The sequence below is a fragment of the Actinomadura sp. NBRC 104425 genome (assembly GCF_030269545.1).
Lineage (GTDB): Bacteria > Actinomycetota > Actinomycetes > Streptosporangiales > Streptosporangiaceae > Spirillospora > Spirillospora keratinilytica.
Genome location: NZ_BSTN01000008.1, coordinates 57067 through 111796, shown reverse-complemented (window position 1 = coordinate 111796; position 54730 = coordinate 57067). Strand labels below are relative to the sequence as shown.

General features: G+C 74.6%; 55 protein-coding genes (2 of these 55 running past the window's edge). 30 read left to right on the top strand and 25 right to left on the bottom strand.

Annotation, left to right across the window (positions count from 1 at the left end; translation table 11 throughout):
- The 6 genes from QSK22_RS14950 to QSK22_RS14925 form a co-directional block, all read left to right on the top strand.
- A protein-coding gene (locus QSK22_RS14950) for a PaaX family transcriptional regulator (protein WP_285494754.1) crosses the window boundary here: on the top strand, nucleotides 1–306 show its end. The gene continues 609 nt to the left of window position 1, outside the view; only the last 306 of its 915 coding nucleotides appear in the window; its start codon lies beyond the left edge, outside the window; the stop codon is at nucleotides 304–306.
- 146 nt (nucleotides 307–452) lie between these two features.
- Nucleotides 453–1298, top strand: coding sequence for an MIP/aquaporin family protein (locus QSK22_RS14945; protein ID WP_285494753.1), 846 nt, complete (start codon nucleotides 453–455; stop codon nucleotides 1296–1298).
- A 102-nt stretch (nucleotides 1299–1400) separates the two neighbouring features.
- A complete protein-coding gene (gene glpK / locus QSK22_RS14940; RefSeq protein ID WP_285494752.1) occupies nucleotides 1401–2918 on the top strand; it encodes a glycerol kinase GlpK in 1518 nt (505 codons plus the stop codon).
- A gap of 145 nt (nucleotides 2919–3063) precedes the next feature.
- A complete protein-coding gene (locus tag QSK22_RS14935; RefSeq protein WP_285494751.1) occupies nucleotides 3064–4002 on the top strand; it encodes a S1 family peptidase in 939 nt (312 codons plus the stop codon).
- 65 nt (nucleotides 4003–4067) lie between these two features.
- Complete coding sequence (locus QSK22_RS14930) at nucleotides 4068–4970, top strand: polysaccharide pyruvyl transferase family protein (protein ID WP_285494750.1); 903 nt, start codon at nucleotides 4068–4070, stop codon at nucleotides 4968–4970.
- 59 nt (nucleotides 4971–5029) lie between these two features.
- Nucleotides 5030–5431: a DUF2267 domain-containing protein gene (locus QSK22_RS14925; protein WP_285494749.1), complete on the top strand. Its 402-nt coding sequence runs from the start codon at nucleotides 5030–5032 to the stop codon at nucleotides 5429–5431.
- Nucleotides 5432–5489: 58 nt separating this feature from the next.
- Here the strand turns inward: QSK22_RS14925 and QSK22_RS14920 are convergent, their stop codons facing one another.
- Genes QSK22_RS14920 through QSK22_RS14875 form a run of 10 tightly spaced genes read right to left on the bottom strand, consistent with a single transcriptional unit; the run spans nucleotide 5490 to nucleotide 16614 of the window.
- Complete coding sequence (locus tag QSK22_RS14920) at nucleotides 5490–6458, bottom strand: UDP-glucuronic acid decarboxylase family protein (RefSeq protein WP_285494748.1); 969 nt, start codon at nucleotides 6456–6458, stop codon at nucleotides 5490–5492.
- Entirely contained in the window at nucleotides 6346–7410 is a 1065-nt protein-coding gene (locus QSK22_RS14915) for a glycosyltransferase family 9 protein (protein WP_285494747.1), read from the bottom strand. The genes QSK22_RS14920 and QSK22_RS14915 overlap by 113 nt, the downstream gene beginning before the upstream one ends.
- Nucleotides 7407–8093 carry an SDR family oxidoreductase gene (locus tag QSK22_RS14910; RefSeq protein WP_285494746.1) on the bottom strand — a complete coding sequence of 229 codons (687 nt, stop codon included), beginning with the start codon at nucleotides 8091–8093 and terminating at the stop codon, nucleotides 7407–7409. The genes QSK22_RS14915 and QSK22_RS14910 overlap by 4 nt, the downstream gene beginning before the upstream one ends.
- A complete protein-coding gene (rfaE2, locus tag QSK22_RS14905; RefSeq protein WP_285494745.1) occupies nucleotides 8090–9568 on the bottom strand; it encodes a D-glycero-beta-D-manno-heptose 1-phosphate adenylyltransferase in 1479 nt (492 codons plus the stop codon). The genes QSK22_RS14910 and rfaE2 overlap by 4 nt, the downstream gene beginning before the upstream one ends.
- A gap of 43 nt (nucleotides 9569–9611) precedes the next feature.
- The gene (locus QSK22_RS14900) at nucleotides 9612–10214 is read right to left on the bottom strand and encodes a D-sedoheptulose-7-phosphate isomerase (RefSeq protein WP_285494744.1); all 603 of its coding nucleotides are present in this window, start codon (nucleotides 10212–10214) and stop codon (nucleotides 9612–9614) included.
- The gene (locus QSK22_RS14895; protein ID WP_285494743.1) at nucleotides 10211–11446 is read right to left on the bottom strand and encodes a glycosyltransferase; all 1236 of its coding nucleotides are present in this window, start codon (nucleotides 11444–11446) and stop codon (nucleotides 10211–10213) included. Before QSK22_RS14895 ends, QSK22_RS14900 begins: the two co-directional genes overlap by 4 nt.
- Complete coding sequence (locus QSK22_RS14890) at nucleotides 11443–12438, bottom strand: glycosyltransferase (protein WP_285494742.1); 996 nt, start codon at nucleotides 12436–12438, stop codon at nucleotides 11443–11445. The genes QSK22_RS14895 and QSK22_RS14890 overlap by 4 nt, the downstream gene beginning before the upstream one ends.
- Nucleotides 12438–13460 carry a glycosyltransferase family 9 protein gene (locus QSK22_RS14885; protein WP_285494741.1) on the bottom strand — a complete coding sequence of 341 codons (1023 nt, stop codon included), beginning with the start codon at nucleotides 13458–13460 and terminating at the stop codon, nucleotides 12438–12440. The genes QSK22_RS14890 and QSK22_RS14885 overlap by 1 nt, the downstream gene beginning before the upstream one ends.
- Nucleotides 13457–14977: an HAD-IIIA family hydrolase gene (locus QSK22_RS14880; RefSeq protein ID WP_285494740.1), complete on the bottom strand. Its 1521-nt coding sequence runs from the start codon at nucleotides 14975–14977 to the stop codon at nucleotides 13457–13459. Before QSK22_RS14880 ends, QSK22_RS14885 begins: the two co-directional genes overlap by 4 nt.
- On the bottom strand, nucleotides 14974–16614 hold the full coding sequence (locus QSK22_RS14875; RefSeq protein WP_285494739.1) for a carbamoyltransferase family protein: 1641 nt from the start codon (nucleotides 16612–16614) through the stop codon (nucleotides 14974–14976). Before QSK22_RS14875 ends, QSK22_RS14880 begins: the two co-directional genes overlap by 4 nt.
- 301 nt (nucleotides 16615–16915) lie before the next feature.
- On the opposite strand from QSK22_RS14875, the gene QSK22_RS14870 reads away from it, so the two are divergent.
- The 4 genes from QSK22_RS14870 (at nucleotide 16916) to QSK22_RS14855 (ending at nucleotide 20690) form a co-directional block, all read left to right on the top strand.
- Entirely contained in the window at nucleotides 16916–17803 is an 888-nt protein-coding gene (locus QSK22_RS14870) for a glycosyltransferase family 2 protein (RefSeq protein ID WP_285494738.1), read from the top strand.
- A 36-nt stretch (nucleotides 17804–17839) separates the two neighbouring features.
- Nucleotides 17840–18688 (top strand): glycosyltransferase family 2 protein, encoded by an 849-nt coding sequence (locus tag QSK22_RS14865; protein WP_285494737.1) that lies wholly within the window; start codon nucleotides 17840–17842, stop codon nucleotides 18686–18688.
- A gap of 86 nt (nucleotides 18689–18774) precedes the next feature.
- Nucleotides 18775–19338, top strand: coding sequence for a hemerythrin domain-containing protein (locus tag QSK22_RS14860; protein ID WP_285494736.1), 564 nt, complete (start codon nucleotides 18775–18777; stop codon nucleotides 19336–19338).
- 155 nt (nucleotides 19339–19493) lie between these two features.
- Nucleotides 19494–20690, top strand: coding sequence for a zinc-dependent alcohol dehydrogenase (locus QSK22_RS14855; protein ID WP_285494735.1), 1197 nt, complete (start codon nucleotides 19494–19496; stop codon nucleotides 20688–20690).
- Nucleotides 20691–20753: 63 nt separating this feature from the next.
- Here QSK22_RS14855 and QSK22_RS14850 read toward each other — a convergent pair whose 3' ends face one another.
- Nucleotides 20754–22115: an MFS transporter gene (locus QSK22_RS14850; protein ID WP_285494734.1), complete on the bottom strand. Its 1362-nt coding sequence runs from the start codon at nucleotides 22113–22115 to the stop codon at nucleotides 20754–20756.
- Nucleotides 22116–22305: 190 nt separating this feature from the next.
- Here QSK22_RS14850 and QSK22_RS14845 point away from each other — a divergent pair, with 190 nt between their 5' ends.
- The 3 genes from QSK22_RS14845 (at nucleotide 22306) to QSK22_RS14835 (ending at nucleotide 25146) form a co-directional block, all read left to right on the top strand.
- Entirely contained in the window at nucleotides 22306–23214 is a 909-nt protein-coding gene (locus QSK22_RS14845) for a helix-turn-helix transcriptional regulator (RefSeq protein WP_285494733.1), read from the top strand.
- A 67-nt stretch (nucleotides 23215–23281) separates the two neighbouring features.
- Nucleotides 23282–24247 carry a thiamine pyrophosphate-binding protein gene (locus QSK22_RS14840; RefSeq protein WP_285494732.1) on the top strand — a complete coding sequence of 322 codons (966 nt, stop codon included), beginning with the start codon at nucleotides 23282–23284 and terminating at the stop codon, nucleotides 24245–24247.
- Nucleotides 24202–25146 (top strand): transketolase, encoded by a 945-nt coding sequence (locus QSK22_RS14835; RefSeq protein ID WP_285494731.1) that lies wholly within the window; start codon nucleotides 24202–24204, stop codon nucleotides 25144–25146. The genes QSK22_RS14840 and QSK22_RS14835 overlap by 46 nt, the downstream gene beginning before the upstream one ends.
- A 74-nt stretch (nucleotides 25147–25220) precedes the next feature.
- Here the strand turns inward: QSK22_RS14835 and QSK22_RS14830 are convergent, their stop codons facing one another.
- From QSK22_RS14830 to QSK22_RS14820, 3 genes are read right to left on the bottom strand one after another with little or no spacing between them, the layout of a single operon-like run.
- The gene (locus QSK22_RS14830; RefSeq protein ID WP_285494730.1) at nucleotides 25221–25472 is read right to left on the bottom strand and encodes a DUF6343 family protein; all 252 of its coding nucleotides are present in this window, start codon (nucleotides 25470–25472) and stop codon (nucleotides 25221–25223) included.
- A 2-nt stretch (nucleotides 25473–25474) separates the two neighbouring features.
- Entirely contained in the window at nucleotides 25475–25927 is a 453-nt protein-coding gene (locus tag QSK22_RS14825; RefSeq protein WP_285494729.1) for a YbhB/YbcL family Raf kinase inhibitor-like protein, read from the bottom strand.
- A 48-nt stretch (nucleotides 25928–25975) separates the two neighbouring features.
- On the bottom strand, nucleotides 25976–26395 hold the full coding sequence (locus QSK22_RS14820) for a hypothetical protein (RefSeq protein ID WP_285494728.1): 420 nt from the start codon (nucleotides 26393–26395) through the stop codon (nucleotides 25976–25978).
- A 178-nt stretch (nucleotides 26396–26573) separates the two neighbouring features.
- Between QSK22_RS14820 and QSK22_RS14815 the strand changes: the two genes are divergently transcribed.
- From QSK22_RS14815 to QSK22_RS14780, 8 genes are all read left to right on the top strand, one after another.
- The gene (locus QSK22_RS14815; RefSeq protein WP_285494727.1) at nucleotides 26574–27185 is read left to right on the top strand and encodes a helix-turn-helix domain-containing protein; all 612 of its coding nucleotides are present in this window, start codon (nucleotides 26574–26576) and stop codon (nucleotides 27183–27185) included.
- A gap of 77 nt (nucleotides 27186–27262) precedes the next feature.
- Nucleotides 27263–28444 carry an NAD(P)/FAD-dependent oxidoreductase gene (locus QSK22_RS14810; RefSeq protein WP_285494726.1) on the top strand — a complete coding sequence of 394 codons (1182 nt, stop codon included), beginning with the start codon at nucleotides 27263–27265 and terminating at the stop codon, nucleotides 28442–28444.
- Nucleotides 28441–28752, top strand: coding sequence for a (2Fe-2S)-binding protein (locus QSK22_RS14805; RefSeq protein ID WP_285494725.1), 312 nt, complete (start codon nucleotides 28441–28443; stop codon nucleotides 28750–28752). Before QSK22_RS14810 ends, QSK22_RS14805 begins: the two co-directional genes overlap by 4 nt.
- Entirely contained in the window at nucleotides 28749–31193 is a 2445-nt protein-coding gene (locus QSK22_RS14800) for a dihydrodipicolinate synthase family protein (RefSeq protein WP_285494724.1), read from the top strand. Before QSK22_RS14805 ends, QSK22_RS14800 begins: the two co-directional genes overlap by 4 nt.
- The gene (locus tag QSK22_RS14795; RefSeq protein WP_285494723.1) at nucleotides 31190–32191 is read left to right on the top strand and encodes a proline racemase family protein; all 1002 of its coding nucleotides are present in this window, start codon (nucleotides 31190–31192) and stop codon (nucleotides 32189–32191) included. The genes QSK22_RS14800 and QSK22_RS14795 overlap by 4 nt, the downstream gene beginning before the upstream one ends.
- Before the next feature lie 113 nt (nucleotides 32192–32304).
- Nucleotides 32305–33771 (top strand): amino acid permease, encoded by a 1467-nt coding sequence (locus tag QSK22_RS14790; protein ID WP_285494722.1) that lies wholly within the window; start codon nucleotides 32305–32307, stop codon nucleotides 33769–33771.
- 13 nt (nucleotides 33772–33784) lie between these two features.
- Nucleotides 33785–35209 carry an aldehyde dehydrogenase (NADP(+)) gene (locus QSK22_RS14785; RefSeq protein WP_285494721.1) on the top strand — a complete coding sequence of 475 codons (1425 nt, stop codon included), beginning with the start codon at nucleotides 33785–33787 and terminating at the stop codon, nucleotides 35207–35209.
- Nucleotides 35210–35432: 223 nt separating this feature from the next.
- Nucleotides 35433–36341, top strand: a complete 909-nt coding sequence (locus QSK22_RS14780) for a TIGR03564 family F420-dependent LLM class oxidoreductase (protein WP_285494720.1) — start codon at nucleotides 35433–35435, stop codon at nucleotides 36339–36341.
- A gap of 12 nt (nucleotides 36342–36353) precedes the next feature.
- Here the strand turns inward: QSK22_RS14780 and QSK22_RS14775 are convergent, their stop codons facing one another.
- Entirely contained in the window at nucleotides 36354–37088 is a 735-nt protein-coding gene (locus QSK22_RS14775) for an ATP-binding protein (RefSeq protein WP_285494719.1), read from the bottom strand.
- 238 nt (nucleotides 37089–37326) lie between these two features.
- On the opposite strand from QSK22_RS14775, the gene QSK22_RS14770 reads away from it, so the two are divergent.
- On the top strand, nucleotides 37327–38820 hold the full coding sequence (locus QSK22_RS14770) for a helix-turn-helix domain-containing protein (protein ID WP_285494718.1): 1494 nt from the start codon (nucleotides 37327–37329) through the stop codon (nucleotides 38818–38820).
- A gap of 38 nt (nucleotides 38821–38858) precedes the next feature.
- Complete coding sequence (locus QSK22_RS14765; RefSeq protein WP_285494717.1) at nucleotides 38859–39908, top strand: hypothetical protein; 1050 nt, start codon at nucleotides 38859–38861, stop codon at nucleotides 39906–39908.
- On the opposite strand, the gene QSK22_RS14760 is transcribed toward QSK22_RS14765, so the two are convergent.
- From QSK22_RS14760 to QSK22_RS14740, 5 genes are all read right to left on the bottom strand, one after another.
- Nucleotides 39901–40101, bottom strand: a complete 201-nt coding sequence (locus QSK22_RS14760; protein WP_285494716.1) for an EamA family transporter — start codon at nucleotides 40099–40101, stop codon at nucleotides 39901–39903. The two genes, QSK22_RS14765 and QSK22_RS14760, sit on opposite strands and share 8 nt — an antisense overlap.
- Before the next feature lie 45 nt (nucleotides 40102–40146).
- Complete coding sequence (locus QSK22_RS14755) at nucleotides 40147–40791, bottom strand: hypothetical protein (RefSeq protein ID WP_285494715.1); 645 nt, start codon at nucleotides 40789–40791, stop codon at nucleotides 40147–40149.
- A 269-nt stretch (nucleotides 40792–41060) separates the two neighbouring features.
- Nucleotides 41061–41486: a PPOX class F420-dependent oxidoreductase gene (locus QSK22_RS14750; protein ID WP_285494714.1), complete on the bottom strand. Its 426-nt coding sequence runs from the start codon at nucleotides 41484–41486 to the stop codon at nucleotides 41061–41063.
- 336 nt (nucleotides 41487–41822) lie between these two features.
- A complete protein-coding gene (locus QSK22_RS14745; protein WP_285494713.1) occupies nucleotides 41823–42668 on the bottom strand; it encodes a transporter substrate-binding domain-containing protein in 846 nt (281 codons plus the stop codon).
- A complete protein-coding gene (locus QSK22_RS14740) occupies nucleotides 42665–43348 on the bottom strand; it encodes a COX15/CtaA family protein (RefSeq protein WP_285494712.1) in 684 nt (227 codons plus the stop codon). Before QSK22_RS14740 ends, QSK22_RS14745 begins: the two co-directional genes overlap by 4 nt.
- A 327-nt stretch (nucleotides 43349–43675) precedes the next feature.
- On the opposite strand from QSK22_RS14740, the gene pgi reads away from it, so the two are divergent.
- The gene (gene pgi / locus QSK22_RS14735; RefSeq protein WP_285494711.1) at nucleotides 43676–45322 is read left to right on the top strand and encodes a glucose-6-phosphate isomerase; all 1647 of its coding nucleotides are present in this window, start codon (nucleotides 43676–43678) and stop codon (nucleotides 45320–45322) included.
- 98 nt (nucleotides 45323–45420) lie between these two features.
- Here the strand turns inward: pgi and QSK22_RS14730 are convergent, their stop codons facing one another.
- Nucleotides 45421–45672: an EF-hand domain-containing protein gene (locus QSK22_RS14730; RefSeq protein WP_285494710.1), complete on the bottom strand. Its 252-nt coding sequence runs from the start codon at nucleotides 45670–45672 to the stop codon at nucleotides 45421–45423.
- A 243-nt stretch (nucleotides 45673–45915) separates the two neighbouring features.
- Here QSK22_RS14730 and QSK22_RS14725 point away from each other — a divergent pair, with 243 nt between their 5' ends.
- Nucleotides 45916–46458, top strand: a complete 543-nt coding sequence (locus QSK22_RS14725) for a hypothetical protein (protein WP_285494709.1) — start codon at nucleotides 45916–45918, stop codon at nucleotides 46456–46458.
- Nucleotides 46459–46474: 16 nt separating this feature from the next.
- Here the strand turns inward: QSK22_RS14725 and QSK22_RS14720 are convergent, their stop codons facing one another.
- The 4 genes from QSK22_RS14720 to QSK22_RS14705 all read right to left on the bottom strand — a co-directional run bounded on the left by QSK22_RS14720 (nucleotide 46475) and on the right by QSK22_RS14705 (nucleotide 50073).
- Nucleotides 46475–47416, bottom strand: a complete 942-nt coding sequence (locus QSK22_RS14720) for an AraC family transcriptional regulator (RefSeq protein WP_285494708.1) — start codon at nucleotides 47414–47416, stop codon at nucleotides 46475–46477.
- A gap of 86 nt (nucleotides 47417–47502) precedes the next feature.
- On the bottom strand, nucleotides 47503–48279 hold the full coding sequence (locus QSK22_RS14715; RefSeq protein ID WP_285494707.1) for an amino acid ABC transporter ATP-binding protein: 777 nt from the start codon (nucleotides 48277–48279) through the stop codon (nucleotides 47503–47505).
- Nucleotides 48276–49067: an amino acid ABC transporter permease gene (locus QSK22_RS14710; protein ID WP_285494706.1), complete on the bottom strand. Its 792-nt coding sequence runs from the start codon at nucleotides 49065–49067 to the stop codon at nucleotides 48276–48278. Before QSK22_RS14710 ends, QSK22_RS14715 begins: the two co-directional genes overlap by 4 nt.
- A gap of 49 nt (nucleotides 49068–49116) precedes the next feature.
- On the bottom strand, nucleotides 49117–50073 hold the full coding sequence (locus tag QSK22_RS14705; RefSeq protein WP_285494705.1) for an ABC transporter substrate-binding protein: 957 nt from the start codon (nucleotides 50071–50073) through the stop codon (nucleotides 49117–49119).
- Nucleotides 50074–50307: 234 nt separating this feature from the next.
- Here QSK22_RS14705 and QSK22_RS14700 point away from each other — a divergent pair, with 234 nt between their 5' ends.
- The 5 genes from QSK22_RS14700 to QSK22_RS14680 form a co-directional block, all read left to right on the top strand.
- Nucleotides 50308–51597, top strand: a complete 1290-nt coding sequence (locus QSK22_RS14700) for an amidohydrolase (RefSeq protein WP_285494704.1) — start codon at nucleotides 50308–50310, stop codon at nucleotides 51595–51597.
- Nucleotides 51594–52808: a threonine synthase gene (locus QSK22_RS14695; protein WP_285494703.1), complete on the top strand. Its 1215-nt coding sequence runs from the start codon at nucleotides 51594–51596 to the stop codon at nucleotides 52806–52808. The genes QSK22_RS14700 and QSK22_RS14695 overlap by 4 nt, the downstream gene beginning before the upstream one ends.
- 87 nt (nucleotides 52809–52895) lie before the next feature.
- Entirely contained in the window at nucleotides 52896–53708 is an 813-nt protein-coding gene (locus QSK22_RS14690) for an ABC transporter ATP-binding protein (RefSeq protein WP_285494701.1), read from the top strand.
- A gap of 28 nt (nucleotides 53709–53736) precedes the next feature.
- Nucleotides 53737–54648 carry an ABC transporter permease gene (locus tag QSK22_RS14685; protein WP_285494700.1) on the top strand — a complete coding sequence of 304 codons (912 nt, stop codon included), beginning with the start codon at nucleotides 53737–53739 and terminating at the stop codon, nucleotides 54646–54648.
- A protein-coding gene (locus QSK22_RS14680) for an ABC transporter substrate-binding protein (protein ID WP_285494699.1) crosses the window boundary here: on the top strand, nucleotides 54645–54730 show its beginning. Its footprint extends 910 nt past the window's final position; the window shows 86 of its 996 coding nt (coding positions 1–86); it begins with the start codon at nucleotides 54645–54647; the stop codon falls past the right edge of the window. Before QSK22_RS14685 ends, QSK22_RS14680 begins: the two co-directional genes overlap by 4 nt.

Genomic DNA, 54730 nt, shown 5'->3' with positions numbered 1-54730 from the left:
GGGCTGGCCGCCGGGTACCGCGCCTTCCTGCACCGCTGGGACCGCCCCGACCCGGTGCCGCAGGCGCCCGACGACCTGGCCCGCTACCTGTGGATGCTCACCGAGTGGCTGCAGCTGGTGCGGGTCGACCCCTGGCTGCCGGTGGAGCACCTGCCGGCCGACTGGCCCGCGGTGCGCGCCCAGGAGGTGCTGCACGAGCTGCGGTCCCGCTACGAGGCGGCGGCGCGCCGCATCGCCGACGGGGCGATCGAGTTCATCGAGGCGCCTCATGTCGCGACTGCGGAGCCCGGCCCGCAGGGCCCGTGACGTCCCCGCCGGCACTGCGCCATGTGTTCGTCCAAGCGCGTACCGTCATTCCGCTTATCACGCTGGGTTACGGGAATATCCGTCCTTCCTGGAGGGCCGTTCACGTGCGGTGACGGTGACCGCGGCCGGCGGGGGAGGAGGCGACCATGGCGCGACGAGCCCCGCTCCCGCCGTGGCGGCTCGCCCCGATCGCCGGGGAGCTGAGCGCGGAGTGCGCCGGGACGATGATCCTCATCCTCTTCGGCGCGGGCGTGGTCGCCCAGGTCGTCGCGGGCGGAATCGGCGACCACGACAGCATCGCCTGGGCCTGGGGCATCGGCGTCACCCTGGGCGTCTACGTGTCGGCGCGGCTGAGCGGCGGCCACATCAACCCGGCGGTGACCGTCGCGCTCGCGGTCTTCCAGGGCTTTCCCCGGCGGAAGGTCGCCCCCTACGTCCTCGCGCAGACCGTCGGCGCCTTCACGGGCGCGCTGCTCGTCCGGTGGAACTACAGCGAGGTGCTGGCCGCCTTCGACCCCGGCCACACGATCAAGAGCCAGCTCGTGTTCTCCACCCTGCCGGGCAACGGCACCCTGCCGGTGGGGCTGTGGGGCGGCTTCCGCGACCAGATCATCGGCACCGCGATCCTGCTGTTCGTCATCCTCGCCCTGACCGACCTGCGCAACATGCCGCCGATGGCCGGCCTCACCCCGGTGGTGATCGGCCTGCTGGTGGTGGCGATCGGCATGGCCTGGGGCACGGACGCCGGGTACGCGATCAACCCCGCCCGCGACTTCGGCCCGCGCCTGGCCCAGTACCTCACCGGGTACGGCGGCGCCTGGCGCGACCAGTACGGCGGCCTGTACTTCTGGGTGCCGATCGCCGGCCCGCTACTGGGCGGGCTCGCCGGCGCCGCGCTCTACCACCTGCTGATCGGCTGCCACCTGCCGCCGCAGGCCGGACGCGGCGCCGAGGGCGCCGGCCGCGAGCCCGAGCGCGATGCCACGCCGTGAGCGGCCCGGTGCGCCGCCGGCGCTCGGCGTCTGCCCGGTCCGTCGCGGGGATTCGAGAGCCGGTGGGCGGAGCGCGTCCGCCCGCCGGGAGAGGAGGGCCTGATGGGGGACGTCGTGGGGGCTCTTGACCAGGGCACCACCAGCACCAGGTTCATGATCTTCGATCACGGCGGCAACGAGGTCGCCCGCCACCAGCTGGAGCACGAGCAGATCCTGCCGCGGGCGGGCTGGGTCGAGCACAACCCCACCGAGATCTGGGAGCGCACCCGCGCGGTCATCGAGACCACGCTCAACAAGGCGGGGGTGGGCGGCGGCGACCTGGCCGCGCTCGGCATCACCAACCAGCGCGAGACCACCGTGGTGTGGAACCGCCGCACCGGCCGCCCCTACCACAACGCCATCGTCTGGCAGGACACCCGCACCGACCGCATCGCCGCGGAGCTGGAGCGCGACGGGCGCGGCGAGACGATCCGGCACCGCGCCGGGCTGCCGCCCGCCACCTACTTCTCCGGCGGCAAGATCCAGTGGATCCTGGAGAACGTCGAAGGGGTGCGCCGCGACGCCGAGGCCGGCGAGGCGCTGTTCGGCAACATCGACGCCTGGCTGCTGTGGAACCTCACCGGCGGACGCGACGGCGGGGTGCACGTCACCGACGTCACCAACGCCGGCCGCACCATGCTGATGGACCTGGAGACCCTCGACTGGGACGACGAGCTGCTGTCGTTCTTCGGCATCCCCCGGGCCATGCTGCCGGAGATCCGCCCGTCGTCCGACCCGCGGGGCTACGGGGTGACCCGCGCCGACGGGCCGCTGCACGGCGAGGTGCCGCTCACCGGCGACCTCGGCGACCAGCAGGCCGCCACCGTCGGGCAGGTGTGCTTCGCGCCGGGCGAGGCCAAGAACACCTACGGCACGGGCAACTTCCTGCTGCTCAACACCGGCGAGGAGCCGGTGCGGTCGAAGGCCGGGATGCTGACGACGGTCTGCTACAAGTTCGGCGACGCCGAGCCTGTCTACGCGCTGGAGGGGTCGATCGCCGTCACCGGGTCGGCCGTGCAGTGGCTGCGCGACCAGCTCGGCATCATCTCCGGCGCCGCGCAGAGCGAGGCGCTGGCCCGCCAGGTCGACGACAACGGCGGCGTGTACTTCGTGCCCGCCTTCTCCGGGCTGTTCGCCCCCTACTGGCGCAGCGACGCCCGCGGCGCCATCGTCGGCCTGTCCCGCTACAACACCAACGCCCACCTGGCCCGCGCCACCCTGGAGTCCATCTGCTACCAGTCGCGCGACGTGGTCGAGGCCATGCGCCAGGACTCCGGCGTGTCGCTGGACGTGCTCAAGGTGGACGGCGGCGTCACCGCCAACGAGCTGTGCATGCAGCTGCAGGCCGACATCCTCGGCGTCCCGGTGTCGCGGCCCGTCGTCGCCGAGACCACCGCGCTCGGCGCCGCCTACGCCGCCGGGCTCGCCGTCGGGTTCTGGCGCAGCACCGACGAGCTGCGCCAGAACTGGAACGAGGACAGGCGGTGGCTGCCGCAGTGGGACGAGGAACGCCGCGAGAAGTCCTACGCGGCCTGGAAGAAGGCCGTCGAGCGCACGTTCGGCTGGGTCGACGTGCAGTGACGGCCGACGTGGAGGCGGCCGCCGCCGGTGGCCGCCGCGGGGCAAAGTGCTTGCCCTGGCGCCACACCGGTCACGTCAGTCCTTGGTTTTCACATCCGGCACAGTGATGATCTTGTCGGTGCCGTTCCGTCTGAGAGGAGCCCGCATGACCAGCAGATTCGCCGGGGCCGCCCGCGCCGTCGCCGCCTGCGCCGCCGCCCTCGCGGCCGTGGGCGGCGCCGCGTCCGCACCCGCCCACGCGCAGACCCCGCAACCCCAGGCACTCGCCACCGGCGGGCCGGTGCCCGACGGCGCGCGGACGGCCACCGCCGCGGCCGTCGAGCCGGTGACGGCCCGGCAGGTCAAACGGGTCGATTTCGCCGGTGCCGTCGCGCTCGACAACTGCTCCGGCGCCCTGGTGCGCGGGCCGCGCACGCGTGACACCGACGCTGCCCTGGTGCTCACCAACGGGCACTGCCTGGAGACCGGCATGCCCAAGGCCGGGCAGGTGTTCGTCGACCGGCCGTCCACGCGGTCGTTCACCCTGCTCGACCGGACCGGCAGGCGCACGCTGGGCACCGTGCGCGCCAACCGCATCGAGTACGCCACCATGACCGACACCGACGTGGCGGTGTACCGGCTCGGCACCACCTACCGCCGCCTCGCCCAGCGGTACGGGGTGCACGCGCTGCGGCTGGCGCCGTCGCGGCCGCGGCTCGGCACCCAGATCCGGGTGGTCTCCGGCTACTGGCGCAAGATCTACTCCTGCAAGATCGACGGTTTCGTGCACCGGCTCCGCGAGGCCGAGTGGACCTGGCGGGACTCCATCCGCTACAGCCCCGCCTGCAACACCGTCGGCGGCACCTCCGGCTCGCCCCTCGTGGACGCCGCCACCGGCCTGGTCGTCGGGATCAACAACACCGGCAACGAGAACGGCGAGCGCTGCACCCTCAACAACCCCTGCGAGGTCGACGGCGCGGGCAGGGTGCGGGTCCGCCATGGCGCCGACTACGGGCAGCAGACCTACCTGCTCGCCCGCTGCCTGGGCCGCGGCGGCGTCGAGCTGACCGCCCGCTGCGCCCTGCCCAAGCCCGCCGCCCGCTGACCGCGCCGCCCGGCCACTGCCGGGCCCGCGCGTTTGGCTCCCCGCCCGCGGGAACGTTCGGCCGCATGCGCGTACTGGTGGTGGGGTGGCCCAGCTTCGTCCACGGCGAGGCGACCGCCGGGGACGTGCTGGCGCTGGAGGCGGTGCGGCGGCGGCTGGCCGGGGCCGGGCTGCCTTGCGACGTCGCCTGGAGCCCGGTGTTCCGGCCCGGTGCGCTCACCCTGGAGCAGGCCCGGCCCGAGGACTACACGCACGTGGTGTTCGCGTGCGGCCCGCTGCGCGGCGAGCAGGTCGAGGGGCTGCACCGCCGGTACGCCCGGTGCCGCCGGGTGGCCGTCGGCGTCTCGGTCATCGATCCCGGGGATCCGGCCGCCGCCGGGTTCCACGCCGTGCTCCCGCGGGACGCGCCCGGCCGGCCCGCCCGGTGCGACCTGGCCGCGTCCGTCGCGGTCCCCGAGGTCCCCGTGGTCGGGGTGGTGCTCGTCCGGCGGCAGCGCGAGTACGGCGCGCGCGGCCGGCACGAACGCGTGGAGCGGGAGCTGACCGGCTGGCTGGGGCGGCGCGAGTGCGCCCGCCTGCCCCTGGAGACCCGGCTCGACCCGGGGGACTGGCGGCTCGCCGGCACCGCCGCCGAGCTGGAGAGCGCGGTCCGGCGGCTCGACCTGGTGGTCACCACCCGGATGCACGGGCTGGTGCTCGCGCTGAAGAACCGGGTGCCCGCGCTGGCCGTCGACCCCGTCGCGGGCGGCGCCAAGGTGACGGCGCAGGCCCGCGCGTGGGCGTGGCCCGCCGTGCTCACGCCGCCCGAGCACGCGGCGGGCCCGCGCCTGCTCGACCCCGCCGAGCTGGAGCGGTGGTGGCGGTGGTGCCTGTCGGGGGAGGGGGCCGCACGTGCCCGGGCGTGCCCGGAGCCCGTGCCGCTCGCCGACGGCCTGCTGGCCGCGCTGGACCTCGAGCGGACGCGTTAAGACCGCCTCAAGCCGGGCACCCGCCTCGAAAGGCAACTATGCGGAATAGAGGGGTTGAAATGCGGCATAGCGAATTTCTTGGGCGTGTACAGAACCGGGGAAGGCTGCCGGACCTCGGATACGCCGAGCGGGCCTGCCGCGCCACCCTGGAGACGCTGGGCGAGCGGGTACCCGAGGGGCTGGCCGACAACCTGGCCGCCCAGCTCCCCCACGAGATCGGCGAGCACCTGCGGCGCACCGAGGTCTACGGCGGCGCGGGCACCGGCGAGCGGTTCGACCGGCACGCCTTCGTCCGGCGCGTCGCCGAGCGGGCCGGCGTGGACGAGCAGAAGGCCGCCTTTCTCGCCCGCGTGGTCCTGGAGGTGGTCGACGAGGCCACCCAGGGCAGGATCATGGACCGGGTGTACGACAGCCTGTCGCCCGACATCCGGCGCCTCGTCACCGCGGGCAGCAGGGGCTGACCCCGCCGGGCCGCCCCGCCGCCGGTCCGCGCGGCCTTGCCGGGCCTGCTCCCGGCCTTTAGGCGCTGCGGGGGACCGGCAGCTCGCGCGCGAACCACTCGATCGTCCGGCGCAGGCCCTCCCGCACCGGCACCCGGGGCTCCCAGCCGAGCGTCCGGTACGCCAGCGCGGTGTCGGGGCGCCGCACAGCCGGGTCGTCGGCGGGCCGGTCGATGAAGCGGATCCGCGACCGCGAGCCGGTCAGCCCGATGACCAGCCGGGCCAGGTCGAGCATGGAGGTCTCGAACGGGCTGCCGATGTTCATCGGCCCCGGATGGTCCGACAGCGCGAGCGCCACGATGCCGCGCACGGTGTCGTCCACGTAGCAGATCGACCGGGTCTGCGACCCGTCCCCGGTCACCGTCACGGGCTCGCCGGTCAGCGCCTGCCGCAGGAAGGTCGGGACGGCCCGGCCGTCGTCGGGCCGCATCCGCGGGCCGTAGGTGTTGAAGATCCGCACGATGGCGGTGTCCAGCCCGCGCGAATGCCGGAACGCCGAGGTCAGCGCCTCGCCGAACCGCTTGGCCTCGTCGTAGACGCTGCGCGGCCCGACCGGGTTGACGTTGCCCCAGTACGACTCGGGCTGCGGATGCTCCAGCGGGTCCCCGTACACCTCCGAGGTGGAGGCCAGCACGAACCGGGCCCGCTTGCGCTCGGCCAGCTCCAGCGCGTGCCGGGTGCCCAGGCTGCCGGCCTCCAGCGTCTGGATCGGCAGCCGCAGGTAGTCGGCGGGCGACGCCGCCGACGCCAGGTGGAACACGTAGCCGACCGGGCCGAGCACGTCCACCGGCTCGGTCAGGTCGCGCCGGCGGAACTGGAAGTCCGGCCGCGCGGCCAGGTGGGCGATGTTGCGGGCGGTGCCGGTCAGCAGGTTGTCAACGCAGACCACCGAGATCCCCCGGGCCAGCAGCGCCTCGCACAGGTGCGAGCCGAGGAAGCCCGCGCCCCCGGTCACGACCGCGCGCGGATGCCTCCGCGGATGCCTCATCGTGTCCCCCTTCGCGTTCCAGCACTCCGCGCGCCGCGTCCAGGACGTCGGGCACGGAGATCTCCAGCAGCCCCGGATCGGGGGCCGGCCCGTGCGGGTCGCCGCGCCGCCCCGCCCACAGCACGCGGTGCTCGGCGCGGCCGGGCGGCGGCCCCCACACGGCGGGCGGCGTCGGGCCGAACAGCAGCACCGACGGCGTGCGGTACGCGGTGGCCAGGTGCCCGGTGCCGGTGTCGCCGCAGACGACGAGCCGGGCGTGCGCGACGAGCGCGGCCAGGTCCAGCGGCCCGGTGCGGCCCGACAGGTCGTCGGACGGGCCGAGCCCGGCCGCCCCGGCGACCCGCGCGGCCAGTGCGGCCTCGCCGGGGCCGCCGGTCACCACGACGCGGTGGCCGTCGGCGCGCAACGCCGCGGCGACCCGCGCGAACCGCTCGGGCGGCCAGCGCCGGGCCGGGCTGCCCGCGCCCGGGTGCACGACCACGGCGCCCGGAGCGGGCGAGGGGCGGTCCGGCTCCGCCAGGCCGAGGTCGCCCGGATCCGGGTCGAACCCGAAGGACGCCAGCAGCCGGCACCAGCGCGCGACCTCGTGCTCCTCGCCGCCGCGCGGCGGGTCGAACGGAGGCCCGGCCACGTCGGGCAGCCCCGGATGCGCGAACGCCAGCAGCCGCACCGGATGCAGGCCGCGCAGCACGCGGTGGCTCTGCGGCCCGCGTCCGTGCAGGTTGACCGCGAGGTCCACCGGGCCGCACGGCGGCAGCGGACGCAGCCCGCGCGCGGGCAGGACGTCGTCCACCGCCCCGGTCAGCCCGGCCAGCGGCGCCAGCGCGGCGGGCGCGGCCAGGGTGATGCGCCGCCCGGTCAGCGCCCGCCGCAGCGCGCGCAGCGCCGGGACGGCGGTCAGCAGGTCGCCCAGGCCGAGCGCCCGCAGCACCAGCACGCGGCGCCCCGTCACGGCCACGACGGTTCGCGCGACGGGCACACCACCAGTTCCCGCACCTCGCAGCCGGGCGGCTGGGACAGCGCGAACACCACCGCGGCGGCCACGTCCTCGGGCCGGTTGAGCTGCGCATCCGGGCCCGGCTTGTACTTGTCGTCGCGTCCGTCGAAGAACGCGGTGTCCATGCCGCCGGGGATCAGCATCGTCACCGCGACCTGACCGGCCAGCTCGGCGGCCAGCGCCCGGGTGAACCCGATGACGCCGAACTTGGAGGCGCAGTAGGCGGTGGCGTCGCTGAGCGCCCGCAGCCCCAGCGTGGAGGCGACGGTGACGACCCGCCCGTGGTGCGCCGCCTTCAGATACGGCAGCGCGGCGCGCACGACGGCGGCGGTGCCCAGCAGGTTGACCTGCACGACCCGCTCCCAGTCCGCGGCCTGCACGTCGCACAGCCGCCCGCACGCGTCGGTGCCCGCCGCGGTGACCACCGCGTCCAGGCCGCCGGCGCCGCGGGCCAGGCAGTGCACGGCGCGCTCGGCGGCGTGCCGGTCGGCCAGGTCGGCCAGGCAGTGCTGCCACCCGCCGCCCTCCGCTGCGGGCGGCTGCCGGTCGATGACCAGCGGCCGGTGCCCGTCCTTGGCGACCCGCTCGGCGACGGCCGCGCCGAGCCCCGAGGATCCGCCGGTGACCAGGACGTTCATGACGGTATTCCCTTCGATGTTCCCTTGGACGCCGACATTGCGTTCGACGCCGACGGCATGGGCGGCGCCGGATGCGCCGGGGGGAGGCGCGACAGCAGGCGGGTGGTGGAGCGGCCCTCCACGAAGGGCAGCAGCACCACCTCCCCGCCGTAGCGGCGCACGGTGTCGGCCTCCGGCAGGGCCGCGCCGGCGTAGTCGGCGCCCTTGACCCAGATGTCGGGGCGCAGGCGCTCCAGCAGCCGCTCGGGGGTGTCCTCGTCGAACACCACGGCCGCGTCGACGTCCGACAAAGCCTGCAGCACCCGCACCCGGTCGGCGGCGGTCGTCACCGGGCGGGCGGGGCCCTTGCGGCGGCGCACCGAGGCGTCGGAGTTGACGCATACGATCAGGCAGTCGCCCAGGCGGCGGGCCTGCTGCAGCAGGCTGACATGCCCGGCGTGCAGCAGGTCGAAGCAGCCGCCGGTCGCCACGACGGTGCCGCCCGCGCGGCGGGTGCGCTCCACCACGTCCCAGGCGTCGGCGTCGCGCCCGGGAGCGACGTGCGGCGATCCGGTCTCGGCCAGCCGCGCGGCGACGGCGCCCGCGGCGCCCGCGCCGACGAACTCGGCGGCCCGGCGCACGCCCGCGGCCACGGCCTCGGGCAGGCGCCCGCCGTCGGCCAGCACCTGCGCGGCGCGCGCCGCGAAGCTGTCGCCCGCCCCGCACGCGTCGCCCCGGGCCGGTTCGGCCGGGGCGAGGAACGGGGCGCCCCGCGGGCCGCAGGCGCCCTCGACCAGCAGCGCGCCGTCCGCGCCGAGGGTGACGGCCACGCCGTCCAGCTCCCAGGCCTCGGCGAGGAACCGGGCCCGCCGGGTCGCCGCCGACAGGCCGCCGCCGTCGATGGCGGCGCCGCACGCGGCGGCCAGCCGGGCCGCCTCGTCCTCGTTGGGCGTCATCAGGCGCGTGCCGGGCACCGGCGGGTCGCCGCGCGGATGCGGGTCCCACACGACCGGCACGCGCCCGCCCGCCTCCTCCAGCAGGGCGCGGACGGCGGCGTGCCCGGTGACGCCGCGGCCGTAGTCGGACACCAGCACCGCGCCCGCGCCCGCGATGGCCTGCGCGACGCTCGGGCCGACCGGGCCGTCCACGGCCCGGCCCTCGCCGACGTCCAGCCGCGCCACCGGCTGCCCCTCGGCGTGGATGCGCACCTTGCGGGGCGTGGCGCCGTGCAGGCGGAACGCCGCGACCTCCACGTGCGCGGCCAGCATCGCGCGCAGCCGGCGCCCGGGGTCGTCGTCGGCCAGCGCGGTGACCAGCACGACCTCGCGGCCGTCGGCGGCCGCCAGCAGCGCGGCCAGGCCCGCGCCGCCGGGGCGCGGCCGCTCCTCGGCCTGCTCGATGACGGGGACCGGCGCGTCGGGGCACAGCCGCCTGCTGCGGCCCGTGATGTCGATGTCCAGCAGCACGTCGCCGATGACGACGAGCGGTGCCGTCATGATGCCCTCCCGGGACGGGTGGCGGTCGGTGCGGGCGGCGCGGTCATCCGCGGACCCCCAGGGTCTCGTCGACCACCCCGCACAGCAGGTGGATCGCGGCCAGGTGGATCTCCTGGACGGTGGCCGCGGACACCGCGTCGACGGTGATGGCGTCGTCGCACGCGGCGGCCAGCGGGTTGGGGCCCGGACCGGTGATCGCCCACGCGGTCACCCCCAGCCGCCGCGCCTGCTCGGCGGCGGCGACCACGTTGCCGCTGCGGCCGCTGGTGGACAGGCAGATCAGCACGTCGCCGCGGCGGCCGTGCGCCCGCACCTGGCGGGCGAACACGGTCTCGGCGCCGTAGTCGTTGCCGATGGCGGTCACCGCCGAGGTGTCGCCGTGCAGCGGGATCGCCGCGAACGGGCGCCGGTCGCGCTCGAACCTGCCGACCAGCTCGGCGGTCAGGTGCTGCGCCTCGGCGGCGCTGCCGCCGTTGCCGCAGGCCAGCAGGCGTCCGCCGGAGTCCAGCACCCGGGCCAGGCGGCGCCCCCACGCGGCGATGACGGGGGTCTGGCTGCGGAACCGCAGCGCCGCGTCGGCCAGCGCCTCGAGCTGGAGCTCCTGCCGCCTGGCCTGCCGGGACGCGGTGCGCGCGGGGACGCTCATGCCGGCACCTCGCTGCGTGCCATGGCCCGCCGGTAGACGGTGAGCGTCTCGTGTGCGATGCGGTCCCAGGAGTAGCGGGAGCGGGCGCGGTCCCCGGCGGCGAAGCCCATGGCCGCGCGGCGGGTGGGGTCGGCGAGCAGGGCGCGGATGACGCGGGCGGTCTGCTCGGGCTTGCGCGGTGCCACGTGCACCCCGGTGACACCGTCGATGACGGTGTCCAGGTGACCGCCGACGGCGGTGGCGACGACCGGCACGCCGCAGGCCATCGCCTCCAGGGGCACCATGCCGAACGGCTCGTACCAGGGCAGGGTCACCACCAGGTCCGCCGACCGCAGCAGCCGGGACGCCTGCGCCCGGCCGACGCGGCCGAGGAAGCGGACCCGGTCGGCGACGCCGCAGTCCTCGGCGACGGCGCGCAGCCTGCGCACCTCCGGGTCGCCGTCCAGCTCGGCGCGGCGCGGCCCGCCCGCCACCACCAGCTCGGCGCCCGGCACCCGCGCCAGCGACCGGATGGCGGTGTCCACGCCCTTGCGCTCGACCAGCCGCGACAGCGTCACCAGCCGCGGCCGCGCCCCGCGGGAGGCGCGCGGCCCGTCGGGGCGGAACACGGTCAGGTCCACCCCGCACGGCACGACGGTGATCCGGTCGCGCGGCACGCCCAGGCGCACCAGCTCCTCGGTCTCGTCGGCGCAGGTGGCGATGACGGCGTCGGCGGTGCGCCCGAGCGCGCGCTCCAGCTGCACGCGGCCGGGCGGGCTGGTGTCCTTCTCGCGCTGGTGGCGCCGCTTGACGCTGCCCAGCGCGTGGTAGGTCTGCACCATCGGGATGCGGCGCCGCCCGAGGTTCCCGGCCGCCTGCGCGGTGGCCAGGCCGCTCATCCAAAAGTGCGCGTGCGCCACGTCCGGCGGGTCGCCGGCCCAGCGGCGCTCCAGGTGGCGGCCGAAGTCCGGCATCAGCGGCAGCAGCTCGTCCTTGGGGATCGGCTCGGCCGGGCCGGCGGGCACGTGCTCGACGGTCACGCCGGGTGCCAGGCGCACCCGCGCCGGCAGCCGCGGGTCGTCGCGGCGGGTGTAGACGGTGACGTGGTGCCCCAGCGCGCCCAGGCGGGAGGCCAGGTCGGCGACGAACACGTTCTGCCCCCCGGCGTCGGCGGTGCCCAGGCCGCGGACCGCGGACCCGGCGGCGCGGGCGGCCAACGGGCTGGCGTGTTCGGACACCATGGCGATCTTCACGGGGTCACCTCCTGGAGCAGCCGTTGCCAGTCGCGCAGGAAGCGCGGCAGGCCGTAGCGGTCGGCGGCCGCCGCGCGGGCGTGCTTGCCGGCCTGCCGGGCTTTGGCCGGGTCGCCGGCCAGGTCCCGGGCCGCGGCGGCGAGGGCGTCGACGCGGGTCGACAGCACGCCCGCCTCCGGCGGCACCGCCTCGACGGCCTCGGTGGTGGCGAGGGCCACCACGGGCATGCCGAGCATCATGGCCTCGATCAGCGCGAGGCCCAGCGAGGTCCACCGGTAGGGGTGGACGTAGACGCGGCGCCGCGCCAGCTCGCGGTGCAGCGCCCGCTGCGGCAGGTCCTCGAACGTCCACAGCGACTCGGGCGCGATGCCGAGCCGCCGGGGCACGTCGGCGACGTTCATGCCGAACAGGTCCAGCGGGACGGCCTCGGCCAGCCGCGGGAGCAGGTCGGTCCCCGCGACGCGTCCCCGGCGCAGCGGGTCGTTGACGACGACGGCGGCGCGCGGCAGGTCGCCCCGGTAGCGGTAGCCCGGGTCGACGACGCCGTGCTCGATGACGGTGGTGGGCGCCCTGCCGCAGTCCCAGAACAGCTCGTTGAAGTGCGTGACGTGGACGACGGGGATGTCGGACCGGTCGTGCAGGAAGTGCCGGCTGTTGGGCACCACCTCTTCGGGAAGGCCCGCGTCCGCCGGGGTGCGGCGCGGGGTGTCGTGTTCGACGTACACGGCGGGCACGTCGCGTCCGGGGCGGCGCCCCAGCCACTCCTCGGCGAGCCGCAGCTCGTGCGGCCGCTGCAGGACGACCACGTCGACGTGCTCGCCGCGCAGCCGGTCGTAGGGGATCTCGACGGCGCGGTCCGGCCAGGCGAAGGTCTCGGGCCGTCCCCTGCCATCGGGGCCGCGGTCGGGGGTGACGGGCACGAGCGTGGTGTACGGACCGTGCACGAACGACGTCGCCCACGAGCCGTGCACGTGCCACAGGAGGACTCTCATCAGGCGGCCACCCCCATCAGGTGCTCGACGGCCGCGACGACGTGCCGGCCGGTGACGGAGGACAGGCAGGGGTGCCCGGGGACGGGGCAGACCCGCGCGCGGGTGCCCTTGCAGGGGGCGTCCTGGTCGCCCAGCAGCACGGTCGGCACACCGTAGGGCGCCCACCGCGCGGCGGGCACGGTCGGCGCGAACAGCGACACCACGGGGGTGCCGACGGCGGCGGCCAGGTGGGCGGGGCCGGTGTTGCCCGCGACGACGACGCGGGCGCCCGCCAGCACCGCCGCCAGCTCCGCCAGGGAGGTGCGGCCGCCCAGGTCGACGCCGGCGTCGTCGGCCACGCGCGCCGTCAGGTCCTTCTCCTGGCGGTCCCCGGTGACCAGCACGCGGTGCCCGGCGCCGGCCAGCAGCGGGACGGCTTCGGCGCAGCGTTCGGCGGGCCAGGCGCGGGCCGGCACCGAGGTCCCCGGATGCACCACGACATAGCCGCGTTCGCCCGGCGGCGTCCCGGTGAGGGCGGACATGTCGGGCAGCGGTTCGCGCACCCGCAGCCGGGTGTCGGCGGGGGAGGGGAACCCGGCCGCGGCGGCGAGCGCCAGCATCCGCTCGGTCTCGGGGATGTCGCCCCGGCCCGGCTCGTCGGCCCGCAGGCGCAGGTCCAGCAGCGAGCCGGGGTAGTCGGCGCTGATGCCGCCGATCCAGCCGACGCCCGCCATGCGCAGCACCAGCGCCAGCGGCAGCGGCGACTGGTGGAAGGAGGTGAAGATCAGCGCGCGGTCGTAGCCGGCGGCCATCCGCGCCAGCCGGGCGATCTCGGCGGGGTCCACCGGTCCGGGGTCGGGGTCGATCCACGGCGCGCACCACTCCAGCACGCGGTCGACGCCGGGCAGCAGGTCGGCGGCGGCGCGTCCGCGCGGGCCGCACAGCAGCGCCACCTCGTCGGCGCGCGCGGCCACGGCGCGGACGGCGGGCCCGGCGAGCAGCACGTCGCCGAGGTTGTCCATGCGGGCCAGCAGCACCCTCATCGCGGCCGCCCTTCGGCGAGCAGCGCCAGGGCGCGGTCGACGGCGGCGCGCAGGTCCGGCGCCACCTCGGGGGCGGCGGCGACCTCCTCCGGCCGGGTGCGGCCGGTGGGCACCAGCACGCCGCGCGCCCCCGCGGCCTCGGCGGCCCGCATGTCGGCGCCGACGTCGCCGATCACCACGCAGGCGGACGGGGCGACCTCCAGCCGCCGCGCGGCCCGGACGACCAGGCCGGGCCGGGGCTTGCGGCACGGGCAGCGGTCGTCCGGGCCGTGCGGGCAGACCTCCCACACGTCGATGGGCCCGAGCAGTTCGTCGATGCGGTCGTTGACGCGCCGCACGTCCGCGCGCGTGACCAGGCCGCGCGCCACCCCCGACTGGTTGGACACCACGCCGATGCGCACGCCCCGGCGGCGCAGCCGGTCCAGGGCCCGGCGCGCGCCGGGCACCGGTTCGACGCGCGCGGGGTCGCCGTTGTACGGCACGTCGCGCACGAGCGTGTCGTCGCGGTCGAACAGCACCGCGCGGTTGCCGCACCAGGCCCCGGCGCGCGCGTGCGCCAGCAGGCCGCGCAGCCGGTGCCAGGTGGCGGCGGGCGGGATGGCGACGCTGGTGGCGAGCATGCGCGCCACCTCCCCGGGCGTGCGCGGGCCGGGCAGGACGCGGGCCGCGGCGAACTCGGCCGTCAGACCCGCCCAGGCGGCGAAGGCGGGCAACGCGACCCGCCGCGCGCCCGCGGCGTACGCGGCGGCGGCCAGCGCGCCGGAGGCGGTCGCCAGCAGGTGGCGGCGGAACCGCCCCGGCCCCTCGCCCGCGCGGCGCCGCCAGCCGGGGCCGTGCAGGCGCCGCATCAGCACGTCGTCGGCGTTGCCCGCCTGCGCCGCCACCGACGCCCAGAACCCGGCGGGCCGCACCGGGTGCGCCACGGTGCGGGCGCCGCGCACCAGGCGGTGGCCGGCCGCCATGACCCGCAGCGCCAGGTCGGCGTCCTCGCGGTAGGCGCGGCGGAACCGCTCGTCGAACCCGCCGACCTCGGCGAGCACGCGCCGCCGGTACGCCATGTCGGCGGTGATCCAGGACGCGTCGGCCAGTGCGGCGGTGGTGCGCTCCCAGTCGGTGGGGGCGCGCCCTTCCGGGGCGGGCACGGTGACCGTCCCCTGCGAGCCGGCGACCTCCTCGGGCTGGCCTGCGAGGTCGGCGGCGGCCTTGGCGGGCCAGCCGGGGGCGGGCACCACGTCGTCGTCCAGGAACGCCACCCACTCGGTCGCGGCGGCGCGCCATCCGGTGTTGCGGGCGGCGGCGGGGCCGCGGCCGCCCGAGCGCAGCACCGCGACCTCGTCCCCGGCGGCCGGCGGCAGCGGCAGCGGCGCCCCCGGCCGCGCCCGGTCGTCCACGACGAGGATCCGCTCCGGGGCGCACGCCGGGTCGGCGGCCATGCCGTCCAGCAGCGCGTCCAGGACGGTGCGCAGGCCCGCGCGGCCCACGGTGGGGATGACGACGGTGTAGCCCGCCCGCGTCATCGGGCGAACACCTCCCGGCGCCGCACCACGAACGGGCCGATGGCCAGCAGGTCCACGGGCGCGGAGCCGAAGCACTCCAGGGCGTCGCGGGGGTCGTCCACCATCGGGCGCCCCGCGGTGTTGAGGCTGGTGTTGACCAGCACCGGCAGGCCGGTGCGGGCGCGGAACGCCTCCAGCAGGTCGGCCAGCAGCGGCTCGTCGGCGCGCGCCACCGTCTGGACACGCGCGGTGCCGTCGACGTGCACCACGGCCGGGATCCGGTCGCGCCACTGCGGCCTGACCCGGTGCACGAACAGCATGTACGGGCTGGGCAGCGGCCCTTCGAAGATGTCGGCGGCGTCGTCGAGGGCGACCATCGGCGCGATCGGGCGGAACTGCTCGCGGCCCTTGACCGCGTTGAGCCGCTCGACGTTGTCGGCGTAGCCGGGGTGCGCCAGCAGCGACCGGTGGCCCAGCGCGCGCGGGCCGAACTCGCTGCGGCCCTGGAACCAGGCGACGATCTGGTCGCGGGCCAGCGCACCGGCCACCGCGGCGGCCAGGTCGCGGGGGCGTTCGTAGGGGATCCTCGCGGTGTCCAGCCAGGCGGCCAGCTCCCGCTCGTCCCACCGGCGGCCCAGGGCGGCGCCGGGCATCGGCTCGATCCGGTCGCCGGCGCGCCGCGCCACGTGCAGCGCGGCGCCCAGCGCGGTGCCCGCGTCGCCGGCGGCGGGCTGCACCCAGACCTCCTCGTAGGGGCCGGTCTCGGCGAGCCGCGAGTTGGCGACGCAGTTGAGCGCGACGCCGCCGGCGAGCGCCAGCCGCCGCGACCCGGTGCGTGCGTGCAGCCAGGCGGCCAGTTCGCACAGGACCTCCTCCAGGCGGGTCTGCACGCTGGCGGCCAGGGCGGCGTGGTCGTCGGTCCACTCGTCGCCGGGCGCGCGGGGCTTGGCGAACGCCGCCCAGTCGATGCAGCCGACGGTGAAGCCGCCGTCGCCGGTGGCGCGCACGTGCTCGCGCATCTCGTCCAGGAACCGCGGCTCCCCGTAGGAGGCCAGCGCCATCACCTTGTACTCGTCGCTGGAGCGCAGGAAGCCGAGGTGGTGGGTCAGCTCCTCGTACATCAGGCCGAGCGAGTGCGGCAGCCGCTGGGCGTGCAGCGGGCTGAGGTGGCCGCCGCGGTAGGTGCCCGCCAGGTGGGAGTGGATCTCGCCGCGCCCGTCCAGCACCAGCACGTCGCCCTCGCCGGGGTCGGGCATGGCGAGCGCGGCGGACGCCGCGTGCGCCACGTGGTGCGGCACGAACCGCACGATGCCGGGGTCCAGCCCGGGCAGCACGGCGGCCAGGAAGAACGGGGCGCGCTGGGCGTACAGGGTGCGCAGGTGCTCCCACTGGTCGTCGTGCCCCCGCATCCCCGGCTCGACGAGGCGGGGTTCGTAGGAGTAGGCGACCGCGTCCAGGTCGCCCGGCTCCAGGCCCGCCTCCCGCAGGCACCAGCGCGCGGCCTGCTCCGGCGGTTCCCAGGCCGAGAACGGGACGGGGCGTTTGCCGTGCTTGCGGCGGGTGAAGCGCTCCTCCTCGGCGGCGGCGACGACCCTGCCGTCGACCACCAGCGCGGCCGACGGATCGTGGAATATCGCGTTGACACCGAGAACGCGCATGCGGGACCTCCGAAAAGGGCGTGGCGCCCGGCCCGGCGGAGGATGCCTGCGGCGGAGACATCGATCCGCAGCGGTATGTCGTGAACCGCCCTGCTTGTAGTGGTTTGTATGAGACGCGCCCAAATCACCAATAGGTGATTCGACGTAACCGGAGCGGCGCCCCTCAAACGACGGCGTACGAACGTTTACGGTGACCTAGGCGCCTTTTGAGTGTTATGACCGGTAAATTCTGCAAGTTGTCGGATGTGTGGATTGTCAGCTATGTACGCATGAGCGGCGCCGATTCGGGTACGCGCCGCGCATGCGCTGCACCGTCGTCGTGATCACCCGCGACCGGCGCGAATCGCTGCTGCACACCCTCGGCCGCCTGGCCGGGCTGCCGGAGCGGCCGCCGGTCATCGTCGTCGACAACGCCTCCCGGGACGGCACCGCCGAGGCCGTCGCCCTGCTGTTCCCGGAGATGACCCTGCTGCGCAGCCGCGACAACCTCGGCGCGGTGGCCCGCAACCTGGCCGTCGACCACGTGCGCACCCCGTACACGGCGTTCTGCGACGACGACACCTGGTGGGAGCCGGGCGCCCTGACCCGCGCCGCCGCGCTGCTGGACGCCCACCCGCGCATCGCCGCCGTCACCGGCCGCATCCTGGTCGAACCCGGCGGCCGCGAAGACCCCATCGTGGCCGAGCTGCGCGAGTCGCCCCTGCCGCGCCCGCCCGGGCTGCCCGGGCCCGCGCTCGGCTCGTTCCTGGCCGGCGCGTCGGTGCTGCGCACCGGGGCGTTCCGCGAGGCCGGCGGCTTCTCGCCCCGCCTGTGGTTCGGCGGCGAGGAGGAGCTGCTCGCCGCCGACCTGATGACCCGCGGCTGGCACCTGTGCTACGCCGACGACGTGGTCGTCCACCACGCCCCGTCGCCGCTGCGCGAACCGCACCTGCGCCGCCGCCGCGGCATCCGCAACACGCTCTGGTACACCTGGCTGCGCCGCCCGCCCCGCAGCGCGCTGCGCCGCACCCGGGCGCTGCTGGGCACGCTGCCGCGCGACCGCGTCACCGCGCTGGCGCTGGCGGAGGCCGCCGCCGGGCTGCCCTGGGTGCTGCGCGAACGCCGCCCGGTGCCGCCGGGAGTGGAGGCGCGCCTGCGCGCGCTCGACGAGCCCCAGCGGCGGTCGAAGGCCCGCCGGTACGTGAGCTGACGGGCCGGTACGCGATCCGGCGGAGGAGGGAAGCCGATGCCCGACGCGGCGGACGTGACGGCGGACGTGACGATCGTGGTCGCCACCCGCGACCGCGCCCCCGAACTGCGCCGCAGCCTCGCCCGCCGCACCGCGCCGGCGATCGTGGTCGACAACGCCTCGTCCGACGACACGCCGCAGGTGGCGCGGGAGGCCGGGGCGCGCCTGATCCGGCTGCCGCGCAACCTCGGCGCGGCCGCCCGCAACGCCGGCGTCCGCGCGGCGGCCACCCGGTACGTCGCGTTCGCCGACGACGACTCCTGGTGGGCGCCCGGGTCGCTGGAGCGCGCGGCGGCCGTCCTGGACGCCCACCCGCGCACGGCGCTGCTGGCCGCCCGCGTCCTGGTGGGGGAGGAGGGCCGCCTCGAACCGGTGTCGCAGGCCATGGCCCGCGCCCCGCTCGGACGCCCCGCAGACCTGCCCGGCCCGGCCATCCTGGGCTTCCTGGCCTGCTCGGTCGTCGTGCGCCGCGACGCGTTCCTGGACGCCGGCGGCTTCTGCGAGGTGCTGCACTTCGCCGGCGAGGAGGAGCTGCTCGCGCTCGACCTGGCCGCGGCCGGCTGGGGCATGGCCTACCTGCCCGAACTGGTCGTCCACCACCATCCGTCGCCGCACGGGCGCGACCCCGCGGCCCGGCGCCGCCGCGAGATCCGCAACCGAGTGCTGACCGCCTGGCTGCGCCGCCCCCTGCCCGTGCTGCTGCGCACCGTCGCCGGCGCGCTGGCCAGCGACCACGGCCGACGCGGCGTCGCCGACGCCGTCCGCACCCTGCCCGCGGTGGCGCGCGACCGCCGCCCCCTGCCGCGCCGGGTCGAGGCCGCCCGCGCCCGCCTGGAGAACTACTAGCGCCGGAGCCGCCCGCCCCCTCGTTTGAAGGCGGCGCGCCGGGTAGGGGGGTGGGATCCACAGGACCGGCGGAAGGAGAAAACCCCATGACCACGCAGGCCGCGGACATGATCAGCATCCTGACCCACGACCACCAAGAGGTGGCGGAGCTGTTCGAGCAGCTGGAGGCCGCCCGCCCGGACGACGGCAAGACCCGGCGGCGGCTGACCGACCAGGTGATCATCGAGCTGGTGCGGCACTCGGTCGCCGAGGAGATGTACCTGTACCCGGCGGCCCGGCGGCACCTGCCGGGCGGCGACAAGATCGCCGACAAGGAGCTCGCCGACCACGACAAGGTCGAGCGGATCATGAAGGACCTGGAGCAGACCGACGCGGCGGGCCGCGAGTTCTCCGACCTGCTCGCCGGCCTGATGACCGAGGTCCGGCTGCACGTGCACGACGAGGAGGAGAACCTGTTCCCGCAGCTGGCCCGCCAGTGCGACCACGCCGAGCTGGCCGAGCTGGGCGAGAAGATCCAGAAGGCCAAGGAGAAGGCCCCCACCCGGCCGCACCCGTCCACGCCCGACTCGCCCACGCTGCTGAAGATCCTTGCGCCCGGCGCCGGTCTGGTGGACCGGGCGCGCGACCACCTCTCCGGCCGCGGCAAGTGAGCCGTGCGCCGGCGGCGCGAGCCGACCGACCGGCGGCGGCGCGGGACGCACCGGGTCCTTGCGCCCCGCGCCGCCGCCGCGCCCGCCCCGCCCGCGTTTCGCGCCGGTGGGCGGGGTAGGGCCCGACCAGGACGACGGCGCGGGGGAGGTACCGCATGAAGGCGCTCACCTGGCACGGCCGCCGCGATGTGCGCGTGGACTCCGTGCCCGACCCGGCGATCAAGGAGCCGACCGACGCGGTGGTGCGGCTGACCAGCACCGCGATCTGCGGTTCCGACCTGCACCTGTACGAGGTGCTCGGCCCGTTCATGACCGAGGGCGACATCATGGGCCACGAGCCGCTCGGCATCGTGGAGGAGGTCGGCGCCGAGGTCGACCACATCCGGCCCGGCGACCGGGTGGTGATCCCGTTCAACATCGCCTGCGGGCGCTGCGCGATGTGCGGCATGCAGCTGTACGCCCAGTGCGAGACCACGCAGGTGCGCGAGTACGGCACCGGCGCCGCGCTGTACGGCTACAGCAAGCTCTACGGGCACGTCCCGGGCGCGCAGGCCGAGTACCTGCGGGTGCCGCAGGCCCAGTTCGGCCCGGTCAAGGTGCCCGAGGGGCCGCCGGACGAGCGGTTCCTGTACCTGTCGGACGTGCTGCCCACCGCCTGGCAGGCCGTTCAGTACGCCGACATCCCCGAGGGCGGCAGCGTCACCGTGCTGGGCCTCGGCCCGATCGGGCAGATGTGCGCGCGCATCGCCCGCCACTTGGGCCGCCGCGCCATCGGCGTGGACCTGGTGCCCGAACGCCTGGACATGGCACGCCGGCACGGCGTGGAGGTCGTCGACGCCGGGCCGCCGCACACCGCGCACGACGTGGTGGAGATGGTCCGGGACAAGACCCACGGCCGCGGCACCGACTCGGTGATCGACGCGGTCGGCATGGAGGCGCACGGCTCGCCGGTCGCCAAGATGGCCCACACCCTCACCGGGTGGATGCCGGACCGGGCCGCCGCGCCGCTGATGAGCCGTATGGGCGTGGACCGGCTGGCGGCGCTGCACGAGGCCATCGAGATCGTCCGGCGTGGCGGCACCATCTCCGTCATCGGCGTGTACGGCGGCATGGCCGACCCGTTGCCCATGCTGCAGCTGTTCGACAAGGGCGTGACGCTCCGGATGGGCCAGGCCCACGTCAAGCGGTGGATCGACGACCTGATGCCGCTGGTCGCCGACGACGCCGACCCGCTCGGCGTGATGGACCTGGCCACCCACCACCTGCCGCTGGAGCAGGGCCCCCAGGGGTACGAGATCTTCCAGAAGAAGCAGGACGGGGCCATCAAGGTCGTCCTTCACCCGACCTCGTGACCCCGTGCCCCCGTTGGCCTCGTGATCCGTTGGCCTCGTGACCCCGTCGCCCGCGGTGACCGCTCAGGCGGCGGCGCGGACCGGGGCGGGGCGGCGGCGCAGCAGCGCCAGCGCCGAGCCCGCCGCGAGCAGCCCCACCACGGCCAGCGCCCACCCGGTGCCGTACTCGGCCTGCCGGGTGGACTGGTCGTGCTCGGCCAGCGTCAGGAACAGCGTGCCGACCGTCGCGACGCCGACGACCTGGCCGAGCTGCATGACCGTCAGCAGCAGGCCGCTGCCGTCGGCGGCGTCCTGGGGCGGCACCCCCGCCAGTGCCGCCGTCATCACGATCGGTATCACTCCGAGGCCGAGCCCGATGACCGCGGTCAGCGCCTCGTACGGAGCGCCGCCGCCCGCCAGCGGCCCCACGAACAGGTAGCCGACCCCGGCGACGGCGAACCCGATGGGCATCAGCGGCCGGTGCCAGCGGGCGGGCGTCCGCTGCCACGTCAGCCCGACCAGCGTGAACGCGGCCGCGCACGGAACGAACGCCAGCCCCGACTCCTGCGGGCTGAGCGCCAGGTCGCCCTGCAGGTGCAGGGTCGTGGTGAACAGGAACGCGCCCCAGGAGCCGGGCCCCAGCGCGTTGGTCAGCATGGCCGGGGTCAGCCCGGGCGCCCGCAGGATCCGCCCGGAGACCAGCGGGCGCCCGCCGCGCCGCACCACCCGCCGCTCCACGCCGACGAACGCGGCGAACAGCACCGCGCTGGCGGCCAGCGCGAACCACCCCCACAGCGGCCAGCCCAGCTCGTGCCCGAGGATGAGCGGGACGACGAACAGCAGCACCGCCGGGGTCAGCACCGCCAGGCCCGCCGGGTCCAGGCCGCCGCCGCGCCGCTCGCCGTCGGCGGGCAGCACGCGCGGCCCCGCGACCAGCACCGCCACGCCGATCGGCACGTTCACCAGGAACACCGAGCGCCAGTCCGAGCCGAACAGGTCGGCGCTGACCAGCAGTCCGCCCGCGACCTGGCCGACCACCACCCCGACGGCGATCACCGCCGAGTACAGGCTCAGGGCGCGGGCCCGAGCGGCGCCGGTGAAGCCCCGCTGGATCATGCTCATCACCTGCGGGGTGACCAGCGCCGCGCTCGCGCCCTGGGCGAACCGGAACGCCACCAGCCAGCCGGTCGACGGCGCCAGCCCGCACGCCAGCGACGTGGCCGAGAACGCCGCCAGGCCCAGCAGGAACATGCGGCGGGGCCCGGCCAGGTCGCCCAGCCGGGCCCCGGTGATCAGCATGACCGCGTAGGCGATGACGTATCCGGCCACCACCAGCTGCAGGCCCGAGCCGGAGGCGCCGAGGTCGGCGCGCACGGTCGGCAGCGCCACATTGACGATATTGGTGTCGAGGACGGACATGAACTGCCCGAGCAGCAGCAGCGCCAACGCCGCCCCTCCGCCGCCCCGCCCGGTCTTTCGCGTCCCCGCACCGGGAACAACCCGTGACACATCGGTTGTCTGTTTCATGAGCACCAGCGTGTGGGCGCGGCGGTACCCGTAACGAGAGCCGCCTGATACTGGTACTGCCAGCACCTGGCACACGGGAGGGACGGCGGGCAGTCTGGGGAACGTGACGATGACGCAGACCAGAGCGTCCGCGGCCGGGGAAAGGCGCGCCCCCGGCCGAGGCGCGCGACGCACCGATCTCGCCGCGTTCCTGCGCTCCCGCCGCGAGCGCATCTCACCCGAGGACGTCGGCATGCCCCCGGGGCCGCGCCGCCGCACCCCGGGGCTGCGCCGCGAGGAGGTCGCCCAGCTCGCAGGCGTCGGCGTCACCTGGTACACGTGGCTGGAGCAGGGCCGCCCCATCAACGCCAGCCCCCAGGTGCTGGACGCGGTGGCGCGCACGCTGCGGCTCGACCCGGCCGAACGCGAGCACCTGTACGCCCTGGCGGGGGTGACGCGCCGTCCGGTCCCCGTCGACCCGGCCGAGGGGCTGCCCGACGACGTCCCGGTGATCCTGGACCGCCTGGACCCGATGCCCGCCGCCGTGGTGTCGGAGCGGTCGGACGTCATCGCCTGGAACTCCGCCTACGCGGCGGTCATCTGGTGCCTGCCCCGGGTCCCGCCGTGCGAGCGCAACACCATGTGGCTGTCGTTCACCTGGCCGCCGTGCTGCAACCCGATCGTCAACTTCGACGAGCAGGCGCACGAGGCCGTTGCGATCTTCCGCTACCGCTACAGCCGGCACATGGGCGATCCGGGCTGGAAGGACCTCGTCCAGCGGCTGTGCGCGGCCAGCCCCGAGTTCGCCCGGCTGTGGGCCACGCACGACGTGGCCCCGCCGCGTCCGTGCGACAAGGTCTACCGGCACCCGGCGGTCGGCGAGATCGCGCTGCGCTCCACCGGCCTGGACCTGACGGCCGCACCGGGGTACCGCATGATCGTCTATAACCCGGTCGGGCAGCGGGACGCCGACCGCATCGCCCACCTGCTCGCCCACCCCCGCGAGGCCGCCGCCGCGCTCCCCGACCACCGGCACTGAGCCCGCATTCCTCCCCTTTGTCCGGGTACGCAGGGACGGTTCGCACCGGCGGCCCGGAGGGAGAGACATGCGCGAGGACAAGCGCGAGGGCATGGACCTGGAAACGGTGCGCGAGCTGGGGCGGCAGCTGCGGGTGGACGCCGTGCGCGCCGCCGACGCGGCCGGGTCGGGCCACCCCACCTCGTCGATGTCGGCGGCCGATCTGATGGCGGTGCTGCTGGCACGGCACTTGCACTACGACTTCAACGCCCCGTCCAACCCGTGCAACGACCAGCTGATCTTCTCCAAGGGGCACGCGTCGCCGCTGCTGTACGCGATGTTCGTCGCCGCCGATGCGCTGTCGGATGAGGAGCTGCTCGGCTTCCGCAGGCTCGGCGGCAAGCTGGAGGGCCACCCCACGCCCCGGCTGCCGTGGGTGAAGGTGGCCACCGGCTCGCTCGGGCAGGGCCTGCCGTACGGGGTGGGGATGGCGCTGGCGGCCAAGCGGCTCGACCGCGTCCCCACCCGGGTGTGGGTGCTGTGCGGCGACAGCGAGATGGCCGAAGGGGCCATGTGGGAGGCGGCCGAGCACGCCTCCCACGAGGGGTTGGACAACCTGACCGCCGTCATCGACGTCAACCGGCTGGGCCAGCGCGGGCCCACCCGGCACGGCTGGGACACCGGCGCCTACGCCCGGCGGCTGGCGGCGTTCGGCTGGCACACCGTCGAGATCGACGGCCACGACGTCGACGCGATCGACGCCGCCTACCGGGAGGCCGCGCGCACTGCGGGCCGTCCCACCGCCGTCATCGCCCGCACCAAAAAGGGCAGCGGCGTGGCCGCCGTCGAGGACCGCGAAGGCCACCACGGCAAGCCGCTGCCGGACGCCGAGGAGGCCGTCGCCGAACTGGGCGGCCGCGGCCATATCCGCGTCGAGCCGCGCCACCCGCGGTGCGAGCGGTGCGCCCGGCCCCTGGACCACGCGCCGGTCGAGCGCCCCGCTTCGACGTGGGCGACCAGATCGCCACCCGCGACGCCTTCGGGCAGGCGCTGAGCGCCCTGGGCACCGCCCACGGCGACGTCGTGGCGCTGGACGGCGAGGTGAGCGACTCCACCCGGTCGGAGTTCTTCGCCAAGGAGCACCCGGACCGGTTCTTCGAGTGCTACATCGCCGAGCAGCAGATGGTCGCCGCCGCCGTCGGCATGCAGGCGCGCGGCTGGGTCCCGTTCGCCTCCACCTTCGCCGCGTTCCTCACCCGCGCCTACGACTTCGTGCGCATGGCCGCCGTCGGCCGTGCGAACGTCAACCTGGTCGGCTCGCACGCCGGGGTCGCGATCGGGCCGGACGGGCCGTCGCAGATGGGCCTGGAGGACCTGGCGGCGTTCCGCGCCGTGCACGGCAGCACCGTGCTGTACCCGTGCGACGCCAACCAGACCGCCTGGCTGGTCGAGGCGATGGCCGACGCGGCGGCCGACTCCAGGGGCGTGCGCTACCTGCGCACCACGCGCGGCGCCACCCCGGTGATCTACGGGCCGGACGAGCGGTTCCCGATCGGCGGCAGCAGGGTGCTGCGGTCCTCCGCCGCCGACCGCGTCACGATCGTCGCCGCAGGGGTGACGGTGCACGAGGCCCTCGCCGCCGCCGACCGGCTGGCCGCCGACGGCATCGCGGCCCGCGTCATCGACCTGTACTCGGTCAAGCCGGTGGACGCCGCCGCGCTGCGCGAGGCCGCCGAGCGGACCGGATGCCTGATCACGGTCGAGGACCACTGGCCGGAGGGCGGCCTCGGCGACGCGGTCGCCGAGGCGTTCGCCGGCGGCGGCCCCGTACCGCGCCTGGTGCGGCTGGCGGTGCGGAACATGCCCGCCTCCGCCACGCCCGAGGAGCAGCTGCGGGTCGCCGGGATCGACGCCGACGCGATCGCCGCCGCCGCCCGCGACCTGGCGGCCTGAGCACGCCGGGCCCGCGCCCGGCCGCCGCCACAGGCCGCCGCCACAGGCCGCCGCCACGGGTCTGCGCCGCGGGCTCAGCTGCGGGCGCGGCGGGCGATGGCCACCAGGTCGATCGCCGCGATCACCGCGACGGCCGCGCAGATCGCGGCGGCGACCCAGGGCCCGGCGCCGCGCGCGTGCGCCGCCGACAGCCCGAACAGCACCGCCGCGACCGTGCCCGCGACCAGCGCGGCGCCGGACAGGACGGCGCGCAGCCCGAGCGGGCTGCGCGCCGTCAGCGGCTCGTCCCCCCGCGGCTGCCGGTGGGGAGGCTGCGGACCGTCCATCGCTATCGCCCGTAGGTCCCCACCAGCGTGCCGGACGCGATGACCTTCTCCCCGACCGCCGCGGGGACGTCCTCGCCCGTGAACCCGTCCTTGAGCCCGGACGCCTCCGACAGCCCGTACAGCCGGAGGAAGTACCGGTGCGGCTCGTCGCCCACGGGCGGGTGCGGGCCGCCGTAGCCCTGGGAGCCGAAGTCGTTGCGTCCCACGGTCGCCTCGGTGGGGACGCCCCCGGCGTCGATGCCCTCGGTGCGGGGGTCGATGCCCGCCAGCAGCCAGTGGACGAACGTGCCGCCGGGCGCGTCCGGGTCCTCGCAGATCAGCACGAGCTCGGTCACGGCGTCGGGCACGTGCGACCACTCCAGGGGCGGTGAGACGTCGCCCTGGGCGTGCGAGTACTCCGCCGGGATCAGGGTGTGGTCGCTGAACGCGGGGCTGCGCAGTGTGATCTCGTCCATACCGGCCTCCTGCCCGTTCAGACCGCCCCGATTCCGGCGGATCGGCCATCATCGGCTGCGGCGCAGCCCGGTGTACTGCAGGGCGGCGAAGCCCGCCACCACCGCCGCCTGGAGCACCGCCCACACCGCCCCGGCCGCGTTCAGGTCCAGCCATCCGGTGATCACCGCGAGCACGCTGAGCACCGCCCACAGCACGTTCGTCTCGATCACGGCGGTGGCCGCGCCGCGCCGCACGCGGGCGGGCATGGAGACCGCCCACATCGCCAGCGCGTAGGCCACCAGGAAACCGCCGATCGCACGGGCGGGACCGGGGTGCAGGCCCAGCAGGTCCTCCAGCGGCCCGGCCAGCGCCAGGTAGGCCAGGCCGTTGACGCCGGAGGCCGCAGAGTCGAGCCGCAGCGCGGCCTTCAGCAGCCGCGGACCGTCGGCGAGGATCCCGGCGCCGGTGAGGGAACGTGTCGTGGTCATCGTGGCCTCCTGTGAGTCGTCGTCGAGGTCGTCGACGTCCCCGACGCTAGGAGCGGGCGGGGAGGCGTGACGATTACCCGGCGGGTAGCCGCCGGGTGGAGGGGGCCGTTCGTTAAAGCGAACGAGCGGTACCCTGGGGGCTGTTCCAGGGGCGACGAGTGGTGAGGTGAGGCGCGCGGTGGGCGGTGCTGGAGAGTCGGTGCGGGACGTGCTGGCGGCCAACCTCCGGCGCGCCCGGCTCGGCCGGGGGCTGTCGCTGTCGGAGCTGTCCCGCCGGTCGAAAATCGGCAAGGCCACGTTGTCGCAGCTGGAGGCCGGTGCGGGCAACCCGACCATCGAGACGGTGTTCAGCCTGTCGCGGGCGCTGCAGGTGCCCATCTCCGACCTGCTCGACCAGCAGCTGCCGTCCGGTCCGACCGTGGTGCGCGGCGCCGAGGTGGAGGTGCTGCGCGGGGCCGCCGTCGACCTGCGTCCGCTGCACGGCATCGAGGCCGACGGCGGCATGGTCGAGGTCTACGACCAGCAGGTCCGCCCCGGTGCGCGGCAGGACTCGCTCGGCCATGTCGGCATCGAGCACACCATCGTGCAGGCGGGGCGGCTCGGCGTTCGGGTCGGCGACCAGGAGGTCGAGCTCGGGCCGGGCGACTACGTCGGGTTCGACGCCGCGCGCCCGCACGGCTACGTCGCCCTCGACGGCCCCGTGCGCTCGGTGCTCCTCCTGCAGTACCGCTCCGACCAGCGGCTTCACCTCGCCGAGCCGCATGCGCCCGGGCTGGCCGGCAAAGACTGAAAACGGAGCGTTGACAGCGCCGGAACACCGGGCATAGCCTCGGCAACGTTCGATTTACCGAACGGCAGGGAGGGGCCATGGCCGGAACCCGGGTCGCGGTGCTGGGCGCCGGGATCGTCGGCGCGGCGTGCGCCCGCGAGCTGGCCCGCGCCGGGCTGGCGGTGACCGTGCTGGACCGCGGCGGCCCCGCGGCGGCGACCACCGCGCACGGCGAGGGCAACGTGCTCGTCTCCGACAAGGGCCCCGGCCCCGAGCTGGCCCTGGCGCGGCTGTCGCGCAAGCTGTGGCCGCGGATCCTGGAGGAGATCGCCGACCGCCGCCCCGAGACGGCGCGCGCCGCCGAGTGGGACCCCAAGGGCGGCATCGTCGTCGCCACCACCGGCGCGGGCGCCCGCGAGCTGGCGGACTTCGCCGCCGGGCAGCGCGGCGCGGGCGTCACCGCCGAGCCGCTCGACGCGGCCGCCCTGGCCGCCGCCGAACCGCACCTGACCCGCGACGTCGCCGCCGCCGTCCACTACCCGCAGGACGCCCAGGTGCAGCCCGCCGCCGCGGCCGCCGCCCTGCTCGCCGACGCCCTCGACGCGGGCGCCGCGCTGCGCACCGGCTGCGAGGTGCTCGGCCCCGTCACCCGCGGCGGCCGCCTCACCGGCGTGCGCACCTCCCGCGGCACGGTGGAGGCCGACGCGTTCGTCAACGCGGCGGGCCCCTGGTCGGGCGAGCTGGCCGCGCGGCTGGGCGCCCCGGTGGACGTGCGGCCCCGGCGCGGCGAGGTGCTGGTGACCACGCCGCTGCCGCCCACCGTCTTCCACAAGGTCTACGACGCCGACTACGTGGGCGCCGTCGGCAGCGGCGCCGAGGACCTGCAGGCGTCGGCGGTCGTGGAGGCCACCCGCGCCGGCACGGTGCTGCTGGGGTCGTCGCGGCGGCGCGTCGGGTTCGACGACCGGCTGCGCCCCGGGGTGCTGTCGGTGATCGCCGCCAAGGCGCTGCGGCTGTTCCCGTGCCTGGAGGGCGTGCCGGTGATGCGCGCCTACGGCGGCTTCCGCCCGTACGTGCCCGACCATCTGCCGGTCATCGGCCCGGACCCGCGGCTGCCCGGCCTGTGGCACGCCACCGGCCACGAGGGCGCGGGCATCGGGCTGGCGCCCGGCACCGCCCGGCTGCTGGCCGGGCTGCTGCTCGGCCAGGACCCGCCGCTCGACCCCGCCCCGTTCCGCGTCGACCGCCCGGCCGTGCTCGGCCAAGGAGGTGCCGCATGAGCCCCAGGCTCGTCCCGGCCGGGGACGACTCCGCCGGCCGCCGCCCCGACACGCCGCTGCGGATCACCGTGGACGGCGAGCCCGTCACCGGCGTCGCCGGACAGACCATCGCCGGCGTGCTGCTGGCCGCCGGGCGCCGCGCGTGGCGGCGCGGCCCGTCCGGCGCCCCACGCGGCGTGTTCTGCGGGATCGGCGTGTGCTTCGACTGCCTGCTGACGGTCAACGGCGAACGCGACGTGCGCGCCTGCCGCCGCCGCGCCCGCGACGGCGACGTGATCGAGACCCAGTCCCGGGAGGTGCGGCAGTGAGCGCGAGGACCCGCGCGAGGACCCGCGTCGTGGTGGTCGGCGCCGGGCCGGCCGGCCTGGCCGCCGCGACCGCCGCGCTGCGGGCGGGCGCGTCCGTCACGCTCCTCGACGCGGCCGAGCGTCCCGGCGGCCAGTACCACCGGATGCTCCCCGACGCCTACGCGGCGGCGCACCCCGAGCGGCTGCACCACGGCTGGCGGGCGTTCGACCGCGTGCGGCGGCACGTGCTGACCCATCCGCGCTGCGACTGGTGGCCCGAGAGCGCCGTGTGGTCGCTGGAACGGTCCGACCCGGGGGAGCGGCGCCCCCCGCGCGTGCACGTGCTGCGCGGGCCGGCCGACGGCGCCGGACGCGAACGCCGCGTCCTGGAACCGGACGCGCTCGTGCTGGCCCCGGGCGCGCACGACCGCGTGCTGCCGTTCCCCGGCTGGGACCTGCCGGGCGTGTACACCGCCGGCGCCGCGCAGGCCCTGGCCAAGGGCGAACGCCTCGTCGTCGGCGACCGGGTCGTGGTCGCCGGCTCCGGGCCGTTCCTGCTGCCGGTCGCCGCATCCCTGCTGGAGGCCGGATCCCAGGTCGCGCAGGTGCTGGAGGCCAACACCGCGGCGACCGTGCTGCGCGGCTGGGGCCGGCGTCCCTGGCAGCTCGCCGCCCAGGCGGGCAAGGCCGCCGAGCTCGCCGAGTACACCGCGCTGCTGACGCGCCGCCGCGTCCCCTACCGGTTCGGCCGCGCCGTCGTCGAGGCCCGCGGCGACGGCCGGGTGGAGGAGGTCGTCACCGCGCGGCTGCGCCCCGACTGGTCGGTCGTGCCCGGCACCGAACGCACCGTCCCCGTCGACGCGGTGTGCGTCTCGCACGGCTTCACCCCCCAGCTGGAGCTGCCCGTCGCGGCGGGCTGCGCGCTGCGGCGGCCCGACCCCGCGTCCCCGGCCGAGGCGTTCGTCGAGGTCGACGGCGACCAGCGCACCACCAGCCCCGGCGTGTTTGCGGCCGGCGAGATCACCGGCATCGCCGGGGCGCCCGCCGCCCGCACCGAGGGGCTCATCGCCGGATGGCTGGCCGGGGGAGGGGCGCCGGACGCCCCGGAACTGGCCCCGCTGCGGCGCCGCCGCGACCGCGACCGCCTCTTCGCCGCACGCCTCGCCGCCGCCCACCCGATCGGCGCCGCCTGGCCCGGCTGGCTGCGCCCCGACACCGTCGTGTGCCGCTGCGAGGAGACCACCTACGGCGCGCTGCGCCGCGCCGCCGGCGACCCCGCCGCGGCGTCCGCCCGCGCCCTCAAACTCGGCACCCGCGCCGGACTCGGTCCCTGCCAGGCCCGCATCTGCGGCCCCACGGTCGCGCAGCTGCTGGCCGGGACGCCCGCGGCGTCCCCGGCAGGGTCCTCGGCAGGGTCCGCGCCGGGGCTGCCCGCCGCGACCCCGCACCATAGGCCGCTCGCCCAGCCGATCCGGCTCGGCGAACTGGCCCGTCCACCGATCACCGATGCAGGAAGAGAGCACCGAATGAGCACCGGCACCAAGGCCGACGGCCTCGGCGGCGTGATCGTCGCGACCGCGCTGCCCTACCGGGAGGACGCGACCGCGCCCGCCGGGCTGGCGGTCGACTACGACCGGTACGCCGAGCACTGCCGCTGGCTGGTCGACAACGGCTGCCGCGGCGTCGGCCCCAACGGCTCCCTCGGCGAGTACTCCTCGCTCACCGACGACGAGCGCCGCCGCGTCGCCCGCACCGCCGTCGAGGCCGTCGGCGGCGACGGCGTGGTCGTCGTCGGCGTGCACGGCCCCGGCCACCACCAGGCCCGCCACTGGGCCGAACTCGCCGCCGAGGACGGCGCCGACGGCGTGCTGTGCCTGCCGCCCACCATGTACCGGGCCAACCGCGGCGAGGTCATCGCCCACTTCGAGGCCGTCGCCTCCGTCGGCCTGCCGGTCATGGTCTACAACAACCCCATCGACACCAAGGTCGACCTGACCCCCGACCTGCTCGCCGAGATCGCGCAGATCGACAACGTCGTCGCGGTCAAGGAGTTCTCCGGTGACGTGCGCCGGGTCCTGGAGATCCGCGAGAAGGCCCCCGGCCTGGAGGTCGTCGCGGGCGCCGACGACGTCACCCTGGAGGCCCTGCTCATGGGCGCGACCGGCTGGTTCGCCGGATTCCCCAACGTGTTCCCCGCCGAGTCCGCCGAGCTGTTCGCGCTCGCCGCGGCGGGCAGGCTGGAGGAGGCGCGGGCGCTGTACGAACCGCTCGTCGCGGCCTTCCGGTGGGACTCGCGCACCGAGTTCGTCCAGGCCATCAAGCTCGGCATGGACATGGTCGGCCGGTACGGCGGCCCCTGCCGCCCGCCGCGCGGGCCGCTGGTCGACGCGCACCGCGCCGCGGTCACCGCCGACATGCAGCGGGCGATCGCCGCGCTGCGGGAGAGGAAGGCCGGCGCATGAGGTCGGTGCGCAGCATCGCCGCCGTCGACTCGCACACCGAGGGCATGCCCACGCGCGTCGTCACCGGCGGCGTGGCGCCCGTCCCCGGCGACACCATGGCCGAACGCCGCCGGTACGCGATCGAGCACCTGGACGGGCTGCGCCGCTTCCTGATGGACGAGCCGCGCGGCCACGCGGCGATGAGCGGCGCGATCCTGCAGCCGCCCACCCGCCCGGACGCCGACTGGGGCGTGCTGTACATCGAGGTCAGCGGGTTCCTGCCGATGTGCGGCCACGGCACCATCGGGGTCGCGACGGTGCTGGTGGAGACCGGCATGGTCGAGGTGACCGAACCGGAGACGCTGGTGCGGCTCGACACCCCGGCCGGGCTGGTGGAGGCGCGCGTGGCGGTGCGCGACGGCGTCGCCGAGCAGGTCACCCTGCGCAACGTGCCGGCCTTCGCGGCCCGGCGCGACGCCGTCGTCGACGTGCCCGGCCTCGGCGAGGTGCGCTACGACATGGCCTACGGCGGCAACTTCTACGCCATCACCGAGCTGGCGCCGCTGGGCCTGCCGTTCGACCGCTCCCGCAAGGACGACATCCTGCGCGCCGGGCTGGCGATCATGGCGGCGATCAACGAGCAGGACCCGCCGCGCCACCCGGCCGACCCGCTGATCGGCGGTTGCAAGCACGTGCAGTTCCTGGCGCCCGGCTCTACCGCCCGGCATTCGCGCAACGCGATGGCGATCCACCCCGGCTGGTTCGACCGGTCGCCGTGCGGCACCGGCACCTGCGCGCGCATGGCGCAGCTGCACGCGCGCGGCGAGCTGCCGCTGCACACCGACTTCGTCAACGAGTCCTTCATCGGCACCCGGTTCACGGGCCGCCTGGTCGACACCGCCGAGGTCGGCGGCGTGCCCGCCGTCGTCCCCGAGTTCTCCGGCCGCGCCTGGATCACCGGCACCGCCACCTACATGCTCGACCCGGCCGACCCCTTCCCGCACGGCTTCGTCCTCTAGCCGCACGGCCCCGCCGGTTACCCGACGTGCCCCCGCGGCGCGCCCACCGCCGGAGATCTCCGGCGGATTCTCGATCACCCACCCCTTTTTTGTTCATGTCGGGAGGGACCGTCATGTCCCAATCAAGCCCAACGACCCGGTCCAGCGCCGCCCGCTCCGGGGCGGGGCCGTTCTCCCGGGCGGGCATGTTCCGCCTCAAGCCCGTCGACACCTCCGAGGAGGAGACCGCCGGCGGACTGCGCCGCACCATGGGCCTGTGGCAGCTGGTCGCGCTCAGCCTCGGCGGCCTGGTCGGCGCGGGCGTGTTCTCGCTGGCCGGCGTCGTCGCGCACGACGACGCCGGACCCGGCGTGATGATCTCGTTCCTGATCGCCATCGTGGCCAGCGGCGCCGCCGCGCTGTGCTACGCCGAGTTCGCCGGCCTGATCCCCAAGGCCGGCTCCGCCTACACCTACTCCTACGCCACGCTCGGCGAGCTGGTCGGCTGGGCCATCGGCTGGGACCTGCTGCTGGAGTACACCGCGATCGTCGCGGTGGTGGCCATCGCGATCTCCGGCTACCTGTCGTACCTGACCGACCGGATGGGGTTCGGCCTGCCGGACTGGGCCCTCGGCGCGCCCGGCACCGGCGCCGGGCACAAGGTGGACCTGTTCGCGGCGCTGCTGTGCCTGCTGCTGGCGTTCGTGCTGTCGCGCGGCACCAGGGAGTCGGCCCGGTTCGAGACGATCCTGGTCGCCGTCAAACTCGGTATCGTGGCCTTGGTGATCATCGCGGGCGCGTTCCACATCTCCGCCGGCAACTACACGCCGTTCCTGCCGTTCGGGCTCGGCGGCGCCGTCACCGGCGCGGCCACCGCGTTCTTCGCCGTCTACGGCTACGACGCGATGAGCGCCGCCGCCGAGGAGAGCGCCGAGGCCAAGCGGGTGCTGCCCAAGGCCATCATCGTCTCCCTGGGCATCGCCGCCGTGATCTACCTGCTGGTGTGCCTGGTGATGCTGGGCATGCAGGACTACCGCGACATCGACGTCAAGAGCCCGTTCTCCAGCGCGCTGGCGTCGGTGGGCCTGGCCTGGCTCGGCACGATCGTGGCGGTCGGCGCGGTGCTGGGCATCGCCACCTCCGCGCTGGCCAACATGCTGGCGGTCACCCGGGTGTGGTTCGCGATGAGCCGGGACGGGCTGCTGCCGTCCTGGTTCGCCCGCAACCATCCGCGCCGGCACGTCCCCACCCGCGTCATCTGGCTGGTCGGCGCCGGCTCGGCGGTCATCGCCGGGTTCCTGCCGATCCGGGAGGCGGCCGACCTGACCAACATCGGCATCCTCATGGCGTTCATCGTGGTCGCCGTCGCGGTGACGGTGCTGCGCCGCACCCGGCCCGACCTGCCCCGCTCGTTCCGCACCCCGTGGGTGCCGGTCGTGCCGCTGGTCGGCATCGGGTTCTCCATCTGGCTGATCGCCAACCTGGACTGGATCACCTGGGTGCGGTTCGCGGTGTGGATGGTGCTCGGCCTGGTCGTGTACGGCTGCTATGGGTACCGTCGTTCGGCCGAGCGGATCTCGAACGCGGAGCCGCGAGGCTGAGATTGGAGTGAGCATGAGCGTGTTGACGCCCGACCGAGCCGTGTCGGCGGCGGTGGCCGCTGCGGAGCCGTGGGCCGCCGCCTCGCCCAAGGAGCGGGCCGCGGCGCTGAACGCGGTCGCCGACGCCCTGGAGGCGGCGCGCGAGGAGCTGGTGCCGCTGGCCGACGAGGAGACCCACCTCGGCCCGGCCCGGCTGAACGGCGAGCTGACCCGCACCACCTTCCAGTTGCGGCTGTTCGCCGAGGTGGTGCTGGCCGGCGACTTCTACGACGTCCGCATCGACCGCCCCGACCCCGAATGGCCCCCCGGTCCGCGTCCCGACGTGCGCCGCTACCGCACGGCGCTGGGCCCGGTCCTGGTGTTCGCGGCCAGCAACTTCCCGTTCGCGTTCAGCGTCGCGGGCGGCGACACCGCCTCGGCGTGGGCGGCGGGCTGCCCGGTGGTCCTCAAGGCCCACCCGGGGCACCCGCGGCTGTCGCGCCGCACCGGCGAGATCGTCACGCGGGCGCTGGCGGACGCCGGGGCGCCCGACGGGGTGTTCGGGTTGATCGAGGGCGAGGCCGGGGGCGTCGAGGCGCTGCGGCACCCGGGGATCGCGGCGGCCGCGTTCACCGGCTCGCAGCGCGGCGGGCTGGCGCTGGCCCGCATCGCCGCCGAACGCGACGTGCCCATCCCGTTCTTCGGCGAGCTGGGCAGCGTCAACCCGGTCGTGGTGACGCCCGGGGCGGCAGCCGCCCGCGCCGAGGAGATCGCCAAGGGGTATGTCGGGTCGCTGACCATGGGAGCCGGGCAGTTCTGCACCAACCCCGGCATCATGTTCGTCCCGGCGGGCGGCGACCTGCTCGACCGCATCACCGCGCTGCTCGGCGAGGTCGCCGAGGCGCCGATGCTGAACGACCGGATCCTGAGCGGGTTCCTGGCGACGGCGCGCGAGCTGGGCGGGCGTCCCGGCGTACGGCGCCTGGTGTGGCCGTCCGACGAGGATTCGGCCGCGCCCCGGCTGATCGCGATGGACCTGGCCGCGTTCACCGCCGACCCGGGCGCCGCCGAGGAGTGCTTCGGCCCGCTCGGCCTGGTGGTCGTCTACGAGCGGCTGTCCGACGTCGCCGACGCCGTCGCCGCGCTGCCCGGCCAGCTCACCGCGACCCTGCACGGCGAGGACGGCGAGACGGGCGAGCTGGCCGCGCTGGCCCGGGTGCTGGCCGACCGCAGCGGCCGGGTGCTGTGGAACCAGTGGCCCACCGGCGTCGCCGTCACCCACGCCATGCAGCACGGCGGCCCGTTCCCCGCGACCACCGCGCCGTCGACCACGTCCGTCGGCACGGCCGCGATCGAACGGTTCCTGCGCCCGGTCGCCTACCAGCAGTGGCCGCAGGACCTCCTCCCGCCGCCCCTGCGCGACGACAACCCGTGGGGCGTCCCCCAGCGCATCAGCTGACTCCTGATCACCGAAGGGCCCTCCCGCTCCGCCGCGAGGGCCCTTTGCTTTTCCCGGGGCGCCGTCACCGTTCCGCGCTCGCGCGCAGGCCGTCGAGCGTCACGGGTGAGACGGCGTCGTCGCCGGGGGCGCCGGGACGACTTCTCCATGGACACCCCGGCCCGCGCTCGGCGAAATTAGTCTGGGCGGAGCCGGGATATCCGCTTCTCCTTATGGAGGTGCCATGCGCATCGGAACCTTCGTGCCCACCGACGGGACGGACCTGGACGGCGTCATCGGGCGGGTGCGCGCCGCCGCCGACGCCGGCCTGGACGCCGTCTACTTCGGCCAGGTGCTGTCCTGGGACGCGCTGACCGCGGCGGCGCTGGCCGGGCGCGAGGTCCCCGGCATCGGCGTCGGCGTCGCGGTCGTGCCGACCTACCCCCGGCACCCCCTCGCTCTGGCCGGGCAGGCGCTCAGCGCGCAGGCCGCGACGGGTAACCGGCTCGTCCTGGGCGTCGGGCCGGGCCATCCGTCCATGATGGAGGGCTGGTACGGCTACTCCTACGACCGGCCGGTCCGCCACGTCCGCGAGTACCTGACCGCCCTGCTCCCCCTGCTGCGCGGCGAGGACGTCGAGTACAAGGGGGAGACCCTGACGGCGGTGGGCCGCGTGGACGTGCCCGGCGCCGAGCCGCCCCCGGTGCTGCTGGCGGCGCTCGGCCCGCAGATGCTGCGGATCGCGGGACGGCACGCCGACGGCACGGTCACCACCTGGGCGAACCCCCAGGTGATCGCCGACCATGTGGCCCCGTCGATCGTCCGCGCCGCCGAGGAGGCGGGCCGCCCGGCCCCGCGCGTCGTCGCGACGTTCCTGGCGAGCGTGACCGCCGACCCGGACGGCCTGCGCCGCACCCTCGCCGGGCAGTTCGCCGGGGTCGCCGACATGCCCGCCTACAAGGCGCTCCTCGAACGGCAGGGCCTCGACGGCCCGGAGGAGACGGTCGTGCTGGGCGACGAAGCCGAGGTCGAACGCGCCTTCCGCGCCTACCGGGACGCGGGCGCCACCGAGCTGGTGGTCGCCGCCATGGGCACCGCCGAGGAGCAGGCCCGCACGATCGAACTGGCCGCCTCACTCCGCCGCACCCTGTGACCGCCCGCCGGGTCAGGCGCGCCCCGGAGAGCAGCGGATCTCCTCGTACCGGCGGACGGCGTGCTCGACCACCGCGGCCCGCTCCTCGCCCGCCCACACGCTCGACCGCGCGGCCTCGCGGATGAAGAACCGCCCGTCCCGGCACCACACGTCCAGGCCCCGGCACACCGACACGCACGCCATCTGCGGGCACGACGCCAGGATGGTGCCCTGCACGCCCCGCGCCCGCAGCCCGTCCCGGACGGTCCGCGCCATCTCCGCCTCGCCGCGCGGCACCGGCACGGGCAGGGCCACGACCGCCGGGCAGCGGAACCACACGACCTTGCCCGGCACGTGCCCGCCGAGCTGCCCCCGCGTCAGGTGCACGCCCCAGGCGCCCCGGGACAGCTCCCGCAGGATCGCCAACCCGCGCCCGTGCACCTGGAACGGGTCCGGCTGCACGGGACGCGCGGGCAGCGGCTTGCCCGGGACCGGATCGAACACCCCGCACACCACCCCCCGACCCGCCCGGAACGCCCACAGCTCCCACCCGCCCAGCGTGCCGGGTGGGAACTGCGCGTGCTCGTAGGCGTTGGTGGCCGCCTCGCTCACCATCGTCTGCGCGTCCCGGACGACCTCCAGCGGAATCCGCAGCCCGCCCAGCAGATCACCGAGCGCCGATCGAGCGAAACTTGCACACGTCCGGTCGCAGGGCAACCCCCACGCCACCACCTCTCCCGCCACCAGGTCGCGCACCGCCCGCCACATCGCCTCACCTCTTCACGTCGCCGAAACGGGGACGCTCAGTCAACAAGCGGCCACGCTCAGCGACACGAGAGGTCCCGGGATGCCTTTCTGCGTCCCGACCCCACCGCCCGACCTGCGATTACGTGAAGTCACCACCTCATTTCCACGGACCTCACCACCCCTTTTCACGATCCACGAATGCGATCTTGTGAAAAACCATGCTTAATAGAGATCGGACACGCGAAGGGAGGCAACCGAAATGCCCCATTCGGGAGCCAGTAAACGGCAGCGCGACGCCCTGCGGGAACGCATGCTCGCCGACGGCCGCACCCGCCGGGACATCGCCGAGGAGATGATGCGCCGCTGGGGATATCGCCCCCGCATCGCCTGGCGGCACGCCCACGGCTGGTCCCAGGACGCCGCCGCCGACCGGTACAACCGCCTGCACGACGAGCACGGCCGGGCCCCCATGTCCGGCACCCGCATCGGCGCCTACGAGCGCTGGCCGCACGGCGGCGAACGCCCCCGCCTGGAATACCTGCGCGCCCTGGCCGAGGTCTACGAAACCGATCTCACCCTTCTGGTGGACGAGGACGATCTTTCTCACCTCCCCAAGGCCCACCGCCTCACCCTCCTCGAATTGATCAAAGCCCGCTCCGCCGATCCGGGGGTGCAATCCGAGCAGAACCTCGCGTACGGTCAAAGCGGTGAATACGAAGACGACATTTCCGGACACGAGGTGGTGATCATGGTGGCCCACGAAGGAAGCGAGCACGCCGAGCAGGCGGAACGGCGCGACATCGGCGAGGCGACGCTCGAACAACTGCGCGCCGATGTCATCAGGCTCTCCCACGAGTACCTCACGGGCTCCCCCCTCCCGCTCCTGATGGAGATGCGCCGGGTCCGCAGGCGGATGTACGCCGCGCTCGACAAGCGCCTCTGGCCGCGCGACACCACCGAGCTCTACCTGCTCATCGGCGCACTCAACGGGCTCATGGCCAACGCTGCCGGCGATCTCGGCTACGAGCACGCGGCCGACGAACTTGTGCGCGCGGGCTGGGCGTACGCGATCGCCATCGACCACCGTCCGCTCATGGCCTTCCTACGGGGGGAGGCGTCCTCGACCGCCTATTGGCGAGGCAGGCCCCGGCAGGCCCGCGACCTCGCCGAGAACGCCCTCCGGTACCTCCCCGACGGGCACGGCGGAGCCCGGTTCCACCTGCTGTACGCGCAGGCGGCGGCCAAACTGGGCGACGTCTCCGGGGCCAAGCGGGCGATCGAGGCGGCCCGCGACGCGGCGGAGCGGCCGCACCGCGACGAGATCCACGACGACATCGGCGGCCAGTTCGCCTGCCCGCCCGCCAAGCAGGCCTACCTGGCAGGCAACGCCCTCGTGGCGCAGCGGGGCAACGAACGTGACACCATCGCCGAGCTGACCCGGGCGGCCGACCTCTTCGCCGCCGAGCCGGAGTCGGTACGCAGCTACGGCTGCGAGGCGATCAACCACGTCAATCTCGCCCTGGCGCAGGTGCGCGACGGCCAGCTCGACGCCGTGGACCTGAGCAAGGTCTTCGGCCTTCCCATCGCCAAGCGGATCGAGGCGCTCCCCAAGGCGCTGGCGCGCGTCCGCACGGAGCTGGCACACCCCCGCTACCAGGGCAGCGCGACTGCGGCCGAACTCGATGAGCGGATCGAGGTGTTCGGCCGCGAGTCGATCGTCGAGGACCTGCGCGACCTGCCCTCCGGAGGCTGATCGGGCAGCCGACGAGCCCTGTACACGAGGTGGTGACCATGGCGGCCCGTGAACCCGGCGCGCACGCGGAAGGGGCCGAACGGCGTGACATCGGCGAGGCCACCCTTGAGCAATTCCGCGCCGATGTCACGCGACTTGCCCGGGAGTTCCTGACCGGCCCTCCGCTCCCGCTTTTTCAGGAGATGCGCCGGGTGCGTACTCGGATGTACGCGGCGCTCGACAAGCAGCTGTGGCCGCGCGACCAAGCCGAGCTGTATCTCCTGCTCGGCGCGCTCCACGCCCTGATGGCGAACGCCGCGCAGGATCTCGGCTACGCGAACGCGGCCGAAGAGCTGCTGCGAGCCCGGTGGGTCTACGCACAGGGCATCGACCACCGCCCCCTCATGGGGTTCCTGCGCGGCGCCCTCTCATCGGTCGCCTACTGGGACGCCCGGCCCGGCCATGCCCGCGATCTGGCGTTCAACGGGGTGTCCTACCTTCCCCATGGCCCCGGCGCAGCTCACCTGCACCTGCTCAGCGCGCGTGCGGCCGCACGACTCGGAGACGTCGAGGCCGTGCGCCGCGGCGTGCAGGCCGGTCGCGCGGCGGCTGAACGCCCGCACACCGATGACCTTCACGACGAGATCGGCGGCGAGTTCGCCTGCTCGCCCGCCTACCAGGCGTCACTTGCGGACGCGGCCTTGGCGGAGGTGCCCGAGACCGAGCGGGCAGCCGTGCCGCTGCTCCAACGCGCCCTGAGCCTCTACGCTGACGCGCCCGCCGCCGAACGCTCCTACGGCACCGAGGCCATGACGCGCGTCAACCTCTCGCGGCTGCACATCCGCCTCGGCGACCTGGACGCCGTCGACTTGGACCGGTGTTCGCGCTACCGGCCGACAAGCGGATCGACGCGCTCCTCAACGTGCTTAAGAGCATCCATCACGAACTGGCGGCACCGCGCTACCGAGGCAACGCGACAGCGTCCGCGCTTCGCGACCGCATCGAGGCGTTCGGCCGCGAAACCATCGTCAACGACCTGCGCGAACTCCCTTCGGGAGGTTGAGCAGGTGCCGCGGCTCACACCCGGGCGGTGTGCGGGGGTCAGGTGAGGGCCAGGAGGCTTACTGCGGTGGCGGCGGTGCCCAGGCCGGCCAGCTGGCTGCGGGCGATCCGTTCGCGCAGCACCCCGCGGGCGAGCAGGACCGTTCCGGCCGGGTACAGGGCGACGATCACTGCGACGATCGACAGATTTCCGCTTCGGGCGGCGAGCAGGAACAGCAGGTTGGCGAGCGAGTCCAGCATCCCGGCGGCGGCCGACAGGGCGTAGGCGGGCTTCTCCAGACCGCGTCAGAGCCCGAATGCCCTGGCCACTCGGGCGTTGAGATCGGCTTCGGTGATCGAGGTGTCCACGTGGATGGTGCGCAGGCCGAGACGCTCGGCGTCCTTTCGGAGCCGCATCGTGAACAGGTGGTCGCGCTCGGCGATATTGCGCTCCGCCCTCGCCGGATCGCTGGTCTTCCAGACGAATCCCTCCCCGGGGACGGCGCGGCTCCGGAAGGCGGCCTGGCGGAAATCAGGAGTGGGGAGAAGCCACACGGCCTTTTCCGGACCGGCGAGGAGAGGTTCCACCAGGTGCGGCAGCAGCCGGAAGCCCTCGACGACGACGCAGGGTTCCCGCGGCATGTCCAGGAGGTCTTCGACGATCAGATGGAAACCCTCGCCCCGGAACCAGTGGAAGGTGTCGAGCATGACCTCGGGGGACCGGTTCACCCACCGCTCGTCCATGTCCATGGCCATGAATTCGTGCAGGAACGGGGCGTTCTCGGGGGTGGTCCGGGCGGCGTGGTCCCGCATCGCCTCGTCGGTTCCGTAGAGCCGCCAGCCGTGGCGGTCGGCCAGTCGGCGGGCGACCGTCGACTTTCCGGCGCCGCTTCCGCCGCCGATCCAGTAGACGTGCCGCAGCCGTGCCGCGAGCCCTGCGGAGTCGGCCATCTCGCCGCACCTCCTCCACGGTGGTCCGTCGTCGTGGGCTGTGCCCGCGGGGCCGACGTGGCCGGTGGGGGCCCGGCGCGTCGGCGCATGCGGGCGCTGGGACGTGTCCGCTGACGTCGCGGCCGTATGCACGCGGTGCACGGGGGCGGCGAGGCGGCCGGGCGAGGCCCGGCGGCGGCGCGCACGCGACCGCGGGCCGGTACGCCTTCGGGCGGTGAATCCGGCATCGCGGGCCGCCGCCGGGAACCTCAAGGGGTGCTGCGTCACCCTCAGCCGCTGACCTGGTCGCTGTCCCGGTGGGCGCCCCAGCCGTGCCAGCGGTCGATCTCGATCCAGGCGTTGAAGCGGGCCCGGTCCCGGACCGAGTACGGCTGGCCGAGGTAGTGCCGGGACAGCCGGTCGATGCCGGCCAGGCCCTCGTCCTCGCTGATGTCGACGACGCGGCCCATGACGGTGACGTGGGTGTACCAGTCGGACGCGTCCAGCACGGTCAACGAGACGCGCGGGTCGTTGCGCAGATGTTCGAGGCGCTTGCGGCCCTCGTCCATGTTGACCAGCACCCGCCCGTCGTCCTCCCACAGGTACCACGTCGCGGTGGACACCGGCTGCCCGTCGGGGCGCAGCGTGGTGATGACCGCCGGATTGGGCTTCTGCAACATGGTCACCGCGGATTCGGGCAGCGGCGGTTTCGACATGTTCCCCCCTGGTTCTTTCGAGTGCTCCACCTGCCTGGTTCCCATCCTGCTATAGCACCTTGGTGAAGACACGTGACGCCCTTCGCGCAGGACGGAACCGTCGAAGAGCTCGGCCCCCGACCGCTGTCGCCTCTCCTGGGCTCCTGGCCGTGGAGCGGCCTCGCCGCCGCCAGCGGACGCTTCGACACCGATATTCACCTCATCGGCCCTCCCAGAACTGGCCAACGCGTTCGCCCAACTCGCCGCCCGCTACGCCGAAGGCCGGCGCCGCAATCCGCTCCGCCCCCGGACTGAGGGTGTCGAGCGGGGCGGCCGTGGAGTGAGTCGACGGGGTGGTCAGCGGAGCTTGCAGGACAACGACTCCATGTCCGCGTCCGTGGGTTTGAACTCGCTCTCGTAGTTCCCGCTGTCGTCGCTTCCGGAGTACTCCTCGACCACCTTGGGGAATTGGTCCTGGAACCGTCTGACCCAGTCGTTCCGAAGAAACAGCTTGATCTTCTCGTTGAGCTTGCGGCACTCGTCGCGGTGTCCGCGCAAAATGGCGACGCCGTAGAACTGGAGCTGGCCGAACGTGCCCGGGAGCACCACGCGGTACTTTCCGGGGTGGGCCTGGACGTATCCATAGAGCACGAGGGTGTCGTTGAAAACGGCGTCCGTGCCCTTGGCCGCCAGCTGCTCCACGCAGTCCCTGGTGGTCGGCCTCTTGGTGTTCATGTCCGCCCCCGGGATGTCCACCAGCGACGCGGTGGTGGTGTCCTCGGTGCAGATGCTCTTGCCCCGTACCGAACCGCGGTCGGTGATCCGATGATCATCGGCGCGGACCAGCAGCGCCTGGTCGGTGACCATGTACGGACCGGCGAAATCGACCCCCTGCTCGTTGCGTTCCCTGGTGATCGAGAAGTTGGAGATCACCAGATTGACGGACCTGTTCTTGAGGATTGCGACACGGTTGCGAGAGGTGACGATCGTGGGGGCGGCGGGCACTTGCAGGCTGTCCGCGAGAAAGTGCATCAGGTCGATGTCGAAGCCGCTGAGGTTCGTCGACCCCGTCGAGAAGCCGGGCGCGTCGTTGGCCACGCCCACCGTCAGCCGCTCGAGGAAGGGCCTGTCGGGCGGCTGCTCCGTCTCGGGCCCGCACCCGGCGGTCAGCAGGAGGACGCCGAGCAGGGCCCGCCAGTTCATCGCCGCCCCCGGTTGGTGAGCTTCGCGCTGGAGACGTTCAGATCGACCTCGCAGTTCTTGTCCCGCTCGTTGAACACTTCGATCTCCATGTGGACTTTCGTCAGGCCCGGGACCAGACGTATCGAGGTGGGCCTGCCGTTCTTGACGTCGATGCGGTCGCCGCGGTTGCCCGCGTGCTCGAGCCGTGCCTTGAGCTTGGTTCTGGGGGCGCACAACCCCAGGGCGGGCCGGCTGTCCGTGACCACGAAGGTGACGGTGAGATGGCGGCGCCGCGCCGGAACCGAATCGAGTTCCAAAAATGCGACCTCGCCCGGGGAGATCTTCCTGTTGTTGCCCAGCTCTATGTCGGCCAGCACGTCGATGTCGCTGTGGGCGCTGTGATAGGACAAGGCGCCCCACACGACCGTGACGGCTGCGTCCATGGCCAGCACGCCCCCCAAGACCCACCGCCAATTCCGGTCCGACATTGTCGGGGGTGTGCGACGCGGCTGGTAGAGGGCCTGCCAGAGCGCGCCGACACCGCCGAGAACGGTCGCCACGATCGTCGCCACCTGGGCCAGGCCGCTGGTCTTGGTGATCGCGACGAGCACCAGCAGCACGAGTGTCCACGCGAGGGCGATCAGCATGCCGATCACAAGTCGGCGGGACCGGCCGGGCGCCCCGCCCGGTGAGTTGACCATGGCGACATTTTGGTCGGGGGAACGGTGATCGTCACGGCATCCCCCCTATCTTCCGGGGGAGATCTTCGACCGTTTCTTTTGATCACCAAAGACCGGATTCCCCGGGGTCGTCCCGCCGCCGGGTGACGGGGCGGTGACGGGCGGCCGTGACGACGGTGACCGCGATCGCCCCGGCGTGGGGAGATCGGCGGGGCTGGGGCGGGTAGGGGGAGAGCTTCGGTGAAGGGACGGACGGTCAACCTATGATCGCCATGTGTCGGGTGGGGGCCGGCGTCCGGGGGCGTGCCGACGCCCCGCCTGACGTTGCCGAGGAGATGAGTGGGAGCGATGGCTGATATCACCGAGACGGCCGAGTGGCGGGAGCTGGCCGAGCACCACACCGCGCTGGCCGGACGGCATCTGCGGGAGCTGTTCGCGGAGGATCCCGGGCGTGCGACCCGCATGAGGGTGACCGCGGGGGACCTTCACCTCGACTACTCCAAGCACCGCGCCACCGACGAGACGATCCGCCTGCTGGTGGCGCTCGCCGAACGCGCCGGGCTGCGCGAGCGCATCGAGGCGATGTTCACCGGCGAGCACATCAACGTCAGCGAGGACCGCGCCGTTTTGCACACCGCGCTGCGGCTGCCGCGCGACGCGCGCCTGACCGTGGACGGGCAGGACGTGGTGGCCGACGTGCACGCCGTCCTGGACCGCATGGCCGACTTCGCCGAACGGGTCCGCTCCGGCAAGTGGACGGGCTTCACCGGCAAGCCGATCGCGCACGTCGTCAACATCGGCATCGGCGGGTCCGACCTCGGCCCCGCCATGGCCTACGAGGCGCTGCGCGACTACGCCGACGCGGGCATCGCCTGCCGGTTCGTGTCCAACGTGGACCCGGCCGACGTCGCCGGGACGCTGGCCGGCCTCGACCCCGAGCGCACGCTGTTCGTGGTCAGCTCCAAGACGTTCGGCACGCTGGAGACGCTGACCAACGCGCGCGCCGCCCGCCGCTGGCTGGTGGAGCGGCTCGGCTCCGACGACGCGGTGTCGCGGCACTTCGTCGCCGTGTCCACCAACGCGCAGCGGGTCGCCGACTTCGGCATCGACACCGCCAACATGTTCGGGTTCTGGGACTGGGTCGGCGGCCGCTACTCGATGGACTCGGCGATCGGCCTGTCCCTGATGATCGCCGTGGGGCCGGAGCGGTTCCGCGAGATGCTCGCCGGGTTCCACGCCATCGACCAGCACTTGCGCACCGCCCCGTTCGAGGCGAACATGCCGGTGCTGATGGCGCTGCTCGGCGTGTGGTACACCGACTTCTTCGGCGCGCAGACCCGGGCCGTGCTGCCCTACAGCCAGCGGCTGGCGCGCTTCCCGGCGTACCTGCAGCAGCTCACCATGGAGTCCAACGGCAAGTCGGTGCGCGCCGACGGCGCCCCGGTCGTGGCGCAGACCGGCGAGATCTTCTGGGGGGAGCCGGGCACCAACGGGCAGCACGCCTTCTACCAGCTGCTGCACCAGGGCACCCGGCTGGTGCCGTCCGACTTCATCGGGTTCGCCGAGCCGTTCGAGGACGTTCCGGCGGGCGACGGCGTGGGCATGCACGACCTGCTGGTGGCCAACATGCTGGCGCAGACGTCCGCGCTGGCGTTCGGCAAGACCGCCGAGGAGATCGCCGCCGAGGGCACGCCCGCCGCGCTCGTGCCGCACAAGGTCATGCCGGGCAACCGGCCCACCAACACGATCCTGGCGCCCCGGCTCACCCCGTCCACGCTGGGGCAGCTCATCGCGCTTTACGAGCACATCGTGTTCGTCGAGGGGACGATCTGGGGGATCGACTCCTTCGACCAGTGGGGCGTGGAGCTGGGCAAGGTGATGGCGAACGAGCTGACGCCCGCGCTGACCTCGGCCGAGCCGCCGCAGGACGCGCCGGACGCGTCCACCGCCGAACTGGTGCGCCTGTACCGGAGCCTGCGCGGCCGGGCCGTCTGACCCCCGGCCTTGCGAAGCCGGGACGACCGGGACGACCGGGCCGACCGGGCCAGGGCGGCCGGGCCGCGCGGGTGTCCGCGCCGCCCGGCGCCCGCGGCTCAGCTCTGCGCCGACCTCCGCACGACCCAGCCTCGGGTTTCGAACAGGTCGCGGAACTCGGGGTAGGAGATGAAGCCGTCGCGGTTGGTGTCGGCCGTTTCGAACCTGTCCTGGACCTCGGCCCGCGTCCACGACAGCCCCAGGCTGTCCAGGCAGACGCCGAACTCCATCAGGTCGAGCCTGTCGTCACCGCCGAGGTCCCCCCGTGTGAACACGTCGTGCAGGTCTACCTCGGTCGGTTTGGCGGTCATCTCACTCCTCGTCGTCGGGTGCGAATGTGCCCCGCATGATCTCACAGCGGTGAGGCGGGATACGGGGTGAAACGCCGCCGGGCCGCCACCGGTTCCCGCCGCCGATGTGATACCGGTCAAGATCACGCCTTGATTCTTCCGGCGCCGCGAAAGGCCCATTTCCAAGGGCCGGCCCCCGGTGCCGGACAAAGGCGCCGTCCGACGAAAACCGCGCGTCGGGACAGATGCCTAGGATTGGGAGATATGCGGCGATCGAGCAGCACGGTGGTCGTGGTGGCGGGGGAGGAGGCCGGGCGCGTGGTGGCGGGCCTCGGCGGGCTGTCCAACGTGCGGGCCGTGACCCGCGGCGACCGCGACCCCGAGGAGTTCGCCGATCTGGTCCGGCGGGGCGAGACGACCTACGTCGTGCACGACGCCGACCCGCTGGCGGAGGTCGGCGACGCGTGGGTGGAGTTCTTCGACGGCGTCTCGGCGACCGGGCGGCTGGAGGTCGCCATCGAGGAGGCGCTGGGCGCGCTGCGCGCCGGCCGCGCGGAACTGCCCGACTACTACGTCGTCCTCGACCCCGAGGACATGCCCGCCACGCGCCGCCACTGGTGGCTCGGCGTGCTCGCCGGGGCCGCGCCCAGCCGCGTGGTGCCCGCGCCCGCGTCCGCCGCCCGGGTCGCCGACGCGCTCGGCCACCTGGCCGCCGGACGCTGGTGGCCCGAGGACGTGGCGGCCTGGCTGCGCGGCCTGCCCCGCGTCGTCCCCGACAGGGCGGGCCTGCCCGGCGGCACCGCCTAGCGATTGACGTCCGCCTCTATGGCCCCAGGTGATCGGCCGCGCGGGTGCGGAACTCCTGCGGGCTGACGCCGCGTTCGCGTTTGAACGCGGTGCTCAGCGCGAACGCGGTGCCGTAGCCGACGCGGCGGGCGATCGCCTCGACCGTCGCGTCGGTGTCGCGCAGCAGGTCGGCGGCGCGGGCGAGCCGCAGCCCGGTCAGGTACGCCATGAGCGGCTCGCCGACCAGTTGGGCGAACCGCCGCGCCAGCGCCGCCCGCGACACCCCGACCCGCGCGGCCAGCGCCGCCACCGTCCACGGGTGCGCGGGGTCGTCGTGCAGCATCCGCAGCGCGGGCCCCACCACCGGGTCGCCGTGCGCCCGGTACCAGCCCGGCGGCTCGCCGCCGGGACGGGCGAACCAGCCGCGCAGCACCGCGATGACCAGCAGGTCCAGCAACCGGTCCAGGACGACCTCCTGGCCGGGCGCGTCCCGGGCGATCTCCTCGCCGAGCAGCGGCACCAGCCGCCCGCCCTCCGGCCACACCAAAAGCGGCGGCAGCGCGGCCAGCAGCCGCCCGGCGATCTCGCCGCGCATCTGGTAGGTGCCGATCAGCATGCAGGTGGCGCCGTCGGCGCTGTTTCCCCACGTGCGCACGCCCAGCGCCATCGTCTGCCGCAGCGGCTCGCCGCGCAGGGTGGTGCACCGCCCGCCGGGGTGGATGACCACCTGCGGCGGGGTGGCGGGGTCGTCGGCCACGGTGTACGGGTCCGGGCCGCGGGCGATCACCACGTCGCCGGGCCCCGCCCGCAGGGGGCGCCCGCCGTCCGCGGTGACCCACGCCTCGCCCCGCACCATCGCCACCGCGCACAGCGGCGCCCGGTCCTCGATGCGGAGCGACCACGGCGGGTCCAGCATGGCCCGCAGCATGAAGGCCCCCCTGGCGCGGGGGCCGTCGAGCAGGTCGCAGATCGCGTCCACGCGGGCAAGCGTAGACGCGCCGCGGCCGCCGTCCGGCACGGCGCGAGGGCGTTCCCCGGCCCGCAGGGCGCGACCCGGGCCGGGGGTCACAGGACGTCGGACAGGAACCGGCGCAGCCGCGGGCTCCGCGGCGCGTCGAAGATCTGCTCGGGCGGCCCCGACTCGACGGCGACGCCGCGGTCCAGGAAGGCGACCGTGTCGGCCACCTCGCGGGCGAAGCCCATCTCGTGCGTGACGACCACCATGGTCATGCCCTGCCGGGACAGGTCGGACATGATGCCCAGCACGCCCTTGACCAGCTCGGGGTCGAGCGCGGAGGTCGCCTCGTCGAACAGCATCACGCGCGGCCGCATCGCCAGCGCGCGGGCGATGGCGACGCGCTGCTGCTGCCCGCCCGACAGGCTGCCCGGGCGCGCGCCGGCCTTGTCGGCCAGCCCGACCAGTTCGAGCTGGCGGCGGGCGGTCTCCTCGGCCTCGTCGGCGGACAGCTTCCTGATCCGGCGCAGCGGCAGCGTCAGGTTCCGCAGCACGCTCATGTGCGGGAACAGGTTGAACTGCTGGAACACCATGCCGATCTGCCGCCGCAGCGCGTCGGGGTCGCCGTCGAGCACGCTCACCCCGTCCAGCAGGATGTCGCCGCGGTCGGGTTCGAGCAGCCGGTTGATGGTCCGCAGGAACGTCGACTTGCCGGACCCGGACGGGCCGATCAGGCAGGCCGTTCCGCCCGGGGGCACGTCGAGGTCCACCCCGCGCAGCACCTTGGTGCGGCCGAAGGAGAGATGGATGTCGCGGGCGGTCAGCCCGGCCGGGGAGAACGCCGGCTCGCCTCCGGCGGCCGGCCCGGTGCGTTCCTCGTCGCTCATCTGGCCTCCTCGCCCCGCGCCGGCACCGGCGGCCCGCCGGTGAGCAGGAGCATGTCACCGTCGTCGGTGCCCGCGCCGTCCCGGCGGCGCCCGTGCCGCAGCCGCCGGTCGACGAGGTTCACCAGGTGGGTGAGCGGCACCGTGAGCGCCAGGTAGAACAGCCCGGCCAGCACGAGCGCGGACTGGTTGCCGCTGTTGGCGGCCGCGTCCTGCCCGATCCGGAACAGCTCGCGCTGCCCGGCCGCCAGGCCGAGGAAGTACACCAGGCTGGACTCCTTGATCAGCGCGATGAGCTGGTTGACCCACGCCGGCAGCACCCGCCGTACCCCCTGCGGGATGATCACCAGCGCCATCGCCGCGGCGTGCGAGAAGCCCAGCGCGCGGGCCGCCTCCAGCTGCCCGGCCTCAACGCTCTGGATGCCCGACCGGAAGATCTCGCCGATGTAGGCGGTGGCGATCAGCGAGAGCGCGAGGATGCCGAGCGGGTACGGGTTGGGCCCCCACAGCTCCATCGCCGGCTGCGACAGGCCCACCCCGATGAGCAGGATCGTCACCACGGCGGGCAGGCCGCGGAAGATGTCGGTGTAGACGCGCGCGGGCCAGCGCAGCCACCGCCTCCGCGCGATGCCCGCCATGGCCAGCAGGAGCCCGAGCACGGTCCCGATCAGCGCCGAGGTGATCGACAGGATCAGCGTGTTGGGCAGCCCCGTGGTGACCATGTCCCCCAGCGCCTCCCGCATGGAGGACCAGTCGAAGAAGCTGTCCCACAGCGTCGCCGGCACGTCCATGGTCAACGCCCTCCGCAGGCCCGGCCCGCCGGCATCCGGACGGCTCCGGTCACTGGGCGCTGGACGCCGATGCGGACGGCGACTCTGACGGCGACTCTGACGGCGACTCTGACGGCGACTCTGACGGCGACTCTGACGGCGACTCTGACGGCGACGCCGAGCCGGTCACCGGCGGGTAGTCGACGTTCCCGCTGCCGGGCTTGAACTGCGCCGGGATCGCGCGGCCCGGGTAGTACTGCTGCTGCAGCCTGGTCCACGTGCCGTCTCTGATCACCTCGTCCAGGCCCTTGTTCAGCGCCGCGAGCAGCTCGGGGCGGTCGTGCGCGACGGCGAACGCGGTCGGCGCGGGGCTGAGCTCCTTGGCCGCCAGGACGACCTTGCCGCCGCTGTCCTTGGCGGTCTTCTCCCCGATCTCGGCGGGGGAGATCCAGGCGTCGGCCGTCTTGGTCTTCAGCTTGTTGAGGGCGCTGTTGTAGTCGGGCACGCGTACCGGGTTCAGCCCCTCCTTGGTGGCGTAGTCGTCTTGGACCGTGCCCTGGACGACCACGACGCGCTTGCCCTTGAGCTCCTGGAGGCTCTTGATCGGCGACCCGGCCGGCACGTCGAGGCCGAAGTAGCCGAAGTCGTAGCCGTTGGTGAACGAGACGGTCTTCTTGCGCGCCTCGGTGATGGTGATGGAGGAGCTGCCCACGTCGAACCGGTGCGCGGCCACCTGGGTCAGCAGGGCCGAGAAGTCGGTGCCGACGAACTCCACCTTGAGGCCGATCTTGGCGGCGACGGCGTTCAGCAGGTCGTTGTCGAACCCGGTGAACCTGCCGTCCTTGAGGTAGACGTTGGGCGGGGCGTCGGTCAGGGTGCCCGCCCGCAGCGTGCCCGCCTGGATCAGCTTGTAGGGGTTGCCGCCGGACGAGGCGTCCGACGAGTCCGACGATCCGCCTCCGCACGCGGTCAGGGTGAGTGCGGCGGACAGGGCGGCGATGGCGCCGAGGACGCGCTTGGGGAGCATGGTCTCCTCGCAGGGGTGTGCGCACAACGGACCGCGCCCTGGCGGCGGTGGCCGCGGGCACGGCATTCGGGGAAACGCGGCCGGGCGAAGCGGACGGAAGGTCGGATCGCCGGCCCGGTCGGCAACCAACTATACAAGTAGGAAAAGTCAGTTAGGTCCGCCCGATCGCCGCCGCCCGGGCGGGCGGCCGACCCCGGTGCGAGCGGTCCGGGCGAGATCATATGCTTTCCCGACATGAATGGTGGGATAGCGGTCGCGGAGCGGGACGTGGTCGGACTGCGCCGCCTCTTCCACGCGCATCCGGAGACCGCGTTCACCGAGCTGTGGACGTCGGTCGCGATCGCGGCGGAGCTCCGCAGGCTCGGCTACCGGGTGCGCACCGGCGCGGACGCCATCGACCTGTCCGATGTCCCGGCGCTGCCCGGCCCGCGGGAGCTGGCGCGCGCCGCGGACCGGGCGCGGGCGTGGGGCGCGGACGACGACGGGCTGCGGGCCGTACGCGACGGACACACCGCGGTGGTCGCCGAGCTCGACGGCGGCGCCCCCGGACCGGTGACCGCCGTCCGGATCGACATCGACGCGCTGCCCCTGGCGGAGTCCGCCGACCCCGGCCACGCGCCGGCGCGGGAGGGGTTCGCCTCGCGAGACCCCGAGGCCATGCACGCCTGCGGCCACGACGGGCACATCGCGGTGGGCCTCGAACTGGCGCGGCGGCTGGCGAACGGGGGTTTCCCCGGGCGGGTCCGGCTGCTGTTCCAGCCCGCCGAGGAGGGCGGGCGGGGCGCCCGCGCGATGCTCGGCGCGGGCGCCGTCGCGGACGTGGACCGCCTCTACGCGCTGCACCTCGGCGTCGGGCTGCCGGTCGGCGAGGTCGCCGCGGGCACCTGCGGCTTCTTCGCCAACGCCAAGCTGCGGGCGGTGTTCACCGGACGCCAGGCCCACGCCGCGCACGCACCCGAGGAGGGGCGCAACGCCCTGCTCGCCGCCGCCCAGGCGGTGCTGGGCCTGCACGCCCTGCCCCGGTTCGCCGCCGCCGACACGCGGGTGAACGTCGGAATGCTGCGCGCCGGGACGGCCCCCAACATCGTCGCGGCCGACGCCGAACTGCGGCTGGAGCTGCGGGCCACCGCCGGGCGCGTCTGCGACGAGCTGGAGCGCCGGGCCCGCGCCGTGCTGGCCGCCGCGGGCGCCGCGCACGAGGTCGGGGTGCGGACCGAGCGGATCGGCGCCGCCACGACGGCGGACTGCGACCCGGCCGCGGTGCGCGCGATCGCCGCGGCGGCCCGTTCGCTGCCCGCGGTGACGCGCGTCCACGACGCGCACCGGTTCGGCGCCAGCGACGACGCCACGTTCCTGATGCGGGCGGTCCAGCAGCAGGGCGGACAGGCGACGTACCTGGTGGTCGGGGCCTCCAGTCCCGCGCCGCACCACAATCCCGCGTTCGACATCGACGAGGCGTGCCTCGGCATCGCCGCCGACGTCCTGGAGCGTGCCATCCGCACGCCGGAGAAGGAGGCCCCGTGAGCTTCAGCCACCTGTCGCATCTGGAGTGCGGACGGTGCGGCGCCGTCCACGCCGCCGACCGGCCGCAGAACCTGTGCCGCAGGTGCGGGTCGCCGCTGCTGGCCCGCTACGACCTGGCCGCCGTCCGGGCGGCGGTGCGTCCCGCCGACCTCGCCGGCCGCCGGTCCGACCTGTGGCGGTACCACGAGCTGCTGCCCGTCGGCCGCGGCGACGCGGTGGTCACGCTCGGCGAGGGGATGACGCCGCTGCTGCCGATGCCCCGCTACGGCGCCCGCATCGGCCTGCCCGGCCTGCTGATGAAGGACGAGGGCCTGGTCCCCACCGGTTCGTTCAAGGCCAGGGGCGCCGCCGTCGGCGTCTCGCGCGCGGCCGAGCTGGGGATCAAGCGGCTGGCGATGCCCACCAACGGCAACGCCGGCGCCGCCTGGTCGGTCTACGGGGCCCGCGCCGGCCTGACCACGACCGTCGTCATGCCGGCCGACGCGCCGGAGATCACCCGGCGCGAGTGCGCGGCCGCGGGGGCGGACCTGACCGTGGTGGACGGCCTGATCAGCGACGCCGGGCGGATGGTCGGCGAGCTGGTGGCGCGCGAGGACGGGGAGGTCTTCGACGCCTCCACGCTCAAGGAGCCGTACCGCATCGAGGGCAAGAAGACCATGGGCCTGGAGATCGTCGAGCAGCTCGGCTGGCGGACGCCCGACGTGATCATCTACCCGACCGGCGGCGGCGTCGGCCTGATCGGCATCCACAAGGCGCTGACCGAGCTGGCGGAGCTGGGGTGGATCAGCGGCCCGCCGCCGCGCCTGGTCGCGGTCCAGGCCGCCGGGTGCGCGCCGATCGTGCGCGCGTTCGAGCGCGGCGAGCGGCACAGCGAGTTCTGGTCGGGGGCGACCACGGTCGCGTTCGGCATCAACGTGCCCCGGCCGCTCGGCGACTTCCTCATCCTCGACGCGCTGGCCGCGACCTCGGGCACCGCGATCAGCGTCACCGACGAGGAGCTGCTCGCCGACCTGCGCGCGGTCGCCGCCCTGGAGGGCGCCTTCGTCTGCCCGGAGGGGGCGGCCGCCTTCACCGCCGCCCGCAAGCTGCGCGAATCGGGCTGGCTCGCCGAGGACGACGAGGTCGTCGTGCTGAACACCGGCGCCGGCCTGAAGTACCCGCAGACGGTTGCGGTGGACGTCGAGGTCGTCCCGGCCCCGGACCCGGCCTGACCGGGCGGCCGCGCAGCGCACGGCACGGAGGCGGCATGATGAAACTTCACTTTTCCTATTGGATTACTCACTTTTGGGAGGAGTGCGGTGGGCGATGACGCAACAGCCGCCCGCGCCCGCGACGACGCGGCCCTGCTGGTCGTCGACCGGGTCGCGATCGGATACCGGCGGCAGGGGCGGTACCTGCCCGCGGTGGGGGAGGCGAGCTTCGAGGTCCGGCGCGGCGAGAAGGTGATGCTGCTCGGCCCCTCCGGCTGCGGCAAGTCCACGATCCTCAAGGCGGTCGCCGGATTCCTGCGGCCGTCGGCGGGCCGCATCGTCGTCGACGGCCGGGAGGCCCCGGAACCGGGCCCCGACCGCGCCGTCGTGTTCCAGGAGTTCGACCAGCTGTTCCCCTGGCGCACCGTCCTCGGCAACGTCGCCTACCCGCTGCGGGTGACGGGCGCCGACCGCGACACCGCCAGGCGCAGGGCCGCCGAATACCTGGAGCTCATGGGACTGCAGGGGGCGCTCGACAGCTACCCGCACCAGCTCTCCGGCGGGATGAAGCAGCGGGTGGCCATCGCCCGGGCGCTGGCCATCGACCCGCTCATGCTGCTCATGGACGAGCCGTTCGGCGCGCTGGACGCCCAGACCCGCGGCCGCCTGCAGCGGGAACTGGCCGACATCGCGGCGCGCACCAAGGTGACCCTGCTGTTCGTCACGCACAGCATCGACGAGGCGGTCCTGCTCGGCGACCGGGTGGTCGTGCTCGCGGGCCGCCCGTCGCACGTCGAGCGGATCGTCGACGTCAGCGGCCTGGACCGGCCGGACGCCCCCGGCTTCGCCGACGCCCGGCGCACCCTGCGCGCGCTGCTCGCCGAGGAGGGAGAGGACCTCGACCGTGCCTTCATCGACTGACACGCCTGACGCACCCGACGCCCCCGACGTGCCTGACACGCCTGACACGCCTGACACGCCTGACGCGTCTGACGCGTCTGACACGTCAGCCGGCGCGCCCGCCGCCGCGCCGCCCGGTGCGCGGGCCGCCGACACCGGCCGCGGCGGCACGCCCTGGTCGCGCCTGCCGACCTGGGCGCGGCGCACCGTCGTGTTCGCGGCGCTCATCGCGATCTGGCAGGCCTACGCGTCCCTGTCGGGGGTCAGCCGGTTCGTGTTCGTCGGCCCCGCCGACGTGGCGGAGGCGTTCGCGCGCGGCTGGGCGAACGGCGACATCGCCGCGGCCACCGCGACCACCATGCGGCTGCTGCTGACCGGCATGGGCATCGGCATCGCGCTCACGGTCGTGCTCACCGTGCCGGCGACGACCACGCGGATCGGCGACGACATCCTGACCCTGCTGACCTCCATGATCAACCCGCTGCCGTCGGTGGCGGTCCTGCCGCTGGCGATTCTGTGGTTCGGACTCACCGACTCGGCGCTGGTGTTCGTCACCGCGAACGCCGTGCTGTGGCCGATGACCGTCAACGTCAGCATGGGGTTCCGCACGGTCCCCGCCACGATCACGATGGTCGGCCGCAACCTGGGCCTGCGCGGCTGGCGGCTCACCCGCGACGTGCTCATGCCGGCCGCCCTGCCGCACGCCATCGCCGGGCTGAAGACCGGCTGGGCGTTCGGCTGGCGCACCATCATCGCCGCCGAGCTGGTGTTCGGCGTCGCCGGCGCGCACGGCGGCCTCGGCTTCTTCATCAACAACTCCCGTTACTTCGCACGAATCCCGGACGTGTTCGCCGGACTGGTGACGATCGCCGTCATCGGTATCGCCTTCGACCTGGTCTTCGGCTGGGTCGAGCGGCGCACGGTGGGCCGCTGGGGCATGAAGGAAGGCGCAGCGATATGACCTCGACCCTCTACACCCGCCGCCAGGCCCTGCGGCTGGGCGCCCTCGGCGCGGGCGCCGCGGCGCTGTCGGCCGCGTGCGG

What these genes read in the sequence shown, in the direction of transcription:
- QSK22_RS14890 (WP_285494742.1), bottom strand. Translation starts at nt 12,438, where the DNA reads ATGAGAGTCCTCCTGTGGCACGTGCACGGCTCGTGGGCGACGTCGTTC.
- QSK22_RS14725 (WP_285494709.1), top strand. Translation starts at nt 45,916, where the DNA reads ATGCGGCGATCGAGCAGCACGGTGGTCGTGGTGGCGGGGGAGGAGGCC.
- QSK22_RS14730 (WP_285494710.1), bottom strand. Translation starts at nt 45,672, where the DNA reads ATGACCGCCAAACCGACCGAGGTAGACCTGCACGACGTGTTCACACGG.
- QSK22_RS14700 (WP_285494704.1), top strand. Translation starts at nt 50,308, where the DNA reads ATGAATGGTGGGATAGCGGTCGCGGAGCGGGACGTGGTCGGACTGCGC.
- QSK22_RS14805 (WP_285494725.1), top strand. Translation starts at nt 28,441, where the DNA reads ATGAGCCCCAGGCTCGTCCCGGCCGGGGACGACTCCGCCGGCCGCCGC.
- QSK22_RS14705 (WP_285494705.1), bottom strand. Translation starts at nt 50,073, where the DNA reads ATGCTCCCCAAGCGCGTCCTCGGCGCCATCGCCGCCCTGTCCGCCGCA.
- QSK22_RS14785 (WP_285494721.1), top strand. Translation starts at nt 33,785, where the DNA reads ATGAGCGTGTTGACGCCCGACCGAGCCGTGTCGGCGGCGGTGGCCGCT.
- QSK22_RS14775 (WP_285494719.1), bottom strand. Translation starts at nt 37,088, where the DNA reads ATGTGGCGGGCGGTGCGCGACCTGGTGGCGGGAGAGGTGGTGGCGTGG.
- QSK22_RS14875 (WP_285494739.1), bottom strand. Translation starts at nt 16,614, where the DNA reads ATGCGCGTTCTCGGTGTCAACGCGATATTCCACGATCCGTCGGCCGCG.
- QSK22_RS14740 (WP_285494712.1), bottom strand. Translation starts at nt 43,348, where the DNA reads ATGGTCAACTCACCGGGCGGGGCGCCCGGCCGGTCCCGCCGACTTGTG.
- QSK22_RS14865 (WP_285494737.1), top strand. Translation starts at nt 17,840, where the DNA reads ATGCCCGACGCGGCGGACGTGACGGCGGACGTGACGATCGTGGTCGCC.
- QSK22_RS14945 (WP_285494753.1), top strand. Translation starts at nt 453, where the DNA reads ATGGCGCGACGAGCCCCGCTCCCGCCGTGGCGGCTCGCCCCGATCGCC.
- QSK22_RS14920 (WP_285494748.1), bottom strand. Translation starts at nt 6,458, where the DNA reads ATGAGGCATCCGCGGAGGCATCCGCGCGCGGTCGTGACCGGGGGCGCG.
- QSK22_RS14855 (WP_285494735.1), top strand. Translation starts at nt 19,494, where the DNA reads ATGAAGGCGCTCACCTGGCACGGCCGCCGCGATGTGCGCGTGGACTCC.
- QSK22_RS14910 (WP_285494746.1), bottom strand. Translation starts at nt 8,093, where the DNA reads ATGAACGTCCTGGTCACCGGCGGATCCTCGGGGCTCGGCGCGGCCGTC.
- glpK (WP_285494752.1), top strand. Translation starts at nt 1,401, where the DNA reads ATGGGGGACGTCGTGGGGGCTCTTGACCAGGGCACCACCAGCACCAGG.
- QSK22_RS14900 (WP_285494744.1), bottom strand. Translation starts at nt 10,214, where the DNA reads ATGAGCGTCCCCGCGCGCACCGCGTCCCGGCAGGCCAGGCGGCAGGAG.
- QSK22_RS14935 (WP_285494751.1), top strand. Translation starts at nt 3,064, where the DNA reads ATGACCAGCAGATTCGCCGGGGCCGCCCGCGCCGTCGCCGCCTGCGCC.
- QSK22_RS14825 (WP_285494729.1), bottom strand. Translation starts at nt 25,927, where the DNA reads ATGGACGAGATCACACTGCGCAGCCCCGCGTTCAGCGACCACACCCTG.
- QSK22_RS14840 (WP_285494732.1), top strand. Translation starts at nt 23,282, where the DNA reads ATGCGCGAGGACAAGCGCGAGGGCATGGACCTGGAAACGGTGCGCGAG.
- QSK22_RS14860 (WP_285494736.1), top strand. Translation starts at nt 18,775, where the DNA reads ATGACCACGCAGGCCGCGGACATGATCAGCATCCTGACCCACGACCAC.
- QSK22_RS14710 (WP_285494706.1), bottom strand. Translation starts at nt 49,067, where the DNA reads ATGGACGTGCCGGCGACGCTGTGGGACAGCTTCTTCGACTGGTCCTCC.
- QSK22_RS14755 (WP_285494715.1), bottom strand. Translation starts at nt 40,791, where the DNA reads ATGGCCGACTCCGCAGGGCTCGCGGCACGGCTGCGGCACGTCTACTGG.
- QSK22_RS14880 (WP_285494740.1), bottom strand. Translation starts at nt 14,977, where the DNA reads ATGACGCGGGCGGGCTACACCGTCGTCATCCCCACCGTGGGCCGCGCG.
- QSK22_RS14770 (WP_285494718.1), top strand. Translation starts at nt 37,327, where the DNA reads ATGCCCCATTCGGGAGCCAGTAAACGGCAGCGCGACGCCCTGCGGGAA.
- QSK22_RS14930 (WP_285494750.1), top strand. Translation starts at nt 4,068, where the DNA reads ATGCGCGTACTGGTGGTGGGGTGGCCCAGCTTCGTCCACGGCGAGGCG.
- QSK22_RS14820 (WP_285494728.1), bottom strand. Translation starts at nt 26,395, where the DNA reads ATGACCACGACACGTTCCCTCACCGGCGCCGGGATCCTCGCCGACGGT.
- QSK22_RS14790 (WP_285494722.1), top strand. Translation starts at nt 32,305, where the DNA reads ATGTCCCAATCAAGCCCAACGACCCGGTCCAGCGCCGCCCGCTCCGGG.
- QSK22_RS14760 (WP_285494716.1), bottom strand. Translation starts at nt 40,101, where the DNA reads ATGCTGGACTCGCTCGCCAACCTGCTGTTCCTGCTCGCCGCCCGAAGC.
- QSK22_RS14780 (WP_285494720.1), top strand. Translation starts at nt 35,433, where the DNA reads ATGCGCATCGGAACCTTCGTGCCCACCGACGGGACGGACCTGGACGGC.
- QSK22_RS14765 (WP_285494717.1), top strand. Translation starts at nt 38,859, where the DNA reads ATGGCGGCCCGTGAACCCGGCGCGCACGCGGAAGGGGCCGAACGGCGT.
- pgi (WP_285494711.1), top strand. Translation starts at nt 43,676, where the DNA reads ATGGCTGATATCACCGAGACGGCCGAGTGGCGGGAGCTGGCCGAGCAC.
- QSK22_RS14810 (WP_285494726.1), top strand. Translation starts at nt 27,263, where the DNA reads ATGGCCGGAACCCGGGTCGCGGTGCTGGGCGCCGGGATCGTCGGCGCG.
- QSK22_RS14745 (WP_285494713.1), bottom strand. Translation starts at nt 42,668, where the DNA reads ATGAACTGGCGGGCCCTGCTCGGCGTCCTCCTGCTGACCGCCGGGTGC.
- QSK22_RS14925 (WP_285494749.1), top strand. Translation starts at nt 5,030, where the DNA reads ATGCGGCATAGCGAATTTCTTGGGCGTGTACAGAACCGGGGAAGGCTG.
- QSK22_RS14845 (WP_285494733.1), top strand. Translation starts at nt 22,306, where the DNA reads ATGACGCAGACCAGAGCGTCCGCGGCCGGGGAAAGGCGCGCCCCCGGC.
- QSK22_RS14795 (WP_285494723.1), top strand. Translation starts at nt 31,190, where the DNA reads ATGAGGTCGGTGCGCAGCATCGCCGCCGTCGACTCGCACACCGAGGGC.
- rfaE2 (WP_285494745.1), bottom strand. Translation starts at nt 9,568, where the DNA reads ATGACGGCACCGCTCGTCGTCATCGGCGACGTGCTGCTGGACATCGAC.
- QSK22_RS14885 (WP_285494741.1), bottom strand. Translation starts at nt 13,460, where the DNA reads ATGAGGGTGCTGCTGGCCCGCATGGACAACCTCGGCGACGTGCTGCTC.
- QSK22_RS14870 (WP_285494738.1), top strand. Translation starts at nt 16,916, where the DNA reads ATGCGCTGCACCGTCGTCGTGATCACCCGCGACCGGCGCGAATCGCTG.
- QSK22_RS14750 (WP_285494714.1), bottom strand. Translation starts at nt 41,486, where the DNA reads ATGTCGAAACCGCCGCTGCCCGAATCCGCGGTGACCATGTTGCAGAAG.
- QSK22_RS14715 (WP_285494707.1), bottom strand. Translation starts at nt 48,279, where the DNA reads ATGAGCGACGAGGAACGCACCGGGCCGGCCGCCGGAGGCGAGCCGGCG.
- QSK22_RS14830 (WP_285494730.1), bottom strand. Translation starts at nt 25,472, where the DNA reads ATGGACGGTCCGCAGCCTCCCCACCGGCAGCCGCGGGGGGACGAGCCG.